We start from the raw sequence: 41,956 nt of genomic DNA, 5'->3' as shown, positions 1-41,956 counted from the left end.
TGTCCCCTTCGTCTAGTGGCCTAGGACACCGCCCTTTCACGGCGGTAACAGGGGTTCGAGTCCCCTAGGGGACGCCACGATTACCCGCTCTGCGGGATTTTTAAGGGTCATTCAATTATTGAATGGCCCTTTTGTTTGTCTGGCGTTTGGCCAATTCTCTCTCCCCATTCCCTTTGCTCTGCTGACCAGTGGTCATGCTTGTCGCTTGCTAAATATTATTATGGTAATAATATTCAACCCATGAAAGTCGGAGGCAACGATGAGCGATAAAAAAGCGCAAACCCGCGAACGTATTCTGCAAGCCGCCAGCGCTGCATTGACCCAGCGTGGTCCGGCCGAGCCTAGCGTGGGCGAAGTCATGGGCGCGGCGGGGCTGACCGTCGGTGGTTTCTACGCGCACTTCGAAAGCAAGGACGCCTTGATGCTGGAGGCGTTCACCCAGTTGTTGGCGCGGCGGCGTGCATCTATCGACGATATGGACGCACAGCTGACGGGAGAAGAGCGCAGGGGCCTGGTGGCGGCGTTTTATCTGTCACGCAAGCACCGCGATTCTACAGTCCAGGCATGCCCGATCCCGGCCACCGTGGGCGAGATGGCGCGGCTGCCGGACGCCTTCCGCGAGGCGCTGAGCGAGCATGTGGAACTGATGGCGGCCCAGCTTGCCGCGAGTCCCGAAGACACTGACAAAGCCTTGGCTGATATGGCGTTGATGATCGGCGGGCTGGCCTTGGCGCGTGCCCTGGGGCCGGGCGAGTTGTCGGACCGAGTGTTACGCGCGGCCAAGTCGGCTGTGCGCTAGAAGAGGGTGCGAGGATGGGCGCGTTAACCTGGATTCGTCGCTTCAACGGCACCGTTGGACACCTGGCACCGCAAACCGTCGCCAACAAGATGCGGCGTGCCTTCATGACGCCACGCGACCTGCCGCCACGTGACTGGGAGCTGCCGCTGCTGGCGCAATCGGAGCGCATCACCTTGCGTTTCGGCCTGTCGGCCCTGCGCTGGGGCCAAGGCCCTGCGGTGTTGTTGATGCACGGCTGGGAAGGCCGGCCAACCCAGTTCGCCAGCTTGATCACCGCGTTGGTAGGCAACGGTTACTCGGTGATTGCCCTGGACGGTCCGGCCCATGGTCGTTCGCCGGGACGGGAAGCTCACGTGCTGCTGTTCGCCCGAGCCATGCTGGAGGCGGCTGCCGAACTGCCGCCGCTGCACGCCGTGATCGGCCATTCCATGGGCGGCGCCAGTGCGATGCTGGCAGTGCAGTTGGGGCTGCGTACCGAGGCGTTGGTGAGCATCGCCGCACCGTCGCGCTTCCTGGATGTGCTGCGCGGCTTTACCACCATGGTCGGTCTGCCGGCGCGGGCACGCTCGGCGTTTATCCAGGAGGTGGAGTTGACGTTCGGCATGCCGCTCAAGCACCTGGATGTGGCCCACTACCAGATGAATATCCCCGGCCTGATCGTGCACGCCGAAGACGATACCTTTGTTCCGGTCAAGGCGTCTCAAGCCATCCACGAAGCCTGGTTCGACAGCCGCCTGCTGCGCCTGGAGCAAGGCGGGCACCAGAAAGTGCTGGCCGATCCCCGGGTGATCGAGGGCGTGCTGGCGCTGTTGGCCGGCTGTCGTCTACAGGACCGGCAAACCGCCTGATACACTGCTCCCGCCGACATCAATCGACTGGAGCAAGGCATGGGCTGGGATTTGGCAACGCCGTTTATCATCGATCTGCAGGTCGCCCCTGAAGACATCGACGGCCTGGGGCACGCCAATAATGCGGTGTACGTGTCCTGGCTGGAGCGCTGCGCCTGGCGCCATTCCCAGCGCCTGGGGCTGGACCTCACCGAGTACCGCCGCCTGGACCGTGCCATGGCCGTGGTGCGCCATGAAATCGATTACCTCGCGGCAGGCTACGAAGGCGATGAGCTGCAGCTGGCCACCTGGATCGTCGATTGGGACCAGCGCCTGAAGATGACCCGTCGTTTCCAGCTGGTACGCCCGCGTGACGGTGCGACCTTGCTGCGGGCTCACACCACCTTTGTCTGCATCGAATTGTCCAGCGGCAGGCCCAAGCGCATGCCGGCCGAATTTCTCGACGGTTATGGTCCCGCCCTGACAGGGGGTTAACGGTTGCCGCGGGAAACCCAGTAAACTGCGCCACGATTTTTGTTGAGTGTTTTCCATGCAAATTGCTTTGGCGCCCATGGAGGGGTTGGTCGACAACATCCTGCGGGACGTGTTGACCCGCGTGGGCGGTATCGACTGGTGCGTGACCGAGTTCATTCGCGTCAACGACCGCCTGCTCACCCCGGCGTATTTCCACAAGCTCGCCCCGGAACTGCTGCACGGTGCCCACACCGCAGCCGGTGTGCCGTTGCGCGTGCAATTGCTCGGTTCCGACCCGGTATGCCTGGCGGAAAACGCCGCCCTGGCCTGCGAGCTGGGTTCCGAGGTGATCGATCTGAACTTCGGCTGCCCGGCCAAGACCGTCAATAAGTCCCGCGGCGGTGCGGTGCTGCTCAAGGAGCCGGAGCTGCTCAACCAGATCGTCGAACACGTGCGTCGTGCCGTGCCGGCCCATATCCCGGTGACCGCCAAGATGCGCCTGGGCTTCGACAGCCCGGATGGCGCGCTGGTGTGTGCCACGGCCCTGGCCGAAGGCGGTGCGGCGCATATCGTGGTGCATGCGCGTACCAAGACCGATGGCTACAAGCCGCCAGCCCACTGGGAGTGGATTCCACGGGTACAGGAGGTGGTCAAGGTGCCGGTGTTCGCCAACGGCGATATCTGGAGCGTCGAAGACTGGCGGCGTTGTCGGGAGATCAGTGGTGTTGAAGACATCATGCTCGGTCGCGGCCTGGTGGCGCGTCCGGACCTGGCCCTGCAAATCGCCGCCGCGCGTGCAGGCGAAGACGTCGTGGAAATGACCTGGGCGCAAATGCAACCCATGCTCCAGGACTTCTGGACCCAGTCGGTCGCACAGTTGACCGAGCGCCAGGCCCCTGGCCGGTTGAAGCAGTGGCTGGCAATGCTGACGCGCAACTACCCCGAAGCTGTCGCGCTGTTTACCGCCTTGCGCCGCGAGACCGAACTGGAGCAGGTCAGCCGGTTGTTGGGGATGGATACTCCGGTCGCCGCCTGACCTTTCACCGCGCTGTGTCGAACGCCTGATATGTTTCACAGAAGGCTCCTTGTCGAAAGACAAGGAGCCTTCTGCGTTTAAAAGTCTTTGGATAAGGACTGAATCATTCTGCACGTTCTGGTGACTGTTCCTGCGACGCTTTGATGATTGCGGGTGGATGTTCTGTGCGTGTGAATTATCACAGTTCAACTATTAGTGGTGTGTTCAGTTATGTCTCTTAATTGCATGTCCAGCACTTTATGAGTGGGTATGTCTGTTAGTACGGCGCCGGTGCGCGATGAATCAAGATTTTCTTGGAATGACCATGGGGTAAAGTCTGAAAGTTCGCGTTGGTTTCCTTATGTGAGGCGCGATTTCTGGAACTCGATAGTCTCACGCTCCACGAAGTAGGGACTGTAAGGCAGCGCTGTTGTTTTCCAGTACATATAAATCCTGTCGCCACTCCTGGCGTGTAACCGCCGGGCGGCGCCCACTAAGGAGCGTATTCATGTCCATCTCGATTAATGGTTCACCCTCTGTAAAGGTTGAGACCCCACGTCATCATTTGCTGCCATCGACACCTGTTAAAAACAATGAGCCGCTGAGTTCTTCCAAGGCGGATCCAATATGGATTTCGCCTGCGCTTCGGCCTGATATTGCCCGAGCGCCTCACGGTGAAATGATGATCAACGCCGGAGCATTTTCAAAATTGTTCGACATGCTTGAGCAAGTCTTCAAAACCATGCGTGAGATGGTGTCGGGGAGAAACATGACCCCCGCCCTGGCCACACATTCCGATAAAACACCCAAGCACACGCCGGATATGACGACCCTGCTGAAAGTGAAGGCAGATCCAGCTCAGTTGACGGCGGTCAAGTCGGATACGACGACCCTGCTGAAAGGGAAGGCAGATCCAGCTCAGTTGACGGCGGTCACGTCGGATACGACGACCCAGTTGAAAGCAAAGGCAGATCCAGGCAAGTTGCCGCAGGCCGCGCCGGCCATGATGACTCAGCTGAAAGCAAAGGCAGAGCCCGCTCAGTTGACGGCGGTCACGTCGGATGCGACGACCCAGCTGAAAGCAAAGACGGAACCAGCCACGTTGCCGGGGACCACCCCGGACCTGGCGACCCAATTGAAAGTGAAGGTGGAACCAGGCACAACGCCCAGGGCTACATCGGATACGACGAACCAGCTGACAGTGAAAGTCGACAAAGGGACGCTTCAGTCGGTCCCTGTGCCCCATGTCAACGTGAGCAACGACTCGAATGCGCAGGTCAAGGTAGAGCTCAATATCGGCAATTGCCACTGTCCTGATACCCATGTGGAGCGCGACGGAGGAGGGGTCAATCCTCTTTCGGTGCCCACCCCCGGGGTGACTCCACAACCCGATGCCAAGGTGCCGCCCATCAGGCCTGAGGTACGGCTTAATGCTCACCCGTTGCACAGGCTCGACGTGACTCCACGGCACGACACCAAGTTGCCGGACACCAAGTTGTCGGACACCAAGTTGTCGGACACCAAGTTGTCGGACGCAAAGTTGTCGGACACCAAGTTGTCGGACGCAAAGTTGTCGGACTCCAAGGCTCCTGACGCCAAGGTGACACCACCCTCCAAAGCCAAGTCTTCAGGCATCCATCCTGGCGCGCTGCACCGGCTTGAATCGACGCCCCTGCCCGGAACTACACCGCGACCTGACACAAAGACCGTGACCTCGACCGATAACAGGCAGAAGGATATTCCAGATCAGTCAAAGCCCGAAGCGGACGTCACCAGTCCTGGCCCTGCTGAAAATGAGACTGACTTCAAGGGGTGGGCCTTTATCAACCGTCGTCGGTTAGGAAACTGATTCCTGCCATTGCGTCGCAACTTCTTGGATAAATAAAACGGTGTTTCTCCGGGCGGCACAGCGCTTGGAGAAATACTCGGAAAGTGGAGTGAACACCATGTCGTATTGTTCGATTCATAATATTGCGCGCGTAGTGAATGTTCGTCAGGCGTATAACAGAAACTTGCCGGCGGCCGTCAACGAACCTGCACCTTCCTATCGGTTTAAATCTATCGAGTTTGGTACAGGCGCTGCATCTGCTACCGCAGGCGGGCCACGCGGTCAGGCGGCGATAGGCGCCGATCCAGATCCGGCTGCCAGCGTTATTGCGTTGTTCACTTCGTTTTTTACGCAGTTATTTAATCTTCTAACGAGTAAAACGGATAAGTTGGTTCCCGATAGTACGCCGCGCCCTCAGGTAAATCCGACCGTCGAGCCCGTCGTGCCGCCGGAGCCGCAACCCAAACAGTATGTGCCTATACCGAACCTGTCGGATAAACGTAATGGCGCAAAACCTGACAATATCTGGAGTGGGTTTCGTCAAGGCCCGGATGGTAACTGTGTCACGGTATCGGCCATCAAGGCAGCCATGTACAAGTTCGGCCAAAGTCCAACGGATATCTATAAAGAGGTGATCAAGACAAGTGATGGTTACCGGGTGACGATGCGCGATGATTTTGTACTTAACTTGACGGATCAAGAGTTAAAAATTGGCGCCGCGGCTTCGCGTTTTATCGGCCGCGATAAAGGCATGCTCAAGGACGCGCAATTCCTGTTCGCCGTCAGTGCCAAGCGTGCGCAGATGGAAAACAACGACGGCTGGGCGAGCCGCAGTTATCCCGCCGGCGTGAGAAGCTTGAACAATGGGGAGGATGAGTTTGGGCCAGGCGAGGGTTTCCTGCGTCTGGGCCTCAGGAAGCACATGAAGAGGGTGAGTGTGCGAGATCTCGCCAGGGGGCAGCTGGGCATGTGCAATCGAGCCTTCCATTCCGTGGCGGTGATCAATGGCCGCGAAGAGATGTATGGGCGCCAGGGTTCCGCGCCGACTCGTGGGGACGCCATCGCATTGGTGTGATGTGCGCGTGCAAGAGGTGCGGCCAGTGCCCTGGCTGTACGTTTTCGTCCAGCCTTGAGTGAGCAGTCCGATGAACACTTTGATTGAGGGGCATCGCACGGTCATTGCAAAACGGCTGCCTGAGCATGGTTCAAGTATGGTCCGCTCCGGGGCCGGGATGAGCCTTGATGGGCCTGTGAATGCATTCGCAGCCGCCGAGCGTCGATTCGGCGAAAATATGGACTGCAGTACTCACGTGGCGGTTATCAAACTGATGATGATGACCCTCGGCCCGCGTCCCTCCGATGTCTTCCACCAGGTAACCCAGGCAGGTGAAGGTTATGCCGTCACCATGAAGGATCAATACAGGGTGCATGTGTCCCAGGCAGAGCTTGAACAGGTCACCCGGGCGTCAAGGTTCACAGGGCAGGACCCTGATGCGCTGAAGCACGCCAACTTCATGTTGGCGGCCTTTGTAAAGCGCAAGCAGCAACTGGGCGGCTACGCGACGTTCGACGCCGCCCTGGCGAAGACCCTTGAGGGCGAGACAAGCAAGCGTTGCCTGGAGGGAATGGGCGTGTATGGGGTGTCGCGATGGGTTGCCGCCCGCGACATGGTCGGCAGGGATTTGGCCTGGGTCCGCCAGACCCATGACTTCGGAGCGGCGCTCGTGGTGGGCGGCGCCAATCACACGCACGGCGAAGGTTACGGTTATGTGCTGTTTGATGATCGTGAGACTCCACCGCAGCGTGACAGGGGCCTGGCTCAGGTATCGGAAAGTATCCGGCACGCCGATATCTGGAGCGGTTTTTATCAAGGTGTGGAGGGCAATTGCGTGACGGTGTCGGCGATCAAGGCGGCTATCACCCGTTTCCCCGAAGGCATCTACACGGCCATCTACAGAACGCCAGCCGGATGCGAAGTGACCATGCGCGATGGCTTCCGGTTGCGCTTGAGCCATGAGGAACTGAGGCAGGCTACCGCCGCGTCGAACTTCTATGGCAGCAACCCGGTATTGCTGGATTACGCCAACTTCCTCTATGCCTGCAGCGCCAAGCGGGCGCAGTTGGAGAACAACGATTTCCGTGCGGGGAGAAGCTTTACGGCGGCCCTGGAAACCCTCAACGATGGCGAATACCCCGGTGAGGCTCTCCAGCGCCTGGGCCTGTTCGGTTACATCCGTAACAGCACTGTCGAGGAGTTGGTCAACGGTGCAATCGGTACGATTGCAGACGGTTGGCATTCCGTGGTGGTCGTCAAAGGGATGCTGGACCTGTATGGGCAAAAGTACGCCTTGAACGAGTCGCCCTGGCGGCGCAAAACGCTTACTGCGTTGAAGCTGGTGTAAGGGCTAGACCAACAACCGCCGAAATCCTTCGATCGGCAGTGGCCGACTGTGCAAATACCCCTGGAACAAATGGCAGCCCAGCTTTTGCAGGAACGCCAATTGCTCCGGGGTTTCCACGCCTTCGGCAATCACCGTCAGGTTCAGGCTGCGGGCCATGGCCACGATGGCGCGGATGATTTCGGCGTCGTTGGGGTCATGGGTCGCGTCGCGTACGAAGGACTGGTCGATCTTCAGCGCATCCACCGGCAGGCGCTTGAGGTACGTCAGCGATGAGTAGCCGGTACCGAAGTCATCCATGGCAAAACTGACACCGAGCTTCTTCAGGCGGCGCATCTTCGCCACGGTGTCGTCCAGGTTCTGAATCACGATGCCTTCGGTGATTTCCAGTTTCAGCAGGTTGCAGGGCAGTTGATGCCGCTTGAGGCTGCGCTCCACCCGTTCGACAAAGTCGTTCTGGCGAAACTGCCGGGGGCTGATGTTCACGCACAGGCTGAAATTCAGCGGGTCCACCAAGCCTTCGGCAATCAGCTGTGCAAAGGCGGCGCAGGCCTCGTCGAGGATCCAGGTACCCACTTCGAGGATCAGGCCGCTGTCCTCCAGGACCTTGATGAATTCGGACGGCGACTGCGCGCCCAGCTGCGGATGCTGCCAGCGCACCAGGGCCTCGGCGCCGACGATCCTGTTGCCGCGCGCATCCACCTGGGGTTGGTAATGCACGCTGAACTCGCCGCGTGACAGGGCCAGGCGCAGGTCGGTTTCCATGCGCAGGCGCTCGCTGGCGGCCTTTTGCATGCTGTTATGGAACATCTGCGTGGTGTTGCGCCCCGAATCCTTGGCCCGGTACAGGGCGATGTCGGCGCGCTTGAGCAGGTCCGCCGGGGTCGTGCCATGGTCGGGAATCAACGCCACGCCGATGCTTGGCGTGACCTGCAGGCGATGGCCATCGAGGAACATCGGCTCCGAAAGCAATTCGCGCAGGGTATCGGCCAGTTCCTGCACCTGGGTGCTGACTTGCGTGCGCGTGCCATCCAGGCCGCTGAGCAGTACCACGAACTCATCGCCGCCCAGGCGCGCCACCGTGTCCTCCATGCGCACGCTGGCTTCCAGGCGCGCGGTGACGATTTTCAGCACGGTGTCGCCCACCGGGTGGCCGAGGGAATCGTTGATGTGCTTGAAATGGTCGAGGTCGAGAAACAGCAGGGCGCCGCGCAGGTTATGGCGCTTGAGCAAGGCGATCTGTTGGCTCAGGCGATCCATCAGCAGCGCACGGTTGGGCAGGTTGGTCAGCGGGTCGTGATAGGCCAGGTGACGGATCTGCGCCTGGGCGTTTTTGAGCAGGCTCACGTCCCGCGCGGTCAGCAGCAGGCACGGGGTTTCATTGAGGGTGATCGGCTCGACCGAGACTTCTACCGCCAACACGTCGCCGCGTTTATTGTGCCAGAGCATTTCCAGGTGAGGGATGCGCCCCTTGATCTGCAATTCGGCCAACAAGGCGGAACGCTGGTTTTCATCGGCCCAGATGCCGATCTGGTACAGCGTCAGGCCGATGGCTTCTTCGGCGCGGTAGCCGGTGAGGCGGCAGAAGCCATCGTTGACCTCCACATAACGGCCGGTGTCGCGCTCGGTGATGGAGATGGCGTCGGGGCTGGAATGGAAGGCCTTGGCGAATTTCTCCTCGCTGGCCTTCAGCGCGGCCTCCGAGCGTTGTTGCTGGGTAATGTCGCGCAACGTGGTGACGATGCACGGCTGGTCGCCCACCTTGATCAGCCGGCTGGAAATCATGCAGGTCAGGGTTTGGCCGTTCTTGTGGTGCACCACGATGGCCACATTGCTCAACGCCTGGTCGCGAATCACCTGTTCGATACGCTGCAGGCGTTTGCTTGACTCGTCCCACAGGCCGATCTGCTCGGCGCTCTTGTCGATCACCTCGGCCGCCGTCCAGCCAAACGTCTGGGTGAAGGCGGGGTTGATCTCGATGAACGCGCCACTGTCCAGGCAGGTGACGCAGATGGGATCGGGGCTGGCCTGGAACAGGCTGGCGAACTTTTCTTCGGAGGCGGTCAGGCGTTGTTCGCGCTCCACCTGGTCGGTGATGTCCAGCAGGGTGCCGGCCATGCGCAGCGGCGCCCCTTGCTCGTCTCGGTAGAGGCGGGCGCGGCTTTCCAGGTAGCGCGAGCTGCCGTCTTCCAGTGGCACGCGGTAAGTCAGTTGGTAATTGCCGGCCGGGCCTTCGCGCAGGGTGCGATAAGCGTTGCGCATGTTCTCGCGCTCTTGCCTGGGCATGCCCTCGAAAAACGCTTCGAAGGATTCATGGAAGGGCTCGGGCGGCAGGCCGTGCAGTTGAGCGGCGCGGGCCGAGCCGTAGAGCATGCCGGTGGGGATGTGCCAGTCCCACGTGCCCAGTTGTGCCGAGTCCAGGGCCAGGTCCAGGCGCTCCTGGCTGTCCTTGAGGGCGTTTTCGGCGTTTTTGCGCTCGGTGGTGTCGAGAAAGGTGCTGATCAAGTAGGCCTCGCCCTCCAGCTCGACCTTTTGCGCGCTGAGGGTGCCATCGTGGATCTGGCCGTTGCTGGCGCAGAACTGCACTTCCATGGTGATGGGTTCGCCTTTGCGCTGGGTGGCCTGGACCAGTTGCGCACGTTGTTCGGGGTGGCGCCACAGGCCCAGGTCCAGGGTGGTGCGGCCGATGGCATCGGCCACCGGCCAGCCGAAAAGCATCTCGAAATACTGGTTGGCTTCGCTGATCAGGCCGTCGGACTGGCGGGTCAACAGCACCATGTTCGGGCACAGGTGAAACAGCGTGGCGAAGCGTTTTTCGGAATGGCTGAGGGCGTGCTCTCGCTCGCGCTGGCGAGTGGTCTCGCGGATCACGCCGATCATGCGGCGCCGACCGGCCTTGTCCGGTGCCAGGCTGCCGTTGATCTCCAACCAGTGATACGTGCCGTCCGGCCATTGGATGTGATGGTGCATGGCCTGCTCGAACGGCTCGCCGGCCAGCACCGCATGAAAGGCGCGCACCACCCGGGAGCGATCCGACGGCGCCAGCAGGTCGAGGTAATCCAGGTCCTTGGGCAGTGGTTGGCGCGGGTCGAAGCCGAACAGCGCCTGGGTGCCCCGTGACCAGCTGATACGGCCCGTGTCGATTTCCCAGCACCACGCGCCCAGCCGGGCCGCATTCAGGGCTGCCAGCAGTTGCGGGGCGCTGTCCCAGCTCTGCTCCGCCTGCTGGGGGTCCAGGGCGTAGATGCGGGGCAGGGGAGGTAGAGGGTCGACAGGGTTGCGCATTATCAAAGGGCCTTGGCTCGATGGGCAAACAGCGCGGTTTTATTCACAACCTGGTGCCGCACGGCGTCATACCGGTATCACTGGCAGATCCACCTGTGCATCCAACAGGCTCATGAACGCCCGCGCAGCGTTCGACAGTGTCCTTTCGGTGTGCACGATATAGCCTAGCTGGCGACTGAGTTGTATGCCCGGCAAAGCGATGCTCGCCACCTGATCATCGAGCATGGTGCGCGGCAAGACGCTCCAGGCCAGGCCGATGGAGACCATCATCTTGATGGTTTCCAGATAGTTGGTACTCATCGCGATGTTCGGCGTAAGGCCCTGGGCCTCGAACAGACGGCTGACAATATGGTGGGTAAAGGTATTACCGCCAGGGAAAACCGCCGGGTGGCCAGCAATATCGGCCAGGCTGACGTCGCGGTTGCCGGTGAGGCTGTGCTCCGGCGCCACCACGAAATCCAGCGGGTCGTCCCACACCGGGGTGGCGCTTACCAGGTGATGGGGGGCGGGCGCCAGGGTGATCACCGCCACTTCGGCGCGGCCGTGGAGGATTTCTTCGTAGGCCACTTCCGAATCGAGAAACTGAATATCCAGGGCCACGTTCGGGTATTCCCGGGTGAAGGTGCGCAGGATCGGTGGCAAACGATGCAGGCCGATATGGTGGCTGGTGGCCAAAGTGAGGCGGCCGCTGACTTCTCCCGTGAGGTTGGTGAGGGCGCGGCGGGTGTCGTCCAGCACGTTGAGAATCTGATAAGCGCGCGGCAGCAAGGCCCGGCCGGCTTCGGTCAAGCCGACTTCACGGCCCAGGCGATCGAACAGTCGCACCTTCAATTGCTGTTCCAGGCCGGCGATGCGCTTGCTGATGGCCGGCTGGGTCAGGTGCAGGCGTTCACCTGCGCCGGAGAAGCTGCCGGTCTCGGCGATGGCAATAAAGGCATTGAGGTTGGCCAGGTCCATGGTTGTATTCCAGTTGGTAATCCAAAGCATAAAAAATATGAATTTGAGTTATTTAATGTAGCGCCATACCATCAGCCTCACAAGCCAAAGGGTTATTGAAAAGCCCGGCGCATAGAAACACCGCTGATGAGGACCGACTGATGGCCGGCAAAACGCTTTACGACAAGCTTTGGGATTCCCATGAAGTGAAACGGCGCGACGATGGCTCGTCGCTGATCTATATCGACCGTCACATCATCCATGAAGTGACCTCGCCCCAAGCGTTCGAAGGCCTGCGGCTGGCCGGGCGCAAGCCCTGGCGCGTCGACTCGATCATCGCCACCCCGGACCACAACGTACCGACCACCCCGGAGCGCAAGGGCGGGATCGACGCCATTGTCGACACCGTGTCGCGCTTGCAGGTGCAGACCCTCGACGACTACTGCGACGAATATGGCATCACCGAATTCAAGATGAATGACGTGCGTCAAGGGATCGTCCACGTGATCGGCCCGGAGCAGGGCGCCACCTTGCCGGGCATGACCGTGGTCTGCGGCGACTCCCACACTTCCACCCACGGTGCGTTTGGCGCCCTGGCCCACGGCATCGGCACCTCGGAGGTGGAGCATGTGTTCGCCACCCAGTGCCTGGTCGCCAAGAAAATGAAGAACATGCTGGTGCGTGTCGAAGGCACCTTGCCGTTCGGCGTGACCGCCAAGGACATCGTGCTCGCCGTGATCGGCAAGATCGGCACCGCCGGCGGTAACGGCCATGCCATCGAGTTCGCCGGCAGCGCCATTCGCGACCTGTCCATCGAAGGCCGCATGACCATCTGCAACATGTCCATCGAAGCCGGTGCCCGCGTGGGCATGGTGGCGGCGGACGAGAAAACCGTTGAATACGTGAAGGGGCGCCCATTTGCACCGCAAGGCGCCGATTGGGACGCCGCGGTCGAAGCCTGGAAAGACCTGGTGTCCGACGCCGATGCGGTGTTCGACACCGTGGTTGAACTCGATGCTGCCCAGATCAAGCCGCAGGTCAGCTGGGGCACTTCGCCGGAAATGGTCCTGGCCGTCGACCAGAACGTGCCGGACCCGGCGCAGGAAGCCGACCTGGTCAAGCGCGGTTCCATCGAGCGCGCCTTGAAGTACATGGGCTTGAAGGCCAACCAGGCGATCACTGACATCCAGTTGGATCGCGTGTTTATCGGCTCCTGCACCAACTCGCGGATCGAAGACCTGCGCGCGGCGGCAGTGATCGCCAAGGGCCGCAAAGTCGCCTCGACCATCAAGCAGGCCATCGTGGTGCCAGGCTCGGGCCTGGTAAAAGCCCAGGCTGAGGCCGAAGGCCTGGACAAGATCTTCCTCGAAGCCGGTTTCGAGTGGCGTGAGCCGGGCTGCTCGATGTGCCTGGCGATGAACCCGGATCGCCTGGAGTCGGGCGAGCATTGCGCGTCCACCTCCAACCGTAACTTCGAAGGGCGTCAGGGCGCGGGTGGCCGTACCCACCTGGTCAGCCCGGCCATGGCCGCCGCCGCTGCCGTCAACGGTCGTTTCATCGACGTTCGCGAATTGATCTGAGGAAAACCCGATGAGAGCTTTTACCCAACACACCGGTTTGGTCGCGCCGTTGGACCGTGCCAACGTCGACACCGACCAGATCATCCCCAAGCAGTTCTTGAAGTCGATCAAACGCACCGGTTTCGGCCCCAACCTGTTCGACGAATGGCGCTACCTGGACGTGGGCTACGCCTACCAGGACAACTCCAAGCGCCCGCTGAACAAGGACTTCGTGCTCAACGCCGAGCGCTACCAGGGCGCCAGCGTGTTGCTGGCCCGGGAAAACTTCGGTTGCGGTTCCAGCCGCGAGCACGCGCCGTGGGCCCTGGAAGAATATGGCTTTCGCAGCATCATCGCGCCGAGTTATGCCGACATCTTCTTCAACAACAGCTTCAAGAACGGCCTGTTGCCGATCATCCTGACCGACGAAGAAGTCGACGAGCTGTTCAAGCAAGTGGAAGCCGATGTGGGCTACCAGTTGACCATCGACCTGGCTGCGCAAACCGTGACCCGTCCGGACGGCAAGGTGTACCACTTTGAGGTGGACGCCTTCCGCAAGCACTGCCTGATCAACGGCCTGGACGATATCGGCCTGACCTTGCAGGACGGCGATGCGATTGCCGCGTTCGAAGCCAGGCACCGGGCGAGCCAGCCCTGGTTGTTTCGTGACGCATAAATTGATGTAGGCAGGACCGGCCTCATCGGGGGCAAGCCCCCTCCACAGGGGGAACGCATTCCAAATGTGGGAGGGGGCTTGCCCCCGATAGGGCCGGTACCAGCAACACAACCCTTGAAGGATGCCACCATGACCAGCACCGCCCACACCCAAGTCGTGCAAAAACAATTCGGCGAACAGGCATCTGCCTACCTGAGCAGTGCCGTGCACGCCCAAGGCACCGAATTCGCGCTGCTCCAGGCTGAACTGGCCGGGCAGGGCCATGCACGGTTGCTGGACCTGGGCTGCGGTGCCGGTCATGTGAGTTTCCATATGGCGCCATTGGTCAAGGAAGTGGTGGCCTACGACCTGTCCCAGCAGATGCTCGATGTGGTGGCCGCCGCTGCGCAAGATCGCGGTCTCACCAATATCGGCACCGTAAACGGCGCCGCCGAGCGCCTGCCGTTCGCCGATGGCGAATTCGACTTCGTGTTCAGCCGTTATTCGGCGCACCATTGGAGCGACCTCGGCGTGGCGCTGCGCGAAGTGCGCCGCGTGCTCAAGCCGGGCGGCGTGGCGGCGTTTGTCGATGTCTTGTCACCGGGCAGCCCGTTGCTGGACACTTACCTGCAAACCGTCGAAGTGCTGCGCGACACCAGCCACGTGCGTGACTACTCCGCCGCCGAATGGATGCGCCAGCTCAGCGAAGCCGGCTTGCACGTACGCAACAGCAGCCGCCAGCGCCTGCGCCTGGAATACACCTCGTGGGTCGAACGCATGCGCACACCGCAAGTGTTGCGCGCCGCGATCCTGGAGCTGCAGCAGGCGATGGGCCAGGAAGTGCGCGATTACTACGAGATTCAGGCCGACGGCACTTTCAGCACCGACGTGCTGGTGGTCTGGGCCGAACGCTGATTAATTTTCCCGACCTGCCCACGGGCAGGTCGCTCGATGAAATGAGGAACCCATGAGCAAGCAGATTCTGATTCTCCCTGGCGACGGTATTGGTCCGGAAATCATGGCCGAAGCGGTCAAGGTCCTGGAGCTTGCCAACAGCAAGTACAGCCTGGGCTTCGAATTGAGCCACGACGTGATCGGCGGCGCTGCCATCGACAAGCACGGCGTGCCCCTGGCCGACGAAACCCTGGACCGCGCCCGCGCCGCCGATGCGGTGCTGCTTGGCGCCGTGGGTGGCCCGAAGTGGGACAAGATCGAGCGTGATATCCGCCCTGAGCGCGGCCTGCTGAAAATCCGCGCGCAACTGGGCCTGTTCGGCAACCTGCGCCCGGCGATCCTCTACCCGCAACTGGCCGACGCATCGAGCCTGAAGCCGGAAGTGGTAGCGGGCCTGGATATCCTGATCGTGCGTGAACTGACCGGCGGTATCTACTTTGGCTCGCCACGGGGCGTGCGCGAGTTGGAGAATGGTGAGCGCCAGGCCTACGACACCCTGCCGTACAGCGAGAGCGAAATCCGCCGTATCGCCCGCGTCGGTTTCGACATGGCCCGTGTGCGTGGCAAGAAGGTCTGCTCGGTGGACAAGGCCAACGTCCTGGCCTCCAGCCAACTGTGGCGCGAAATTGTCGAAGAAGTGGCCAAGGACTACCCGGACGTCGAGCTGAGCCACATGTACGTCGACAACGCCGCCATGCAACTGGTCCGTGCGCCGAAGCAGTTCGACGTGATCGTCACCGACAACCTGTTCGGCGACATCCTGTCCGACCAGGCGTCGATGCTCACCGGTTCCATCGGCATGCTGCCGTCGGCGTCCCTGGACACCAATAACAAGGGCATGTACGAGCCTTGCCACGGCTCGGCGCCGGACATTGCGGGCCAGGGCATTGCCAACCCGCTGGCGACCATCCTGTCGGTCTCGATGATGCTGCGTTACAGCTTCAACCTGAGCGACGCCGCGGATGCGATCGAGAAGGCCGTGAGCCTGGTGCTGGACCAGGGCCTGCGCACCGGCGACATCTGGTCGCAGGGTTGCACCAAGGTGGGTACGCAGGAAATGGGCGACGCAGTAGTCGCCGCGCTGCGGAATCTGTAATCTCTCGGGCCCGCTTGCAGTTGTTGCTGCAAGGCGGCCCACTTTTTAACAAGGTGTAGTTGCGATGAAACGTGTAGGTCTGATCGGTTGGCGCGGTATGGTCGGTTCCGTGCTCATGCAGCGGATGCTGGAAGAGCAGGATTTCGATCTTATTGAGCCGGTGTTTTTCACCACTTCGAACGTAGGTGGCCAAGGGCCGTCCGTGGGCAAGGATATTGCCCCGCTCAAGGACGCCTACAGCATTGAAGAGCTGAAAACCCTCGACGTGATCCTCACCTGCCAGGGTGGCGACTACACCAGCGAAGTCTTCCCCAAGCTGCGTGAAGCCGGCTGGCAGGGTTACTGGATCGACGCCGCCTCGAGCCTGCGCATGCAGGACGACGCCGTGATCATCCTCGACCCGGTCAACCGCAAGGTCATCGACCAGCAGCTGGATGCCGGCACCAAGAATTATGTGGGCGGCAACTGCACCGTCAGCCTGATGCTGATGGGCCTGGGCGGCCTGTTCGAAGCCGGCCTGGTCGAGTGGATGAGCGCCATGACTTATCAGGCAGCTTCCGGTGCCGGCGCGCAGAACATGCGTGAGCTGATCAAGCAGATGGGCGCGACCCACGCCGCTGTCGCCGATCAACTGGCCGACCCGGCCAGCGCGATCCTCGACATCGACCGCCGTGTGGCCGAAGCCATGCGCAGCGATGCCTACCCGACCGAGAACTTCGGTGTGCCATTGGCCGGCAGCCTGATCCCGTGGATCGACAAAGAGCTGCCGAACGGCCAGAGCCGCGAAGAGTGGAAGGCCCAGGCCGAGACCAACAAGATCCTCGGCCGGTTCAAGAGCCCGATCCCGGTGGATGGCATCTGCGTGCGCATCGGCGCCATGCGCTGCCACAGCCAGGCGCTGACCATCAAGCTGAACAAAGACGTGCCGATCGCTGATATCGAAGGGCTGATCAGTCAGCACAACCCCTGGGTCAAGCTGGTGCCGAACAACCGCGACATCAGCATGCAGGAGCTGAGCCCGACCAAGGTCACCGGCACCCTGAATGTACCGGTGGGCCGTCTGCGCAAGCTGAACATGGGCACCCAGTACCTGGGGGCGTTCACCGTCGGCGACCAACTGCTGTGGGGCGCGGCGGAGCCGCTGCGTCGCATGCTGCGGATCTTGCTGGAGCGTTGATCGCTTGAAGCAATAATAGAAACCCGCGTTCTGGTGACAGGCGCGGGTTTTTTATTGTTCTTTCGGGCGCTATCGGGGGCAAGCCCCCTCCCACAGTGAACAGCATTTCAACGTTGGAACTCGGTTGAATGTGGGAGGGGGCTTGCCCCGATAGCGCCATCAGCCACTCCACCAGCCCCAGGTTAATTGCCTCACTCCCGGCCACCCGGTAAAGTGCCGCTCCCCCCGCAATGCCCGAGGCAGCCCCCATGACCCAGACCTTTGAAATTGCCGTGATCGGTGCCACCGGTACGGTCGGCGAAACCCTGGTGCAGATTCTCGAAGAGCTGGCATTCCCGGTGGGCACCCTGTACCTGCTGGCGGGCAGTAATTCTGCTGGCGCCTCGGTACCGTTTCGCGGCAAGAACGTACGGGTCAAGGAGGTCGACGAATTCGATTTCAGCAAGGCGCAACTGGCCTTCTTCGCCGCAGGCCCGGCAGTCACCCTGAGCTTCGCGCCGCGAGCCACGGCGGCGGGTTGCTCGGTGATCGATTTGTCGGGAGCCTTGCCCGCCGAGCAGGCGCCCCAGGTGGTGCCGGAAGCCAATGCCCATGTCCTCGACGGCCTGGAAAAACCGTTCCAGCTCGGCAGCCCGAGCCCGTCCGCCACCAACCTGGCGGTGGTGCTGGCGCCGTTGCGCGGCTTGCTGGACATCCAGCGTGTCGCCGTCACTGCCAGCCTGGCAGTGTCTGCCCAGGGCCGCGAAGCCGTCAGCGAATTGGCCCGTCAGACCGCCGAGCTCCTGAACGTGCGCCCTCTGGAACCTAAGTTCTTTGACCGGCAAATGGCCTTCAACTTGTTGGCACAAGTCGGCACGCCAGACGCCCAAGGGCATACCGCCTTGGAAAAGCGCCTGGTTCACGAGCTGCGCGCAGTCCTGGAGTTACCTTTGCTAAAGATTTCCGCAACTTGCGTTCAAGCCCCGGTGTTTTTTGGCGATAGCCTGACTGTGTCGTTGCAATTGGGCGCGGCAGTCGATCTTGCCGCCGTCAACCGCGCATTGGAGGCCGCGCCGGGTATCGAGCTGGTAGAAGAGGGGGATTACCCTACAGCCGTGGGCGACGCAGTGGGCCAGGATGTGGTCTATGTAGGCCGGGTGCGCGCAGGAGTGGATGACGCGGCTGAACTAAATCTGTGGCTGACGTCAGATAACGTACGCAAGGGCGCCGCCCTTAACGCCGTGCAACTGGCGCAGTTGTTGATAAAACGCCTTGCGTAAAAGATACTTGGCGGCAATTTGTAGATTGATTCTAACCAGGCGCTATGCTTGGCCCCAAGCAGGAACAATTGCGCGTCGGTGACCTATCGGCTCGCCATGCCTTATGGCAAGCGGTTACCAACCTTCTCGCAGGCCGGGGAGTGTTCAAACAAAGGATGAGGCTATGGTTCAAGTTCGCAAACTGGTGTTAGCAATAGCGGCCGCCTCGGCGCTGTCCTCCGGTATGGCGCAGGCGCTGCAGCTGGGGGAAATGACCCTTAAATCGAAGTTGAACCAGCCGTTGTCGGTGGAAATCGAATTGCTCGATGTCGGTGGCCTCACGGCGTCCGAGATCACCCCGAGCCTGGCCTCATCCCAGGCGTTCGTGGACGCGGGCGTCGATCGCCAGGCGTTTCTCGATGACCTGACGTTTACCCCGGTCATCAATCCCAGTGGTCGCAGCGTGGTGCGCGTCACCTCCAGCAAGCCGCTGCCGGATTCCTACGTACGTTTCCTGCTGCAGGTGCAATGGCCCAATGGCCGCCTGATGCGCGACTACAGCGTGTTGCTCGACCCTGCCAAGTTCGACCAGTCGACTTCGACCTCCGCAGCACCTGCACCACGCGTGGGAGCGCCCGCCCGCACTGCGCCCGCTGTGAGCAAGCCGGCCCAGCACACCACCACGTCCCGCGACACCCTGTGGGAAATTGCGCAGAAGCACCGCAATGGCGGCTCGGTGCAGCAGACCATGCTGGCCATTCAGGCCCTCAACCCCGACGCCTTTGTCGACGGCAATATCAACCGCCTGAAAACCGGCCAGGTGCTGCGCCTGCCGGACACCGTACAAAGCACGGCGTTGCCGCAACCTCAGGCAATCGCCGAAGTGAGGGTACAAAATGCCGCCTGGCGCCAGGGTCGGCGCGGGGCTACCAATCAGGCGGCCGGCAAGCAGCAACTGGACGCCACCAAGCGTGCCCAGGCCGGCAACGCGCCGTCGACCACCAATGCCCAGGACAACCTGAGCCTGGTCTCGGCTGAAGCAGCCAAGAAAGGCGGCAAGGGCAAGGCCGGCGACAGCCAGGTCCTGAGCGACAAGCTGGCGATGACCCAGGAGCAACTGGACACCACTCGCCGCGATAACGAAGAGCTCAAGAGCCGTGCCGCAGATCTGCAAAGCCAGTTGGATAAACTGCAAAAGTTGATTCAACTGAAAAACGATCAACTGGCCCGTTTGCAGGCAGAAAAAGGCGACCCGGCCGTAGCGGCGACGGCAGCGATGCCCGCACAGCTGGCAAGCGACCCGGCCGCCACGCCGGCAGCACCCGCTGCACAGCCCGCCGCGACAACCCCAACCCCGGCGGCGCCGGCACCTGAGGCGGCTAAACCGGCCGCGGCACCTGACACCACGGAAGGCAAGTTCAATGATCTGCTGACCAACCCGGTTGTCCTCGGTGTGATCGGCGGCGCGGCTGGCCTGGTGGTGTTGCTGCTCCTGCTGCTGTGGGCGCGCCATCGCAACGCCCGTCGTGAAGAGGAAAAGCACTTGCGCATGGCGCGGGCGCTGGCTGAAGAGCCGGAATTTACCTCGAACATCGAACAGGACCTGCCGTCGGACAGTTTCGAAGGCCTCGAAGTGCCGCCGCCGAACGTCAAGCTGGCAGCCGCTCCGGCACCTGCTCCAGTGGTTGCGCCGGCGGTAGCGGTTCCGACGGTTGCCTCCGTGCTCGCGCCGCTGGCCGCTGCCGTGGCCCCGCAAAACGCCAACGATGCCCTGGCGCAAGCCCAGTCCCATATCGACCGTGGTCATCTGAACCAGGCCGCCGATGTGCTGGAGCAAGCGATCAAGCACGAGCCCAAGCGCAGCGACCTGCGGTTGAAGCTGATGGAAGTCTACGGCCTGCAAAGCGACAAGGACGGTTTCGTGACCCAGGAGCGTCAACTGGTGGCCAATGGTGAAAACCATGCCCAGGTCGAGCAGCTCAAGTCGCGCTTTCCTGCGATGGCGGTATTGGCGGCGGGCGTCAGTGCCGCGGTTGCCGCCGCGGCACTCGACGCGCAGTACGTCAAGGACCTGCTGGAAGACAAACCGGCCGTCCCGGCCACCGAGCCCGATGCACTCGACACCGATTTCGACCTGAGCCTGGATGAGCTGGAGGCGGCTTCGCCAGCCAGCCTGGACGACGAACAGACGTTTGCAGCGCTCCTGGAACAGCAGTCGGCGTCCAAGGCCGGCGAGGAAAACCTGTCGGACTTCGACCTGGACCTGCAACTCAATGACCCGGCGTCCGAGCAGTCCGACGACGACTTCCTTTCCGGTCTTGAGGATCAGATGAAGGATGTGTCGGCAGTGGAGCCGCCGACGCTGACCCCATCGGCGCTGGATGACTTCGATTTGCCGGAGGATTTCGACCTGTCCCTGGCGGATGAGCCAGAAGCAGCCGCCAAGCCGGATGCCTTCGCTTCGGAGCTGGACGATGTCAACGCCGAGCTGGAGCGCCTGTCCCAGAGCCTGGAAAGTCCGCCCATCGAACCTTCCTTTACCGCTGAGGACGCGGCGCTGGGCGATGATGAGCCAGAGTTCGATTTCCTGTCCGGTACGAATGAAGTCGCCACCAAGCTCGATCTCGCCCAGGCCTATATCGACATGGGGGATGCCGACGGCGCGCGGGACATCCTCTCCGAAGTGCTCACCGAAGGTGATGAGGCGCAGCGCGGCGAGGCCAAGGAAATGCTCGGCAAAATCTGAATGTCGATGCCGGTGCGGTGTGGGAAGGTCAATCCCCAACAAAAGCGCACGCCACGCAGCTGGCGCATTTATAATGGCCGCCTTCGCGCAACTCATCAGGCTCTCAGTTCTTGGCAAATATAGATAACCCGGCCGCCGAAATGGCGGCCGCTGGCTTTTACCGCATCGCCCTCGGCGTGGAATACAAAGGCTCGCGCTATCGCGGCTGGCAGCGCCAGGCGTCAGGCGTGCTGACGGTGCAGGAAACCCTGGAGAAGGCGCTGTCGAAAGTGGCTGACTCCCCGGTGTCGTTGATGTGCGCCGGGCGTACCGATGCCGGTGTGCATGCCTGCGGTCAGGTGGTGCACTTCGATACCCAGGCCGAACGCACGATGAAGGCCTGGGTGATGGGTGCCAATATCAATTTGCCCCATGACGTCAGCGTCAGTTGGGCCAAGGTCATGCCTGCGCACTTTCATGCGCGTTTCAAGGCGATTGCCCGGCGTTATCGCTATGTGATCTACAACGACCAGATCCGTCCCGCGCACCTCAACGAAGAAATCACCTGGAACCACCGTCCGCTGGATGCCGAGCGCATGGCCGAGGCTGCGCAGCATCTGGTAGGGGTGCATGATTTCAGTGCGTTTCGTGCCGGCCAGTGCCAGGCCAAGTCGCCGATCAAGGAAGTCCACCACCTGCGGGTGACTCGCCACGGCAAGATGATTGTGCTGGACATCCGCGCCGGCGCCTTCCTGCACCATATGGTGCGCAACATTGCGGGCGTATTGATGACCATCGGCACCGGCGAGCGCCCGGTGGAATGGGCCAGGGAAGTGCTGGAAAGCCGCATTCGCCGCACGGGCGGCGTCACGGCGCATCCGTTTGGCCTGTACCTGGTGGATGTGGAGTACCGCGACGAGTTCGAACTGCCGCAGCGTTTCATCGGGCCACACTTCCTCACAGGGTTCAGTGAACTTGGCGGCTGACGCCCGGAAAAGCTTTTGTTACCATCCGGGACTTTATCGGTCCAACCCCTGAGGTTTCTACGACATGCCTGCCGTTCGCAGCAAGATTTGCGGGATTACCCGCATAGAAGACGCGCTGGCGGCAGTCGAGGCGGGGGCGGATGCCATTGGCCTGGTGTTTTATGCCAGGAGCCCACGGGCGGTGAATGTGTTGCAGGCGCGGGCGATCATTGCGGCGCTGCCGCCGTTCGTGACCACCGTGGGCTTGTTCGTCAACGCCAGCCGCTGCGAACTCAACGAAACCCTGGATGCCGTGCAGTTGGATATGCTGCAGTTTCACGGTGACGAAACCCCGGATCAATGTGAAAGCTACCAACGCCCGTATATCAAGGCGTTGCGGGTCAAGGCGGGTGACGATATCGCGAGGGCCTGCGCTGCCTATTCCGGCGCGCGTGGCATTCTGCTGGACACGTATGTCGAAGGCGTACCCGGTGGTACCGGCGAAGCGTTCGATTGGTCGCTGATCCCCGAAGGATTGAGCAAGCCGATCATCCTGGCCGGGGGGCTCAACCCTGGCAATGTCGGTGCGGCGATTCAACAGGTCCGGCCGTATGCCGTGGATGTCAGCGGTGGGGTAGAGCAAGGCAAGGGCATCAAGGATCACGACAGGATTCGCGCATTCATGCACGCGGTGCGCAACAGCAGTGACGGGATGTGACGGCTGGCAGTCTGCCGCCGTCCATAACTACCGCTGTGTAAAACAGCGCGGCGTCGCCTGAGGGCGGCCCGGAAATGAAGTGGCAACCTGCACTGGCAGGTTGTCTGGAAGGCTGAGGATGCAGGCTGGAAATGGCAGGTCGAACGTCTGACCCCGTCCAGCCTGCGTCATCGCCACATATGAATTTAGCTCAAGGGCATACGCGGGGCTGTGTTCAAGCCACCGGTACTGGAGAAAGAAAGCATGAGCAACTGGTTAGTAGACAAACTGATCCCTTCGATCATGCGTTCCGAGGTGAAGAAAAGCTCGGTTCCTGAAGGTCTGTGGCACAAGTGCCCATCCTGCGACGCGGTGCTGTACCGCCCCGAGCTGGAAAAGACCCTGGATGTTTGCCCCAAGTGCAACCACCACATGCGTATCGGCGCCCGCGCCCGCATCGACATCTTCCTCGACGCCGACGGCCGTAACGAGCTGGGCGCCGACCTGGAGCCGGTCGACCGTCTCAAGTTCCGCGACGGCAAGAAGTACAAGGACCGCCTGACCGCTGCGCAAAAGCAGACCGGTGAGAAGGACGCGTTGATTTCCGTCAGCGGCAAGCTGCTGGGCATGCCGGTGGTAGTGTCGGCGTTCGAGTTCTCCTTCATGGGCGGCTCCATGGGTGCCATCGTCGGCGAGCGCTTCGTGCGCGCCGCCAACTACGCCCTGGAAAACCGTTGCCCGATGATCTGCTTCGCCGCCTCCGGTGGTGCGCGGATGCAGGAAGCGTTGATCTCCCTGATGCAAATGGCCAAGACCTCTGCGGTGCTGGCGCGTCTGCGCGAAGAAGGCATTCCGTTCATCTCCGTGCTGACCGACCCGGTCTACGGCGGTGTTTCCGCCAGCCTGGCGATGCTCGGCGACGTGATCGTCGGTGAGCCGAAAGCGTTGATCGGCTTTGCCGGCCCGCGCGTGATCGAGCAGACCGTGCGCGAAAAACTGCCGGAAGGCTTCCAGCGCAGCGAGTTCCTGCTGGAGCACGGCGCAATCGACCTGATCATTCCGCGCGGTGAGCTGCGTCCACGCCTGGGTAGCCTGCTGGCGCAGATGATGGGCCTGCCGACACCTGTTTACGTCGCGCCTAAAGTCGAGCCGATCGTTGTGCCGCCGGTGCCTGCGAACCTATGACCCAACGTACCCTGGGCGAATGGCTCGCCTACCTCGAGCAGTTGCATCCGTCCGCCATCGACATGGGCCTGGAGCGCTCGCAACAGGTAGCGGCCCGCCTTGGGTTGGGCCGGCCGGCGCCGCGTGTGATCACGGTGACCGGCACCAACGGCAAGGGCTCTACCTGTGCCTTTGTTGCCGCGCTGCTGCAGGCCCAGGGGCTGAAAGTCGGCGTGTACAGCTCGCCGCACTTGCTGCGTTACAACGAGCGGGTGCAACTCAATGGTGTCGAAGCCAGCGATGAGCAACTCTGCGAAGCCTTCGCCGCACTTGATGCCGGGCGCGGTGAGATTTCCCTGACTTACTTCGAAATGGGCACCCTGGCGGCGTTCTGGCTGTTCGAGCGTGCGCAGCTGGATGTGGTCGTATTGGAAGTGGGCCTGGGCGGGCGCCTGGACACCGTCAACGTGGTGGATGCCGACCTGGCGCTGGTCACCAGTATTGGCGTGGACCATGCCGACTACCTGGGGGATACCCGCGAGTCCGTGGCCTATGAAAAGGCCGGGATTTTCCGCCCGGGCAAGCCTGCGCTGTGCGGTGACCTGGATCCGCCGCAGCCCTTGCTGGACAAGGTGCGTGAGCTGGGCTGCCCATTCTTCCTGCGTGGCCGCGAATTCAATCTTGAAATCGGTGACCGGCATTGGCAGTGGCGCGGCCGGGATGCCCGTGGGCTGGTTGTAGAGCTGCGTGATCTGCCCTTGCTGAACCTGCCGATGGAGAACGCCGCGCTCGCGCTGCAAGCCTATCTGTTGCTGGACCTGCCTTGGCAGGCTGGGCAGATTGCTGCGACTTTGCTGGCGACTCGCGTGGTGGGACGCCTGGATCGTCGTGCGTTCGACTGGCACGGCAAGCGCCTGAACCTGATGCTGGATGTGGGGCATAACCCCCATGCAGCGCAATACCTGGCCAAGCGCCTGGCACGCACGCCGCCGGCGGGGCGTCGCCTGGCTGTATTCGGTTTGCTCGCCGATAAGGACCTGGAGGGCGTGGTTGCGCCGTTGCTGGACAGTGTCCAGGCTTGGGCGGTAGCGCCGCTGGATACGCCCCGCAGTCGTCCGGCCCATGAGCTTGAGATCGCGTTACAGAACCTTGGTGTGCCGGTGGCGTCGTATGCAAGCGTGACTGCTGCCCTGGAGGCGCAGTGCGCGGTGGCGACGGCCGAGGACGAGATTCTGTTGTTCGGATCATTTTATTGTGTTGCCGAGGCGCTTGAGTGGTTGGCCCGGCGCTCCACGGAGGAAGCTGCACATGGCATTACTGGATAGCGCATACAAGCAGCGAATGGTGGGAGCCCTGGTGCTGGTGGCATTGGCGGTGATTTTCCTGCCGATGCTGTTTTCCCGCCAGGACGAGCAGCGCCAGGTGGTTGTCGAGGCTCCGGCTGCGCCCCAGGCACCGGCGGTGCCGCAAGTGCAGGTGGAGCCGGTGGTGGTGCCTGAGCCGCAGGCGTTGCCGGAAGAAGAACCGGTGCCGACCGACGATGAGGTGGCTGCGCAGCAGGCGCCGTCGATGCCGGTGCAGCCAAGCGTGCCGGTGGTCAAGCCGACACCTGCTCCGGCGGTCGCCGCCAAGCCGGCGACACCTGCGCCTGCACCCAAGCCTGTAGCGCCGCAGCCTGCCGCGCCGGGCAAGCCGGATGTTGGGCAAAGCCGTATCGACCCGAATGGTCTGCCGATCAGTTGGTCGATCCAGGTGGCCAGCCTGGGCAATCGTGAAGGCGCCGACGCCTTGCAGAAGAAGCTGCGTGCCCAGGGCTACAACGCCTACATCCGTAGCGCCGACGGCAAGAACCGGGTGTTTATCGGGCCGCTGATCGAGCGCGCCGAGGCGGATCGGCTGCGGGATTTGCTGGACCGTCAGCAAAACCTGAAGGGCTTCGTGACCCGCTTCCAGCCTGAGCGCGGCTGAGTCCGTGGAATGCAATCCAATGTGGGAGGGGGCAAGCCTCTCCCACATTGGTTTTGCAGTGGGGTTGAAATCCGGCTGGCTCGCCACAAACTATTGATTTGCAAAGCAGCCGCAATCACAGCTTACCGACAGCCCGACGCTCTGCTAAAATGCGCCGCCTTATCCGTCCGTAGGCTCAAACGTGCCATTTACCTGGGTTGACTGGGCGATCGTTGCAATCGTCGCCATCTCCGCTTTGATCAGTCTAAGCCGCGGCTTCGTAAAAGAAGCATTGTCGTTGCTGACCTGGATCATCGCAGGAGTCGTAGCCTGGATGTTCGGCGGTTCATTGTCGGTCTACCTGGCCGGATACATCGAGACACCTTCGGCTCGCGTCATCGCGGGCTGCGCCATCATGTTCATCGCCACGCTGCTGGTGGGGGCAATGGTCAATTATCTTATTGGCGAGTTGATACGCGTCACCGGCCTCTCCGGGACCGATCGATTTCTCGGCATGGCCTTCGGCGCTGCGCGTGGCGCGTTGCTGGTGGTCGTGGCGGTCGGGCTGTTGAGCCTGGGGCCGGTACAGCAGGATTCGTGGTGGCAGGAGTCGGTACTCGTGCCAAAATTTCTATTGGTTGCAGATTGGTCCAAGAACCTCATATTGGGGTGGAGCAGTCAGTGGCTGGCCAGCGGAATCAGCGTACCCGCTGATCTTCCGTTCAAGGAACACCTCTTGCCGGCCAAAACGCCGCAGTAAGTTGTGTTCAGTCAAGATTCATTAAGTAGGGGTTGCGTCGCATGTGTGGCATCGTCGGTATCGTCGGTAAGTCGAACGTCAATCAGGCGCTGTATGACGCGCTAACCGTCCTCCAGCACCGCGGCCAGGACGCTGCCGGTATTGTGACCAGCCACGACGGCCGGTTATTCCTGCGCAAGGACAATGGCCTGGTACGTGACGTGTTCCATCAGCGTCACATGCAGCGCCTCGTCGGGCACATGGGCATTGGCCATGTGCGTTACCCGACCGCCGGTAGCTCGACGTCGGCCGAAGCTCAGCCGTTCTACGTCAACTCGCCTTACGGCATTACCCTGGCGCATAACGGTAACCTGACCAACGTTGAGCAGCTGGCCAAGGAGATTTACGAATCTGACCTGCGCCACGTCAACACCAGCTCCGACTCGGAAGTGCTGCTCAACGTGTTCGCCCACGAGCTGGCCCAGCGCGGCAAGCTGCAGCCGACCGAAGAAGACGTGTTCGCCGCCGTGATCGACGTGCACAACCGTTGCGTCGGCGGTTATGCCGTTGTGGCGATGATCACCGGCTACGGCATCGTCGGCTTCCGTGACCCCCACGGTATTCGCCCGATCGTGTTCGGCCAGCGTCACACCGACGAAGGCGTCGAGTACATGATCGCGTCCGAAAGCGTGTCCCTGGACGTGCTGGGCTTCACCCTGATCCGCGACCTCGCGCCGGGCGAAGCGGTGTACATCACCGAAGACGGCAAGCTGCACACTCGTCAGTGCGCTGTCGCGCCGAAACTCACCCCGTGCATCTTCGAGCACGTCTACCTGGCGCGTCCGGATTCGATCATCGATGGTGTGTCGGTGTACAAGGCACGCCTGCGCATGGGCGAGAAGCTGGCCGACAAGATCCTGCGCGAGCGTCCCGAGCACGACATCGACGTGGTGATCCCGATCCCGGACACCAGCCGCACTGCTGCGCTGGAGTTGGCCAACCACCTGGGCGTCAAGTTCCGCGAAGGCTTCGTGAAAAACCGTTACATCGGTCGTACCTTCATCATGCCGGGCCAGGCTGCGCGTAAGAAGTCGGTGCGTCAGAAGCTCAACGCCATCGAGCTGGAATTCCGCGGCAAGAACGTGATGCTGGTGGACGACTCCATCGTGCGCGGCACCACCTGCAAGCAAATCATCCAGATGGCCCGTGAAGCCGGTGCGAAGAACGTGTACTTCTGTTCCGCAGCGCCTGCCGTGCGTTACCCGAACGTGTACGGTATCGACATGCCGAGCGCCCACGAACTGATCGCACACAACCGCACGACCCAGGACGTGGCCGACCTGATCGGCGCCGATTGGCTGATCTACCAGGACCTGCCGGACCTGATCGAGGCGGTCGGCGGTGGCAAGATCAAGATCGAGCAGTTCGACTGCGCCGTGTTCGACGGCAAGTATGTGACCGGTGACGTCGACGAGGCCTACCTGAATAAGATCGAGCAGGCGCGTAACGACTCGTCGAAGATCAAGACCCAGGCGGTCAGCGCGATCATCGATCTGTACAACAACTGAGTAGACACCGGCCCTGAGGGGCCGGTTTTGTATCTTAAATAAAAAATTGAGTAAGGAGTCGCAGCATGAGTCAGGAATGGGATGCCGGTCGCTTGGACAGCGACCTCGATGGCGTAGCTTTCGATACCCTGGCTGTGCGCGCCGGCCAGCACCGTACCCCGGAAGGTGAGCACGGTGACCCGATGTTCTTCACCTCCAGCTACGTGTTCCGCACGGCGGCCGACGCCGCGGCGCGCTTTGCTGGCGAAGTGCCGGGTAACGTTTATTCCCGCTACACCAACCCGACTGTACGCGCGTTTGAAGAGCGTATTGCGGCGCTGGAAGGTGCAGAGCAGGCGGTGGCGACGGCCACCGGCATGGCGGCGATCCTGGCGGTGGTGATGAGCCTGTGCAGTGCCGGCGACCACGTGCTGGTGTCGCGCAGCGTGTTCGGTTCGACCATCAGCCTGTTCGAGAAGTATTTCAAGCGCTTCGGTATCGAAGTGGACTACGTGCCCCTGGCGGATCTGTCCGGCTGGGATGCGGCGATCAAGTCCAACACCAAGCTGCTGTTCGTCGAGTCGCCGTCCAATCCGTTGGCCGAGTTGGTGGATATCGCCGCGTTGTCAGAAGTGGCTCACGCCAAAGGCGCAATGCTGGTGGTCGACAACTGTTTCTGCACGCCTGCCTTGCAGCAGCCGCTGAAGCTGGGCGCGGACATTGTGGTGCACTCGGCCACCAAGTTTATCGATGGCCAGGGCCGTTGCATGGGCGGCGTGGTTGCCGGTCGCAGCGAGCAGATGAAGGAAGTGGTGGGCTTCCTGCGCACCGCCGGCCCGACCCTGAGCCCGTTCAATGCCTGGATCTTCCTCAAGGGCCTGGAAACCCTCAGCCTGCGGATGAAGGCCCATTGCGCCAACGCCCAGGCCCTGGCCGAGTGGCTGGAGCAGCAGGACGGTATCGAAAAAGTGCATTACGCCGGCCTCAAGAGCCACCCGCAGCACGCATTGGCCCAGCGCCAGCAACGTGGTTTCGGCGCCGTGGTGAGTTTTGAAGTGAAGGGCGGCAAAGAGGGCGCCTGGCGCTTTATCGATGCGACGCGCCTGATCTCCATCACGGCCAACCTGGGCGACAGCAAGACCACCATTACCCATCCGAGCACCACGTCCCACGGACGCCTGGCGCCGCAGGAGCGTGAGGCGGCCGGTATCCGGGACAGCCTGATCCGCATCGCGGTCGGCCTGGAAGATGTCGCGGATCTGCAGGCTGACCTGGCTCGCGGGCTGGCTGCCTTGTGATCGAGTGGTCCCTGGAGGCCGCGGCGGCCAGTAATGGGCGCGTCGCCCTGGTGACGGGCGCGGCGCGGGGTATTGGCCTCGGGATTGCGGCGTGGCTGATCAGCGAAGGCTGGCAGGTGGTCTTGACCGACCTCGACCGCGAGCGCGGTTCCAAGGTGTCCAAGGTGCTGGGCGAAAACGCCTGGTTTATCACCATGGACGTGGCTGACGAGAAACAGGTGGCCCAGGGGGTCGCCGAAGTCCTGGGGCAGTTCGGTCGCCTGGACGCGTTGGTCTGTAACGCTGCGGTGGCCGACCCGCACAATATCACCCTGGAGAGCCTCGACCTGGCCTACTGGAACCGCGTGCTGGCCGTTAACCTCAGTGGGCCGATGTTGCTGGCCAAGCATTGTGCGCCCTACCTGCGTGCCCACGGCGGGGCCATCGTCAACCTGGCGTCGACCCGGGCTCGTCAGTCGGAGCCGGATACCGAAGCCTACGCGGCGAGTAAAGGGGGGCTGTTGGCCCTTACTCACGCCTTGGCGATCAGTCTCGGGCCGGAAGTGCGGGTGAATGCGGTCAGCCCTGGCTGGATCGATGCCCGTGATCCAGCTGCGCGGCGTGCCGAGCCTTTGACCGATGCCGATCATGCCCAGCATCCGGCGGGCAGGGTGGGTACGGTAGAGGACGTGGCAGCGATGGTGGCGTGGTTGCTGTCGCGCCAGGCCGGGTTTGTCACCGGGCAAGAGTTTGTGGTGGACGGTGGCATGAGCAAGAAGATGATTTACAGCGAGTAGGGCAGGTCGCCGTCTTGAAGCCATTTTGTCTTTTTCAGAAAAACTTCAAGCAGGCTATTGACTTAGGTCCGCTACCTGCGTAAATTTCGCGGCCTCAACGAAGCAAAGGGTGATTAGCTCAGCTGGGAGAGCATCTGCCTTACAAGCAGAGGGTCGGCGGTTCGATCCCGTCATCACCCACCACTTCTTGAGAGTTTTGCCTTCGGGCAGGACGCAACGTTAAAGGTTGCACCGACGCGCAGCGGTAGTTCAGTCGGTTAGAATACCGGCCTGTCACGCCGGGGGTCGCGGGTTCGAGTCCCGTCCGCTGCGCCATATTTTCCTGGTTCGATTTATCGGGCTTGAGATTGAACAGCCAAGCTGATCGATCAGATGTTCAAGGACGGTTGAGGCGGTTTGCTCGGCCGGTCAAGCGATACGCAGCGGTAGTTCAGTCGGTTAGAATACCGGCCTGTCACGCCGGGGGTCGCGGGTTCGAGTCCCGTCCGCTGCGCCATATCTGCCTCAAGGCCCACTGAACGCCTTGAAGCACAAAGAAAGCCACTGGCTACTTTGATCCGATAGCAAAGACCCTGGTCGAAAGACCGGGGTTTTTTGTGTCTGCAATTTGGTAATTTTTTGCGGGAGCCGGCGAACCGGCTCCCATTGATTTGTCAGAAGCCCAGCTTATCCCGCAGCCCGTAATACCAGGCCCCCAGTGCCGCAAACGGTGTGCGCAACAGTTGCCCGCCCGGGAATGGGTAGTGCGGCAGGTCGGCAAACGCATCAAAGCGCTCTGCCTGGCCTCTCAGCGCTTCCGCCAGTACCTTGCCCGCCAGGTGGGTGTACGTCACCCCATGGCCGCTGCAGCCCTGTGAGTAGTAGATGTTGTCGCCCAGGCGACCGACCTGCGGCAAGCGCGACAGGGTCAGCAGGAAGTTGCCGGTCCAGGCGTAGTCGATCTTCACATCCTTGAGTTGCGGGAAGGCCTTGAGCATCTTCGGGCGGATGATTGCTTCGATGTTCGCCGGGTCGCGCGCGCCATACACCACGCCGCCGCCGAAGATCAGGCGCTTGTCACTGGTGAGGCGATAGTAGTCGAGCAGGTAGTTGCAGTCCTCTACGCAGTAATCCTGCGGCAGGAGTGTCCTGGCCAGCTCATCCCCGAGTGGCGCCGTCGTGATCACCTGGGTGCCACAGGGCATCGACTTGGCCGCCAGCTCCGGCACCAGGTTGCCCAGGTAGGCATTGCCCGCGACGATGATGAACTTGGCCCTGACCTTGCCTTCTGCCGTATGGACCACCGGGTTGGCGCCACGCTCGATGCGCACCGCCGCCGATTGTTCGTAGATCGTCCCGCCCAGGGACTCCACGGCGGCGGCTTCACCGAGTGCCAGGTTGAGTGGGTGGATATGGCCGCCACTCATGTCCAGCAGCCCGCCGACATAGTTGTCACAGGCCACGACCTCGCGAATGCGACGCTCGTCCAGCAACTCCAGCTGTGTATGGCCGTAGCGCTCCCACAAGCGTTTCTGCGACTCCAGATGGTCCATGTGCTTGCTGTTGAGTGCCGCGAACACGCCGCCGTCCTTCAGGTCGCACTGGATCTGGTACTTGGCGACCCGCTCGCGAATGATCCTGCCGCCCTCGAACGCCATCTGCCCCAGCAACTGCGCCTGTTGCGGGCCGACGCTGCGCTCGATCACATCAATGTCACGGCTGTAGCTGTTGACGATCTGCCCGCCATTGCGGCCTGACGCGCCAAAACCCACCTTGGCGGCTTCCAGCACCGTTACGCGAAAACCGTTCTCCAGCAGGAACAGCGCGCTGGACAGGCCGGTATAGCCGGCACCGATCACGCACACATCGGTTTCGACGTCGCCTTGCAACATTGGGCGCGGCGGAACGGCATTGGCGGAAGCGGCGTAATACGACTGGGGGTAGGGGGTGTTCGCCATCCTGGAACCTCTGTTTTATATTTTTTACGAGTGCCCTGATCCTACCTGAGTTGAAAATTGCCTGCCAGCCACCCCAAAAAGTACGGTGCGCCGGCTGCAAATAAATAATTCGCATATTCATAGGGTTAGCTGCAAAAAAGATGTTGACACCCCTCCGGAATTCCGTAGAATGCCGCCTCACAGCAGGCACGTAGCTCAGTTGGTTAGAGCACCACCTTGACATGGTGGGGGTCGTTGGTTCGAGTCCAATCGCGCCTACCAAACAAAATCCGCTCTGCTGGGCGGTCTGGAAGGGCTCACCGAAAGGTGGGCCCTTTTTTGTTCGTGCGATTTATTACTACCCGAAAATCTTCCTACCCCCGCCTAAAGTAATCGACCCCCAGGCCGATAGAGATCGCAAATCTCTTACTCTCGGACACTTGGCATGCTTATCAACATCAGCACTACCGCCTCCGTAGCAAGCACCCCAAGCACTGTCAGCTCGACGGCTGCCGCGACCAAGGAAAGTACAAGCAGCGCAGGCGGCACGACCGTCAACATGCACGCTGATTCCAATGGTGCGGCAGGTGTAAGTGGCGGTGGCCAAGCCTCCTCGCTCTCGAAGGAGTCCGATACCGTCAAAGAATTGAAGAAGCAGATCGAGCAGTTGCAAAAGCAGCTTCAAGCGCAGCAGCAAGCCTTGCAAAAAGCTCAGTCCAGCAACCAGAGTGCAGAAGCCAAAGCGGCGGCAGTAGCGGCGGCGCAGATGCAGATCGCCGGCACTGCGGCGGCGTTGCAGACAGTGACTTCCGCACTGTTGCAGGCAGTCACCGATGAGGGCAACAGCACATCGGGTTCGATGGTCAGTACCACCGCCTGATACTGGCAACAGTGTGTTGAGTCGCAGCCTTCACTGTCGATTCAACACACTTTCTCCCGCTCCCACCGTCAAGCGATATACATCCACCAGCGCCCACGCTCCCAGCAGCGCCACGCCGACGAACGCCACGCGAAAATCCCCGACCTGTGCCTGCATCTCATGCCCCTGCAGGGTCATGGATGCCCGTAGCAGCAGCGCCGCCACCGTTACGCCCATCCCCATGGCCAGCTGGAATGACATGCTGAACAGCGCCGAGGCCTCACTCATGCGCGGTTTGGGCACATCCGCGAAGCCGATCGAGTTGTAGCAGGTGAACTGCATCGAGCGGGACAACCCTCCCGCAAACAACACGGCCGCGATCAGCACAAATGGGGTCTGCACCGTGAAAAGCGCGCAAGCGGCTATCGACACCACGCCGATTATCCCGTTCACCAGCAAGACCCGGCGAAACCCATAGCGGCGCATGATGGCCGTGGTGAACGGCTTCATCGCCAGATTGCCAGCGAATACCGCCAGCACCAGCAAGCCTGCGTCCACCGGGGACAAGCCAAAGGCGACTTGAAACAGCAGCGGCAGCAGGAACGGCAGGGCGCTGATGGCCAGGCGAAACAGCGAGCCGCCATAGATGCTCACACGAAATGTATCGATGGACAGGGTCTCGAGCGGCAATAACGGGTCGCTGGCATGGCGGCAATGGTGCACGGCCCACACTGCCAGCGCGATGCCTGCCGCGACCAGCACGGCGCCTGGAATAAGGCGTTCACCGGTCTCGTTACCCAGGCATTCCAGCCCGCCCAGCAGGGCCACACAGGCGCCTGCCAGCAGTACAAACCCCTTGGCATCGAACTGGCGCACGCTGGCTTCACGGTCTTCCGGTACCAGCCACAGTGCGGCGGCCAATGCCAGCGCACCCAGCGGCAGATTCACGTAGAAGATCCATGGCCACGATGCATGCGTCACGATCAAGCCGCCGACCAGCGGCCCCAGAATCGGCGCGACCAGGCCGGGCCAGGTAATGATCGCGATCATGTTCACCAAGTCTTTCTTATCCGTATTACGCAGCACGGCCAGGCGCCCCACGGGCACCATCAATGCGCCGCCCATGCCCTGCAGGACGCGGGCGAACACGAACATCTCGATACTTTGGCTGAGCCCGCAGAGCAGCGAGGCGAGGGTGAACAGGATGATTGCGCCAGCGAATACCCGGCGCGCACCAAAGCGGTCAGCGACCCAGCTGGACAGCGGTATGAAGATCGCCACGGCGAGGATATAGGCGGCGATGCCGATGTTCATGTCGACCGGTGTCACGCCAAAGGCCGAGGCCATGGTTGGCAGCGCGGTGGCGATAACCGTGGCGTCGAGGTTCTCCATGAAGAAGGTTACGGCGACCACCAGGGCGATCAGGTGAGTTCGCGTGCTGAGGGCGGTGCCTGGAGTGGATGATGTCACCGTTGCTCCCCTGGGTGGATGATGGTCGCTCGGGTTAACGATACCGGCTCTGGCTTGAGCGCACACGTGACGATAGTTAGGTTTTCCCGAAGTGGTCGACAGATGTCTAAGTGCCATCATGAATGTACAATCGCTTTTGATCGATTTGCGATCAAGCCAATGACGGCGAGAGGGAGTGGTAGGTATGAGTGTTCGTTTAGCTGTGGGAATGGCGGCGTTGATGGTGCTGGCGGGATGCGCCACTAGTCGGTCCGAGATTGATGTCAATGTTGCGCCGTTGAGTAACGTGCAAGCCTCTGCCAGCAATGGCAAAAAAGTGCTGATCAGTACGGTGGACGAGCGCATCTTTCAAATCGACCCTCGTAGTCCGGATATTCCTTCGTTGAAGAATAACGAAGTTACGGACAGAGCCATCACTGAGCGCGCCATCGCCCGTAAGCGTAACGGGTATGGCATGGCGCTTGGCGATGTGCTGCTCCCGTCAGGCCGTACACTTTCTCAATTGATCAATGAATCGGTAGCCTCGGCCTATAAGCAGGCCGGTTATGACGTCGTAAGCGAGCCAGGCGCTGCTGATGCGGCGACGGTGAAGGTTCATATCGTAGAGTTCTGGTCCTGGTTCACTCCCGGCTTTTTCTCCGTTGACGTCACTAGCAAGTCCCTTCTGCGCATTGAAACTCCAGGCGCAAAGGTAATGAATATAGTCACCCGTCAAAGCGAGAGCATGCAGGCCGTGACGGAGAGCGATTGGAAGAAAATTACCGAGGCAGGTCTGCTGGAGGTGTCACGGGAGACATTCAAGCAGCTTTGACGCTAACCGATCTGGCGTGAGTGAATACTTGGGGGCAACCAATGGGCTGCCCCTTTTTTATCAACCAATAGTGAGCGGTTTTTCAATCCAGCACAGAGCGCTGCAAGGGAGATTGCAATGGAAGTTTCTTACAACGTGTCTGAGCAGGATCGCCAGGCAATTCTCAAACCATTGAGGAGCTACAACCTGAGACATACCGGTGAAATGGCCTTCGAAACGATCGGAATCTTGCTGCGCGACCCCGTGACTCAAGAAGTGGTCGGCGGTCTCTACGGTAAAGTTTCCTATGGATGGATGTTCATAGAACTCTTGAGTATCCCGGATTCGATGCGCGCCCAAGGCATGGGCACCCGCTTGATGCTGGCTGCTGAAGAGGCGGCCCTGCTTAAGGGGTGCGTGGGTATGTGGCTGGACACGTTCAGCTTCCAGGCGCCTGGGTTTTATCGCAAGTTAGGCTTCAGTGAGTTTGGCCATATGGCCGATTACCCGCCAGGTCATCAGCGCTGCTTTTTCCAGAAGCGCCTTGGATGACATGTTGGGCGTCATCCAAGGCGGGGCGCCTTACTTGGCCTTGGCGCTCTTGATGTCACTGATCAACTGCTTGGCAATCGCCTGAACCTGCTTCTGCGTCATGGCTGAGGCGATCCCTTCCCAGGCCGACGAGGAGGTGTCATAGGTGCGCGAGCCGATCGGCGCGCCGGATTTCAGGTCGGAGAAGTCGGCGCGGGAGAACACCCAGGCGTTACCCACCAGCGCGCCGGCGACATAGCGTGAACCTGGCTCGATGTAGCGGAACTTGCTCACGCTGATGGCGATGCCGACACCGTCCTGGTCACTCTTGGTCACCGAGGGCGTTTCCGTGACATTGAAGCCGGCCTGGCGGGCTTCCACTTGGAGTGCATTATTCCAGTCGCGCTTGAGCAGGTTCCAGTCGGGGTTCTGTTCAAGCTGGCCTTCGCCTTTGATGCTGACCACCAGGTTTTGCTTGGCGGATTCCGGGATCGCCAGTTCACCGCTGCCGCCACTTTTTACCTTGGCGGCACAACCGCCCAGCATGGACAAGGCGACGGCGCAGGAGAGGGCGATCAGGATTTTTTGGGTTTTCATTGAATGTCCATATCCACAACAGTGATGAGGGCGCCTTGTAAATAGGCGGTGCCAAGATGCGCGAATCCCTTGCAGCCTGTCTACAACTTGTTACCTGCACCCCCCTCAATTACCCACAAAATTTATTGGTTTGCAGCAACAATTTTTCTTGTTGGACACCTCCCGCTCCCAGGCAGCACAGTTGCCGCCACTGACGCTCGCCCTGACGGGCCAACAATAAAAAACCGAGCCGACTGCACGCCACTTCCTGCTGTGAACCCTTTGTTCACATCCTGCTGTAATGGCGCCGCAGCGCGCACTTAAGGACCTCTCCGCCATGCAAACTGTTGTGAACTTATGGCCGTTGATCGGCGTACTTGTGATCGTGGTTGGCTTTGTTTTGCGTTTCAACCCGCTGTTGGTGGTCACCGCCGCAGCTATCGCCACCGGGCTCGCTGCCCACTTCCCGCTGGAGAAAATCCTCGCCACTATGGGGGATGGTTTCCTACAGACTCGCGCCCTGCAATTGATCCTGTTGTTGCCCCTCGCCGTCATCGGTCTGCTGGAGCGCCACGGCTTGCGCCTGCACGCGCAGAACTGGATTGCGCGGTTTGAGCGCGCCACGGTCGGACGCCTGCTGATCATCTATCTGTTTGTGCGCGAATCCACCGCAGCCATGGGCTTGACCAGCCTCGGCGGGCACCCGCAGATGGTGCGCCCACTGCTGGCACCGATGGCCGAAGGCGCGGCGGAAAAGCGCTACGGCAAACTGCCGGACAAACTGCGTCACAAGGTGTTGGCCATGTGTGCGGCCACCGATAACGTCGGCCTGTTTTTTGGTGAGGACATCTTCGTCGCCTTTGGTGCGATTGCCTTGATGCATACCTTCCTGCTCGGTTCGGGGATTGATGTGGAGCCGCTGCACATTGCGGTGTGGGGCATTCCTACGGCGATTTGCGCCTTTATCATTCACGCGCTCCGACTTCATCGGTTTGACCGAAGACTGACCCGCGAGATGACGACCGCCGCGAACCCTGTGGAGGCCGCGCAATGATCATCTCTATCCAATACCTGTACTGGCTCGCCGGGATCCTGCTGCTGATCACCGCCGGCATGATCCTGTTGGATCGAAGCCATCCCAAGCGCTGGTCCAGCGCACTGTTCTGGCTGCTGTTTGCCATCCCGTTCCTGGTGGGGGAGCGCCTGCCCTCGGTGGTGGTCGGTGCGGGAGTGGTGGTGATGGCGCTGATCGCCGGCCTGGGCGGCGTCGGCCGTGGCACCCATGCTGAGTTGCATGACAAGGCTTCGCGCGCCAGTGCCGGCCGCCTCGGGCACAAGCTGTTTATCCCGGCGCTGGCGATCCCCCTGACCACCGTGATCGGTTCGGTCTTGCTCAAGCACACCGAGATTGGCGGGGTACCGCTGCTGGATCCGAAAAACACCACCTTCGTGTCCCTCGGCATCGGCTGCCTGATCGCCCTCGGCCTGGCGTGCTGGCTGACCCGTGATACCCCGGTGCAAGCCTTGCGCGAATCCCGGCGACTCACCGAGGCCCTGGGCTGGGCCATGGTGCTGCCGCAGATGCTGGCGATGCTTGGCCTGCTGTTCAATGAAGCCGGTGTCGGCACGGCTGTCGCCCATGTCACCACCACCTACATCAACCTGGATTTCAAGTTGGTGGCGGTCATGGTGTACGTGCTGGGCATGGCGCTGTTTACGGTGATCATGGGCAATGGCTTCGCGGCGTTCCCGGTGATGACCGGGGGCGTCGGCGTGCCGGTGCTGGTGGGTATCTACGGCGGTAACCCGGCGGTGATGGCCGCCATCGGTATGTTCTCCGGCTACTGCGGTACGCTGATGACGCCGATGGCGGCCAACTTCAATATCGTGCCGGCGGCGTTGCTGGAGTTGCCGGACAAGAACGCGGTGATCAAGGCGCAACTGCCGACCGCGTTGATGATGCTGGTGGTCAATATTGTCCTGCTTTATGTGTTGATGTGAGGCGACGATGCGAACTGTATTGCTGACGGGGTTCGAGCCCTTTGATCAAGACCTGGTGAATCCTTCCTGGGAAGCGGTGCGCCAGTTGGATGGCGTGCAACTCGACGATGATGTGCGGATTGTTGCGCGCCGATTGCCCTGTGCGTTTGCCACGGCGGGTGAGTGCCTGCTCCAACTGATCAGTGAACTGCGTCCGGCGATGGTCATCGCCACTGGGTTGGCCCCCGGGCGCAGCGAAATATCCATCGAGCGGGTGGCGATCAACGTCAACGATGCACGCATCCCCGATAATCTGGGGGAGCAACCCATCGACACGGCGGTGGTGGTCGGCGGCCCGGCGGCGTACTTTTCGACGCTGCCGATCAAGGCCATGGCCAGGGCGGTGCGCGAAGCAGGGATTGCGGTGTCGGTATCGCAGACGGCGGGTACATTCGTGTGCAACCAGGTGTTCTACCGCTTGCAGCACGAACTCGCGGGCACCGGTGTACGCAGTGGTTTTATCCACGTGTCGAGGGATCTTGGCGCGGGCCTTGTCGATGGGCTGCGCATCGCGGTGTCGGCGGCGTGGAATACCCCGGTGGATGTGCTGGAAGTGGGTGGTCAGGTGAGTTGACGTCCCCCGGGGTGCGATAACCTCGACTACAGTTCAGCTACATTCCTGTGTTGGATTATCGCCATGATCAAGTGCCCGAAATTCGTATCTGTTGCGCTTTCGCTTGTGTTGTTTGCCGCTGGCGGTATGGCCCTGGCTGACCCAGGCAATGGCAAGGGGCAAGGCAACGATAAAGGCAATGGTCACGGCGGACAGGAGCATGACAAGCCCAAGGGCAAAGGTGTAGCAGGCAGTCATGGCCCCAGCGTCGACCGTGGCAGCGTGCTGAATGTGTTGGGCGGTTATCGCGACTACTGGAGCCCTGGGCCCGCCTTGCCGCCAGGCATCCAGAAGAACCTGGCCCGCGGCAAGCCGCTGCCGCCGGGCATTGCCAAGAAGCTGGACGGGCGTTTGTTGGGCCGCTTGCCCCATTACGAGGGATACGAGTGGCAGCAGGCGGGCACCGACTTGATACTGGTGGCCATCGCGACGGGCATCATCTACGAAGTCCTCAATGGCGCCCTCGATTGAGCTGGCGGTGTCGACCGCATGGCGCTCGACCTGCCGTGTTATTGCCGGCGTCGTTGGCGTTTACAAGCCGCCGGGTGATCCGTAGATTGCATTGCGTCGATTATTCGTTTCAGCTCACGAGGAAACCCCGCAGTGTCCATCCGAGGTTCAGCCGTATTTGCCCGCCCTTACCGCGCCTTTCTGTTCGATATGGATGGGACTCTGCTCAATTCGATTGCCGCCGCCGAGCGGGTATGGAGTATCTGGGCTGAACGCCATGGGCTGGAGGTGGCGACGTTCCTGGCCACCATCCATGGCGCCCGGGCGATCGACACCATCACGCGCCAGGCCTTGCCCGGCGTCGACCCGGAGGTTGAAGCGCAGTGGATTACCGAGGCTGAAATCAATGATGTGCAAGGTGTCGTTGCGATTGCCGGGGCCGTCGAGTTTCTGAACCGCTTGCCCGGCGATCAGTGGGCGCTGGTCACCTCTGCACCCAGGGAACTCGCGTTGCGTCGACTGCAAGCGGCGGGTATTACGCCGCCAGCGGTGCTGGTCACGGCTGAAGACGTGGCTATCGGCAAGCCGAACCCTGCGTGTTATGTGCTCGGTGCGCAGCGCCTGGGGGTGTCGACGCAGGATTGCCTGGTGTTTGAGGATGCGGCGGTGGGCATCCGTGCAGGGGAGGCGGCTGGAGCGGATGTGATGGTCGTGACCTCGACGCACCTCAAGCCCATGGCGACGGAGCATCCTTCGATCGATGGGTATGAACAGCTGCAGGTGCAACGCAGCGCTGATGGCTTGCTGTACTTGGCGCGCGCGACGGGCTGACGCAGCAAGGCCGAGCCGGCTACCGGACTCGGCCTGTTTCGCGGGTGGCTGGATCAGGCGACGCCTGCATTCGATCACTGCGCATGCCTTGGCGTGACAGCACCATCTCCCTGAGAATCTCGTTGGCGAGCCGGGCAATCGCTTCGGCACCGCGATAATGCGCGCGCACGATTCCGGTGATTGCAAAGTGATCGGTTTCCGGACCGCTGAGCACGGCCGAGAGGGTGCCGTCGGCGTGCAGCGTACAGGTGACCGTGTAGCTGGGCAGGCGGGCTGCCAATTCAGATTCGATTTGGGTTTTAGTGAGCGTGTCCATCTGTACCGGCACCTTCTACTGACTGTGCAAACACACCCAAGGATAGGTCCTGCTGCGAGGCTGTAAATACCAGCGATCTGAAAGCGAATCGGGGGTGGGCGTCAGCGTACGGTTTTGCGCACGATGCGTTGGCACAACTTGCGCTGCACGGCCATCTGGATGGGCTTGAGGCAGAACATGAACAGGTAGCCACACAGCAGGAGTACCAGGTCCAGCCGCGAACGGGGCGCTTCGGCGCCCTCTATTTCAAGCTTCAGTCCATATTCCAAGCCGACAAAGACCAGCCCCGTCAGCAGGGCGATCATCCAAGATCTGGAGAAAAATGGCTGGGCATTGCCTGGCAGCATCGACGTGCTCCTAAGTGCACACGGATGGCGGGGTATCAGTCAGAGGATTCGGTTGCAAAGGGTGTAATAAGTTCCAGGCGTGAAGATAGTTTCATCTTGATGCATGGATGGGCATGCGGCAAAAAGCGCTTCGCGCGACACAGACAAAAGCAGACCGATGAGGTTTTCGCCAGCCGTTACAGTGAACGAAAGGGCTGGCTACTGAGGGCGCTTCAAGGCGTCTGGTTTTTGTCCGGAGCGGACAGGCCGGCCTGGATGCGCTGGTAAATCTCCTCGCGATGCACGGCAACATCCTTGGGTGCGTTGATGCCGATTCGTACTTGCTGGCCGCTGACGCCCAGGATGGTGATCGTAATGTCATCACCGATGTTTATGCTTTCACCGACTTTGCGGGTGAGTATAAGCATGGACTTCTCCTTGATTACTTTTAAGGACACATGTTTCAGACAGGGCAGGTGTCGTATGTGTGTAGCTTACTGCTAAGCGCGTCCCTGTGACTGCCTCTTTTAGGACGCATAGAGGCGACATTAATTCCCATGGCGGCATCATACAGGTCTGGGATACATCATTCGCATTGTTTAAGCCAATGTTTATGACGGCCAGAATAGACAGTGAATGATAAAGTCGCCTCTTTATCCGTTGAAGGAGCAGGGCAGTGCGTAAAGTAGCGATGGCAATTGCGGTGTTGGCATTGGCCGGTTGCGGTGAAGGCAAAAGCGTCGATGCCGCCAAGGCCAAGCCTGCCGTAACCGAAAGCCAGCCACAAACCGGCGCGATTGCTGCCCAGGAATGGGACCTGCGAGTAGGCCCGCCGGACCATAAGCTGCAGGCAATCACCGACCTGACCGCCTGGTTGCTCGAACACGGGTTCAGTTTTTACATCGTGAAGGTCGACGGCAAGGACGAAGTGCTGCTGGGGCCATTTGCAACCAGGGCCGAGGCCGAAGCCAAGCAGACGCTGCTCAACGAGAAGATGGCGCGGGCCAAGAAAACCGACACGGTGTCCGAGATCATCGAGCACAAGACCGCGCAGTAACCGCTGATTGGGCGGCAGTGCCGCCCCTGTTCAACCGCAGGCTTTCAGGTTAACCGGGCCGACAAACTCATTGCCGCGCCC

General features: G+C 61.2%; 41 protein-coding genes and 5 tRNA genes (1 of these 46 cut by a window edge). 37 read left to right on the top strand and 9 right to left on the bottom strand.

Going from position 1 to position 41,956, the window contains the following annotated elements:
* The first annotated feature begins 1 nt into the window (after position 1).
* The 8 genes from B9N88_RS29710 to B9N88_RS29675 all read left to right on the top strand — a co-directional run bounded on the left by B9N88_RS29710 (position 2) and on the right by B9N88_RS29675 (position 7,345).
* Positions 2-77: transfer RNA gene (locus B9N88_RS29710), tRNA-Glu, on the top strand.
* Positions 78-259: 182 nt separating this feature from the next.
* On the top strand, positions 260-799 hold the full coding sequence (locus B9N88_RS29705) for a TetR/AcrR family transcriptional regulator (RefSeq protein WP_027604060.1): 540 nt from the start codon (positions 260-262) through the stop codon (positions 797-799).
* Between the two features lie 14 nt (positions 800-813).
* On the top strand, positions 814-1,647 hold the full coding sequence (locus B9N88_RS29700) for an alpha/beta hydrolase (protein WP_027604061.1): 834 nt from the start codon (positions 814-816) through the stop codon (positions 1,645-1,647).
* 39 nt (positions 1,648-1,686) lie between these two features.
* Complete coding sequence (locus B9N88_RS29695) at positions 1,687-2,121, top strand: acyl-CoA thioesterase (RefSeq protein ID WP_027604062.1); 435 nt, start codon at positions 1,687-1,689, stop codon at positions 2,119-2,121.
* A gap of 55 nt (positions 2,122-2,176) precedes the next feature.
* The gene (locus tag B9N88_RS29690) at positions 2,177-3,136 is read left to right on the top strand and encodes a tRNA dihydrouridine synthase (protein ID WP_027604063.1); all 960 of its coding nucleotides are present in this window, start codon (positions 2,177-2,179) and stop codon (positions 3,134-3,136) included.
* Between the two features lie 487 nt (positions 3,137-3,623).
* Positions 3,624-4,964, top strand: coding sequence for a pentapeptide repeat-containing protein (locus B9N88_RS29685; protein WP_218188748.1), 1,341 nt, complete (start codon positions 3,624-3,626; stop codon positions 4,962-4,964).
* Between the two features lie 97 nt (positions 4,965-5,061).
* Positions 5,062-6,018, top strand: coding sequence for a hypothetical protein (locus tag B9N88_RS29680; protein ID WP_043293333.1), 957 nt, complete (start codon positions 5,062-5,064; stop codon positions 6,016-6,018).
* Positions 6,019-6,088: 70 nt separating this feature from the next.
* Positions 6,089-7,345, top strand: a complete 1,257-nt coding sequence (locus tag B9N88_RS29675) for a hypothetical protein (protein ID WP_043293335.1) — start codon at positions 6,089-6,091, stop codon at positions 7,343-7,345.
* 3 nt (positions 7,346-7,348) lie between these two features.
* Here B9N88_RS29675 and B9N88_RS29670 read toward each other — a convergent pair whose 3' ends face one another.
* Positions 7,349-10,627: an EAL domain-containing protein gene (locus B9N88_RS29670; RefSeq protein ID WP_027604066.1), complete on the bottom strand. Its 3,279-nt coding sequence runs from the start codon at positions 10,625-10,627 to the stop codon at positions 7,349-7,351.
* A 66-nt stretch (positions 10,628-10,693) separates the two neighbouring features.
* On the bottom strand, positions 10,694-11,584 hold the full coding sequence (locus tag B9N88_RS29665; RefSeq protein ID WP_027604067.1) for a LysR family transcriptional regulator: 891 nt from the start codon (positions 11,582-11,584) through the stop codon (positions 10,694-10,696).
* Between the two features lie 140 nt (positions 11,585-11,724).
* Between B9N88_RS29665 and leuC the strand changes: the two genes are divergently transcribed.
* From leuC to B9N88_RS29570, 19 genes are all read left to right on the top strand, one after another.
* Positions 11,725-13,143, top strand: a complete 1,419-nt coding sequence (gene leuC, locus B9N88_RS29660; protein ID WP_027604068.1) for a 3-isopropylmalate dehydratase large subunit — start codon at positions 11,725-11,727, stop codon at positions 13,141-13,143.
* Between the two features lie 10 nt (positions 13,144-13,153).
* Positions 13,154-13,798, top strand: a complete 645-nt coding sequence (gene leuD, locus B9N88_RS29655; protein ID WP_027604069.1) for a 3-isopropylmalate dehydratase small subunit — start codon at positions 13,154-13,156, stop codon at positions 13,796-13,798.
* 129 nt (positions 13,799-13,927) lie between these two features.
* A complete protein-coding gene (locus B9N88_RS29650) occupies positions 13,928-14,692 on the top strand; it encodes a class I SAM-dependent methyltransferase (protein ID WP_027604070.1) in 765 nt (254 codons plus the stop codon).
* Positions 14,693-14,744: 52 nt separating this feature from the next.
* The gene (gene leuB / locus B9N88_RS29645; RefSeq protein ID WP_017530190.1) at positions 14,745-15,827 is read left to right on the top strand and encodes a 3-isopropylmalate dehydrogenase; all 1,083 of its coding nucleotides are present in this window, start codon (positions 14,745-14,747) and stop codon (positions 15,825-15,827) included.
* Between the two features lie 64 nt (positions 15,828-15,891).
* Positions 15,892-17,004, top strand: a complete 1,113-nt coding sequence (gene asd / locus B9N88_RS29640; RefSeq protein WP_027604071.1) for an aspartate-semialdehyde dehydrogenase — start codon at positions 15,892-15,894, stop codon at positions 17,002-17,004.
* A 248-nt stretch (positions 17,005-17,252) separates the two neighbouring features.
* Positions 17,253-18,263 carry an aspartate-semialdehyde dehydrogenase gene (locus B9N88_RS29635; protein ID WP_027604072.1) on the top strand — a complete coding sequence of 337 codons (1,011 nt, stop codon included), beginning with the start codon at positions 17,253-17,255 and terminating at the stop codon, positions 18,261-18,263.
* Between the two features lie 163 nt (positions 18,264-18,426).
* A complete protein-coding gene (locus B9N88_RS29630; RefSeq protein WP_027604073.1) occupies positions 18,427-20,988 on the top strand; it encodes a motility hub landmark protein FimV in 2,562 nt (853 codons plus the stop codon).
* Positions 20,989-21,128: 140 nt separating this feature from the next.
* Positions 21,129-21,953: a tRNA pseudouridine(38-40) synthase TruA gene (gene truA, locus B9N88_RS29625; RefSeq protein ID WP_027604074.1), complete on the top strand. Its 825-nt coding sequence runs from the start codon at positions 21,129-21,131 to the stop codon at positions 21,951-21,953.
* 64 nt (positions 21,954-22,017) lie between these two features.
* Positions 22,018-22,650 carry a phosphoribosylanthranilate isomerase gene (locus B9N88_RS29620; protein WP_027604075.1) on the top strand — a complete coding sequence of 211 codons (633 nt, stop codon included), beginning with the start codon at positions 22,018-22,020 and terminating at the stop codon, positions 22,648-22,650.
* Between the two features lie 243 nt (positions 22,651-22,893).
* Positions 22,894-23,814, top strand: coding sequence for an acetyl-CoA carboxylase, carboxyltransferase subunit beta (accD, locus tag B9N88_RS29615; protein ID WP_027604076.1), 921 nt, complete (start codon positions 22,894-22,896; stop codon positions 23,812-23,814).
* Positions 23,811-25,118 (top strand): bifunctional tetrahydrofolate synthase/dihydrofolate synthase, encoded by a 1,308-nt coding sequence (gene folC, locus B9N88_RS29610; protein ID WP_027604077.1) that lies wholly within the window; start codon positions 23,811-23,813, stop codon positions 25,116-25,118. Before accD ends, folC begins: the two co-directional genes overlap by 4 nt.
* On the top strand, positions 25,102-25,761 hold the full coding sequence (locus B9N88_RS29605; RefSeq protein ID WP_027604078.1) for an SPOR domain-containing protein: 660 nt from the start codon (positions 25,102-25,104) through the stop codon (positions 25,759-25,761). The genes folC and B9N88_RS29605 overlap by 17 nt, the downstream gene beginning before the upstream one ends.
* 181 nt (positions 25,762-25,942) lie before the next feature.
* Entirely contained in the window at positions 25,943-26,500 is a 558-nt protein-coding gene (locus B9N88_RS29600; protein WP_003192538.1) for a CvpA family protein, read from the top strand.
* Between the two features lie 41 nt (positions 26,501-26,541).
* Positions 26,542-28,047 carry an amidophosphoribosyltransferase gene (gene purF, locus B9N88_RS29595; RefSeq protein ID WP_027604079.1) on the top strand — a complete coding sequence of 502 codons (1,506 nt, stop codon included), beginning with the start codon at positions 26,542-26,544 and terminating at the stop codon, positions 28,045-28,047.
* A gap of 65 nt (positions 28,048-28,112) precedes the next feature.
* On the top strand, positions 28,113-29,324 hold the full coding sequence (locus tag B9N88_RS29590; protein ID WP_027604080.1) for an O-succinylhomoserine sulfhydrylase: 1,212 nt from the start codon (positions 28,113-28,115) through the stop codon (positions 29,322-29,324).
* Positions 29,325-29,335: 11 nt separating this feature from the next.
* A complete protein-coding gene (locus B9N88_RS29585) occupies positions 29,336-30,100 on the top strand; it encodes an SDR family oxidoreductase (protein WP_027604081.1) in 765 nt (254 codons plus the stop codon).
* 107 nt (positions 30,101-30,207) lie between these two features.
* Positions 30,208-30,283, top strand: a tRNA-Val gene (locus B9N88_RS29580).
* A 55-nt stretch (positions 30,284-30,338) separates the two neighbouring features.
* Positions 30,339-30,415, top strand: a tRNA-Asp gene (locus tag B9N88_RS29575).
* 104 nt (positions 30,416-30,519) lie between these two features.
* Positions 30,520-30,596: transfer RNA gene (locus B9N88_RS29570), tRNA-Asp, on the top strand.
* A gap of 157 nt (positions 30,597-30,753) precedes the next feature.
* Here B9N88_RS29570 and B9N88_RS29565 read toward each other — a convergent pair.
* The gene (locus B9N88_RS29565) at positions 30,754-32,037 is read right to left on the bottom strand and encodes an NAD(P)/FAD-dependent oxidoreductase (RefSeq protein ID WP_027604082.1); all 1,284 of its coding nucleotides are present in this window, start codon (positions 32,035-32,037) and stop codon (positions 30,754-30,756) included.
* A 184-nt stretch (positions 32,038-32,221) separates the two neighbouring features.
* Here B9N88_RS29565 and B9N88_RS29560 point away from each other — a divergent pair.
* Together B9N88_RS29560 and B9N88_RS29555 are read left to right on the top strand one after the other, a co-directional pair.
* Positions 32,222-32,298, top strand: a tRNA-Val gene (locus tag B9N88_RS29560).
* Positions 32,299-32,461: 163 nt separating this feature from the next.
* Positions 32,462-32,896 carry a hypothetical protein gene (locus tag B9N88_RS29555; RefSeq protein WP_027604083.1) on the top strand — a complete coding sequence of 145 codons (435 nt, stop codon included), beginning with the start codon at positions 32,462-32,464 and terminating at the stop codon, positions 32,894-32,896.
* A 30-nt stretch (positions 32,897-32,926) separates the two neighbouring features.
* On the opposite strand, the gene B9N88_RS29550 is transcribed toward B9N88_RS29555, so the two are convergent.
* Positions 32,927-34,345, bottom strand: a complete 1,419-nt coding sequence (locus tag B9N88_RS29550) for a DHA2 family efflux MFS transporter permease subunit (RefSeq protein ID WP_256221102.1) — start codon at positions 34,343-34,345, stop codon at positions 32,927-32,929.
* A 184-nt stretch (positions 34,346-34,529) separates the two neighbouring features.
* Between B9N88_RS29550 and B9N88_RS29545 the strand changes: the two genes are divergently transcribed.
* Together B9N88_RS29545 and B9N88_RS29540 are read left to right on the top strand one after the other, a co-directional pair.
* The gene (locus B9N88_RS29545; protein WP_027604085.1) at positions 34,530-35,156 is read left to right on the top strand and encodes a YajG family lipoprotein; all 627 of its coding nucleotides are present in this window, start codon (positions 34,530-34,532) and stop codon (positions 35,154-35,156) included.
* A 117-nt stretch (positions 35,157-35,273) separates the two neighbouring features.
* Complete coding sequence (locus tag B9N88_RS29540) at positions 35,274-35,687, top strand: GNAT family N-acetyltransferase (protein ID WP_027604086.1); 414 nt, start codon at positions 35,274-35,276, stop codon at positions 35,685-35,687.
* Between the two features lie 30 nt (positions 35,688-35,717).
* Here the strand turns inward: B9N88_RS29540 and B9N88_RS29535 are convergent, their stop codons facing one another.
* Positions 35,718-36,263 carry a DUF4410 domain-containing protein gene (locus B9N88_RS29535; protein WP_027604087.1) on the bottom strand — a complete coding sequence of 182 codons (546 nt, stop codon included), beginning with the start codon at positions 36,261-36,263 and terminating at the stop codon, positions 35,718-35,720.
* A gap of 316 nt (positions 36,264-36,579) precedes the next feature.
* Between B9N88_RS29535 and B9N88_RS29530 the strand changes: the two genes are divergently transcribed.
* From B9N88_RS29530 to B9N88_RS29510, 5 genes are all read left to right on the top strand, one after another.
* Positions 36,580-37,296 carry a DUF969 domain-containing protein gene (locus B9N88_RS29530; protein WP_027604088.1) on the top strand — a complete coding sequence of 239 codons (717 nt, stop codon included), beginning with the start codon at positions 36,580-36,582 and terminating at the stop codon, positions 37,294-37,296.
* Positions 37,293-38,243 carry a DUF979 domain-containing protein gene (locus tag B9N88_RS29525; RefSeq protein WP_027604089.1) on the top strand — a complete coding sequence of 317 codons (951 nt, stop codon included), beginning with the start codon at positions 37,293-37,295 and terminating at the stop codon, positions 38,241-38,243. Before B9N88_RS29530 ends, B9N88_RS29525 begins: the two co-directional genes overlap by 4 nt.
* Before the next feature lie 7 nt (positions 38,244-38,250).
* Positions 38,251-38,856 carry a pyroglutamyl-peptidase I gene (gene pcp, locus B9N88_RS29520; RefSeq protein ID WP_027604090.1) on the top strand — a complete coding sequence of 202 codons (606 nt, stop codon included), beginning with the start codon at positions 38,251-38,253 and terminating at the stop codon, positions 38,854-38,856.
* A 63-nt stretch (positions 38,857-38,919) separates the two neighbouring features.
* Entirely contained in the window at positions 38,920-39,366 is a 447-nt protein-coding gene (locus B9N88_RS29515) for an anti-virulence regulator CigR family protein (protein ID WP_027604091.1), read from the top strand.
* Between the two features lie 132 nt (positions 39,367-39,498).
* The gene (locus B9N88_RS29510; protein WP_027604092.1) at positions 39,499-40,176 is read left to right on the top strand and encodes an HAD-IA family hydrolase; all 678 of its coding nucleotides are present in this window, start codon (positions 39,499-39,501) and stop codon (positions 40,174-40,176) included.
* A gap of 19 nt (positions 40,177-40,195) precedes the next feature.
* Here B9N88_RS29510 and B9N88_RS29505 read toward each other — a convergent pair whose 3' ends face one another.
* The 3 genes from B9N88_RS29505 to csrA form a co-directional block, all read right to left on the bottom strand.
* On the bottom strand, positions 40,196-40,492 hold the full coding sequence (locus tag B9N88_RS29505; RefSeq protein WP_027604093.1) for a hypothetical protein: 297 nt from the start codon (positions 40,490-40,492) through the stop codon (positions 40,196-40,198).
* Positions 40,493-40,593: 101 nt separating this feature from the next.
* A complete protein-coding gene (locus B9N88_RS29500; RefSeq protein WP_027604094.1) occupies positions 40,594-40,839 on the bottom strand; it encodes a hypothetical protein in 246 nt (81 codons plus the stop codon).
* Between the two features lie 212 nt (positions 40,840-41,051).
* Positions 41,052-41,246 (bottom strand): carbon storage regulator CsrA, encoded by a 195-nt coding sequence (gene csrA, locus B9N88_RS29495; protein ID WP_027604095.1) that lies wholly within the window; start codon positions 41,244-41,246, stop codon positions 41,052-41,054.
* 263 nt (positions 41,247-41,509) lie between these two features.
* On the opposite strand from csrA, the gene B9N88_RS29490 reads away from it, so the two are divergent.
* Positions 41,510-41,875, top strand: a complete 366-nt coding sequence (locus tag B9N88_RS29490; protein ID WP_043293337.1) for a hypothetical protein — start codon at positions 41,510-41,512, stop codon at positions 41,873-41,875.
* Positions 41,876-41,905: 30 nt separating this feature from the next.
* Here the strand turns inward: B9N88_RS29490 and B9N88_RS29485 are convergent, their stop codons facing one another.
* On the bottom strand, positions 41,906-41,956 hold the final stretch of the coding sequence (locus tag B9N88_RS29485; RefSeq protein ID WP_027604097.1) for an endonuclease. The gene runs 639 nt beyond the window's last position; the window shows 51 of its 690 coding nt (coding positions 640-690); the start codon falls outside the window, past its right edge; the stop codon is at positions 41,906-41,908.

Origin of the sequence: Pseudomonas sp. LAMO17WK12:I1, from assembly GCF_900177315.1 — a bacterium.
GTDB lineage: Bacteria > Pseudomonadota > Gammaproteobacteria > Pseudomonadales > Pseudomonadaceae > Aquipseudomonas > Aquipseudomonas marginalis.
Note: the sequence above shows the minus strand (reverse complement) of the source record. Positions and strands in the feature narration are given on the sequence as shown.

Bases quoted from the DNA above. Each gene is read 5' to 3' on its own strand.
- B9N88_RS29705 (WP_027604060.1), top strand. From the start codon at position 260: ATGAGCGATAAAAAAGCGCAAACCCGCGAACGTATTCTGCAAGCCGCC.
- B9N88_RS29700 (WP_027604061.1), top strand. From the start codon at position 814: ATGGGCGCGTTAACCTGGATTCGTCGCTTCAACGGCACCGTTGGACAC.
- B9N88_RS29695 (WP_027604062.1), top strand. From the start codon at position 1,687: ATGGGCTGGGATTTGGCAACGCCGTTTATCATCGATCTGCAGGTCGCC.
- B9N88_RS29690 (WP_027604063.1), top strand. From the start codon at position 2,177: ATGCAAATTGCTTTGGCGCCCATGGAGGGGTTGGTCGACAACATCCTG.
- B9N88_RS29685 (WP_218188748.1), top strand. From the start codon at position 3,624: ATGTCCATCTCGATTAATGGTTCACCCTCTGTAAAGGTTGAGACCCCA.
- B9N88_RS29680 (WP_043293333.1), top strand. From the start codon at position 5,062: ATGTCGTATTGTTCGATTCATAATATTGCGCGCGTAGTGAATGTTCGT.
- B9N88_RS29675 (WP_043293335.1), top strand. From the start codon at position 6,089: ATGAACACTTTGATTGAGGGGCATCGCACGGTCATTGCAAAACGGCTG.
- B9N88_RS29670 (WP_027604066.1), bottom strand. From the start codon at position 10,627: ATGCGCAACCCTGTCGACCCTCTACCTCCCCTGCCCCGCATCTACGCC.
- B9N88_RS29665 (WP_027604067.1), bottom strand. From the start codon at position 11,584: ATGGACCTGGCCAACCTCAATGCCTTTATTGCCATCGCCGAGACCGGC.
- leuC (WP_027604068.1), top strand. From the start codon at position 11,725: ATGGCCGGCAAAACGCTTTACGACAAGCTTTGGGATTCCCATGAAGTG.
- leuD (WP_027604069.1), top strand. From the start codon at position 13,154: ATGAGAGCTTTTACCCAACACACCGGTTTGGTCGCGCCGTTGGACCGT.
- B9N88_RS29650 (WP_027604070.1), top strand. From the start codon at position 13,928: ATGACCAGCACCGCCCACACCCAAGTCGTGCAAAAACAATTCGGCGAA.
- leuB (WP_017530190.1), top strand. From the start codon at position 14,745: ATGAGCAAGCAGATTCTGATTCTCCCTGGCGACGGTATTGGTCCGGAA.
- asd (WP_027604071.1), top strand. From the start codon at position 15,892: ATGAAACGTGTAGGTCTGATCGGTTGGCGCGGTATGGTCGGTTCCGTG.
- B9N88_RS29635 (WP_027604072.1), top strand. From the start codon at position 17,253: ATGACCCAGACCTTTGAAATTGCCGTGATCGGTGCCACCGGTACGGTC.
- B9N88_RS29630 (WP_027604073.1), top strand. From the start codon at position 18,427: ATGGTTCAAGTTCGCAAACTGGTGTTAGCAATAGCGGCCGCCTCGGCG.
- truA (WP_027604074.1), top strand. From the start codon at position 21,129: ATGGCGGCCGCTGGCTTTTACCGCATCGCCCTCGGCGTGGAATACAAA.
- B9N88_RS29620 (WP_027604075.1), top strand. From the start codon at position 22,018: ATGCCTGCCGTTCGCAGCAAGATTTGCGGGATTACCCGCATAGAAGAC.
- accD (WP_027604076.1), top strand. From the start codon at position 22,894: ATGAGCAACTGGTTAGTAGACAAACTGATCCCTTCGATCATGCGTTCC.
- folC (WP_027604077.1), top strand. From the start codon at position 23,811: ATGACCCAACGTACCCTGGGCGAATGGCTCGCCTACCTCGAGCAGTTG.
- B9N88_RS29605 (WP_027604078.1), top strand. From the start codon at position 25,102: ATGGCATTACTGGATAGCGCATACAAGCAGCGAATGGTGGGAGCCCTG.
- purF (WP_027604079.1), top strand. From the start codon at position 26,542: ATGTGTGGCATCGTCGGTATCGTCGGTAAGTCGAACGTCAATCAGGCG.
- B9N88_RS29590 (WP_027604080.1), top strand. From the start codon at position 28,113: ATGAGTCAGGAATGGGATGCCGGTCGCTTGGACAGCGACCTCGATGGC.
- B9N88_RS29565 (WP_027604082.1), bottom strand. From the start codon at position 32,037: ATGGCGAACACCCCCTACCCCCAGTCGTATTACGCCGCTTCCGCCAAT.
- B9N88_RS29555 (WP_027604083.1), top strand. From the start codon at position 32,462: ATGCTTATCAACATCAGCACTACCGCCTCCGTAGCAAGCACCCCAAGC.
- B9N88_RS29545 (WP_027604085.1), top strand. From the start codon at position 34,530: ATGAGTGTTCGTTTAGCTGTGGGAATGGCGGCGTTGATGGTGCTGGCG.
- B9N88_RS29540 (WP_027604086.1), top strand. From the start codon at position 35,274: ATGGAAGTTTCTTACAACGTGTCTGAGCAGGATCGCCAGGCAATTCTC.
- B9N88_RS29535 (WP_027604087.1), bottom strand. From the start codon at position 36,263: ATGAAAACCCAAAAAATCCTGATCGCCCTCTCCTGCGCCGTCGCCTTG.
- B9N88_RS29530 (WP_027604088.1), top strand. From the start codon at position 36,580: ATGCAAACTGTTGTGAACTTATGGCCGTTGATCGGCGTACTTGTGATC.
- B9N88_RS29525 (WP_027604089.1), top strand. From the start codon at position 37,293: ATGATCATCTCTATCCAATACCTGTACTGGCTCGCCGGGATCCTGCTG.
- pcp (WP_027604090.1), top strand. From the start codon at position 38,251: ATGCGAACTGTATTGCTGACGGGGTTCGAGCCCTTTGATCAAGACCTG.
- B9N88_RS29515 (WP_027604091.1), top strand. From the start codon at position 38,920: ATGATCAAGTGCCCGAAATTCGTATCTGTTGCGCTTTCGCTTGTGTTG.
- B9N88_RS29505 (WP_027604093.1), bottom strand. From the start codon at position 40,492: ATGGACACGCTCACTAAAACCCAAATCGAATCTGAATTGGCAGCCCGC.
- B9N88_RS29500 (WP_027604094.1), bottom strand. From the start codon at position 40,839: ATGCTGCCAGGCAATGCCCAGCCATTTTTCTCCAGATCTTGGATGATC.
- csrA (WP_027604095.1), bottom strand. From the start codon at position 41,246: ATGCTTATACTCACCCGCAAAGTCGGTGAAAGCATAAACATCGGTGAT.
- B9N88_RS29490 (WP_043293337.1), top strand. From the start codon at position 41,510: ATGGCAATTGCGGTGTTGGCATTGGCCGGTTGCGGTGAAGGCAAAAGC.